Origin of the sequence: Methylobacterium amylolyticum (assembly GCF_030700245.1) — a bacterium.
In the GTDB taxonomy this organism is placed as follows: Bacteria; Pseudomonadota; Alphaproteobacteria; order Rhizobiales; family Beijerinckiaceae; genus Methylobacterium.
Genome location: NZ_JAUYZI010000012.1, coordinates 1 through 55,156, shown reverse-complemented (window position 1 = coordinate 55,156; position 55,156 = coordinate 1). Strand labels below are relative to the sequence as shown.

52 protein-coding genes are annotated in these 55,156 nt (G+C 73.7%); 27 read left to right on the top strand and 25 right to left on the bottom strand.

Annotated features, from left to right (window positions below; genetic code table 11):
• The first annotated feature begins 148 nt into the window (after positions 1–148).
• Positions 149–955, top strand: a complete 807-nt coding sequence (locus Q8W71_RS10970; protein WP_305525397.1) for an HpcH/HpaI aldolase family protein — start codon at positions 149–151, stop codon at positions 953–955.
• Between the two features lie 4 nt (positions 956–959).
• On the opposite strand, the gene ybgC is transcribed toward Q8W71_RS10970, so the two are convergent.
• The gene (gene ybgC / locus Q8W71_RS10965; protein ID WP_305525469.1) at positions 960–1,406 is read right to left on the bottom strand and encodes a tol-pal system-associated acyl-CoA thioesterase; all 447 of its coding nucleotides are present in this window, start codon (positions 1,404–1,406) and stop codon (positions 960–962) included.
• Positions 1,407–1,836: 430 nt separating this feature from the next.
• On the opposite strand from ybgC, the gene Q8W71_RS10960 reads away from it, so the two are divergent.
• Together Q8W71_RS10960 and Q8W71_RS10955 are read left to right on the top strand one after the other, a co-directional pair.
• Complete coding sequence (locus Q8W71_RS10960; RefSeq protein ID WP_305525396.1) at positions 1,837–2,787, top strand: UDP-glucuronic acid decarboxylase family protein; 951 nt, start codon at positions 1,837–1,839, stop codon at positions 2,785–2,787.
• Positions 2,788–3,019: 232 nt separating this feature from the next.
• Positions 3,020–4,192: a glycosyltransferase family 2 protein gene (locus Q8W71_RS10955; RefSeq protein WP_305525395.1), complete on the top strand. Its 1,173-nt coding sequence runs from the start codon at positions 3,020–3,022 to the stop codon at positions 4,190–4,192.
• Positions 4,193–4,197: 5 nt separating this feature from the next.
• Here Q8W71_RS10955 and Q8W71_RS10950 read toward each other — a convergent pair whose 3' ends face one another.
• The 6 genes from Q8W71_RS10950 to Q8W71_RS10925 form a co-directional block, all read right to left on the bottom strand.
• Positions 4,198–4,905 carry a DJ-1/PfpI family protein gene (locus Q8W71_RS10950; RefSeq protein WP_305525394.1) on the bottom strand — a complete coding sequence of 236 codons (708 nt, stop codon included), beginning with the start codon at positions 4,903–4,905 and terminating at the stop codon, positions 4,198–4,200.
• The gene (locus Q8W71_RS10945; protein WP_305525393.1) at positions 4,902–5,957 is read right to left on the bottom strand and encodes a GlxA family transcriptional regulator; all 1,056 of its coding nucleotides are present in this window, start codon (positions 5,955–5,957) and stop codon (positions 4,902–4,904) included. The genes Q8W71_RS10950 and Q8W71_RS10945 overlap by 4 nt, the downstream gene beginning before the upstream one ends.
• A gap of 142 nt (positions 5,958–6,099) precedes the next feature.
• Entirely contained in the window at positions 6,100–6,657 is a 558-nt protein-coding gene (gene rsmD, locus Q8W71_RS10940; RefSeq protein WP_305525392.1) for a 16S rRNA (guanine(966)-N(2))-methyltransferase RsmD, read from the bottom strand.
• Positions 6,654–8,618 (bottom strand): pseudouridine synthase, encoded by a 1,965-nt coding sequence (locus Q8W71_RS10935; RefSeq protein ID WP_305525391.1) that lies wholly within the window; start codon positions 8,616–8,618, stop codon positions 6,654–6,656. The genes rsmD and Q8W71_RS10935 overlap by 4 nt, the downstream gene beginning before the upstream one ends.
• Before the next feature lie 542 nt (positions 8,619–9,160).
• A complete protein-coding gene (locus tag Q8W71_RS10930; RefSeq protein ID WP_305525390.1) occupies positions 9,161–9,337 on the bottom strand; it encodes a DUF1328 domain-containing protein in 177 nt (58 codons plus the stop codon).
• A gap of 168 nt (positions 9,338–9,505) precedes the next feature.
• A complete protein-coding gene (locus Q8W71_RS10925) occupies positions 9,506–9,697 on the bottom strand; it encodes a CsbD family protein (protein ID WP_305525389.1) in 192 nt (63 codons plus the stop codon).
• A 175-nt stretch (positions 9,698–9,872) separates the two neighbouring features.
• Between Q8W71_RS10925 and Q8W71_RS10920 the strand changes: the two genes are divergently transcribed.
• Entirely contained in the window at positions 9,873–10,379 is a 507-nt protein-coding gene (locus Q8W71_RS10920) for a nucleoside deaminase (protein WP_370875385.1), read from the top strand.
• A gap of 77 nt (positions 10,380–10,456) precedes the next feature.
• Positions 10,457–11,161, top strand: a complete 705-nt coding sequence (locus Q8W71_RS10915; protein WP_305525387.1) for an SDR family oxidoreductase — start codon at positions 10,457–10,459, stop codon at positions 11,159–11,161.
• A gap of 17 nt (positions 11,162–11,178) precedes the next feature.
• Here the strand turns inward: Q8W71_RS10915 and Q8W71_RS10910 are convergent, their stop codons facing one another.
• A complete protein-coding gene (locus Q8W71_RS10910) occupies positions 11,179–13,014 on the bottom strand; it encodes an outer membrane beta-barrel protein (protein WP_305525386.1) in 1,836 nt (611 codons plus the stop codon).
• A 458-nt stretch (positions 13,015–13,472) separates the two neighbouring features.
• On the opposite strand from Q8W71_RS10910, the gene Q8W71_RS10905 reads away from it, so the two are divergent.
• On the top strand, positions 13,473–13,946 hold the full coding sequence (locus Q8W71_RS10905; protein ID WP_305525385.1) for a Ros/MucR family transcriptional regulator: 474 nt from the start codon (positions 13,473–13,475) through the stop codon (positions 13,944–13,946).
• A gap of 42 nt (positions 13,947–13,988) precedes the next feature.
• On the opposite strand, the gene Q8W71_RS10900 is transcribed toward Q8W71_RS10905, so the two are convergent.
• Positions 13,989–18,833, bottom strand: coding sequence for an NAD-glutamate dehydrogenase (locus Q8W71_RS10900; protein WP_305525384.1), 4,845 nt, complete (start codon positions 18,831–18,833; stop codon positions 13,989–13,991).
• Between the two features lie 145 nt (positions 18,834–18,978).
• Here Q8W71_RS10900 and Q8W71_RS10895 point away from each other — a divergent pair, with 145 nt between their 5' ends.
• From Q8W71_RS10895 to Q8W71_RS10880, 4 genes are all read left to right on the top strand, one after another.
• Positions 18,979–19,407: a MarR family winged helix-turn-helix transcriptional regulator gene (locus Q8W71_RS10895; protein WP_305525383.1), complete on the top strand. Its 429-nt coding sequence runs from the start codon at positions 18,979–18,981 to the stop codon at positions 19,405–19,407.
• Positions 19,408–19,433: 26 nt separating this feature from the next.
• A complete protein-coding gene (locus tag Q8W71_RS10890; RefSeq protein WP_305525382.1) occupies positions 19,434–20,720 on the top strand; it encodes an MFS transporter in 1,287 nt (428 codons plus the stop codon).
• A gap of 78 nt (positions 20,721–20,798) precedes the next feature.
• A complete protein-coding gene (locus tag Q8W71_RS10885; RefSeq protein WP_305525381.1) occupies positions 20,799–22,067 on the top strand; it encodes a multidrug effflux MFS transporter in 1,269 nt (422 codons plus the stop codon).
• A gap of 76 nt (positions 22,068–22,143) precedes the next feature.
• A complete protein-coding gene (locus Q8W71_RS10880; RefSeq protein WP_305525380.1) occupies positions 22,144–22,662 on the top strand; it encodes a DoxX family protein in 519 nt (172 codons plus the stop codon).
• A gap of 12 nt (positions 22,663–22,674) precedes the next feature.
• Here Q8W71_RS10880 and Q8W71_RS10875 read toward each other — a convergent pair whose 3' ends face one another.
• The gene (locus tag Q8W71_RS10875; protein ID WP_305525379.1) at positions 22,675–24,096 is read right to left on the bottom strand and encodes a DHA2 family efflux MFS transporter permease subunit; all 1,422 of its coding nucleotides are present in this window, start codon (positions 24,094–24,096) and stop codon (positions 22,675–22,677) included.
• A gap of 222 nt (positions 24,097–24,318) precedes the next feature.
• Here Q8W71_RS10875 and Q8W71_RS10870 point away from each other — a divergent pair, with 222 nt between their 5' ends.
• The 5 genes from Q8W71_RS10870 (at position 24,319) to panE (ending at position 28,547) form a co-directional block, all read left to right on the top strand.
• Positions 24,319–25,209 carry a DUF3313 domain-containing protein gene (locus Q8W71_RS10870; protein ID WP_305525378.1) on the top strand — a complete coding sequence of 297 codons (891 nt, stop codon included), beginning with the start codon at positions 24,319–24,321 and terminating at the stop codon, positions 25,207–25,209.
• Between the two features lie 163 nt (positions 25,210–25,372).
• Positions 25,373–26,866, top strand: a complete 1,494-nt coding sequence (gene guaB / locus Q8W71_RS10865) for an IMP dehydrogenase (protein ID WP_305525377.1) — start codon at positions 25,373–25,375, stop codon at positions 26,864–26,866.
• A 16-nt stretch (positions 26,867–26,882) separates the two neighbouring features.
• A complete protein-coding gene (locus Q8W71_RS10860; RefSeq protein WP_305525376.1) occupies positions 26,883–27,119 on the top strand; it encodes a hypothetical protein in 237 nt (78 codons plus the stop codon).
• Entirely contained in the window at positions 27,116–27,523 is a 408-nt protein-coding gene (locus tag Q8W71_RS10855) for a type II toxin-antitoxin system VapC family toxin (RefSeq protein WP_305525375.1), read from the top strand. Before Q8W71_RS10860 ends, Q8W71_RS10855 begins: the two co-directional genes overlap by 4 nt.
• A 64-nt stretch (positions 27,524–27,587) precedes the next feature.
• Entirely contained in the window at positions 27,588–28,547 is a 960-nt protein-coding gene (gene panE, locus Q8W71_RS10850; protein ID WP_305525374.1) for a 2-dehydropantoate 2-reductase, read from the top strand.
• 50 nt (positions 28,548–28,597) lie between these two features.
• Here the strand turns inward: panE and Q8W71_RS10845 are convergent, their stop codons facing one another.
• The gene (locus tag Q8W71_RS10845) at positions 28,598–28,783 is read right to left on the bottom strand and encodes a hypothetical protein (protein WP_305525373.1); all 186 of its coding nucleotides are present in this window, start codon (positions 28,781–28,783) and stop codon (positions 28,598–28,600) included.
• 249 nt (positions 28,784–29,032) lie between these two features.
• Here Q8W71_RS10845 and Q8W71_RS10840 point away from each other — a divergent pair, with 249 nt between their 5' ends.
• Together Q8W71_RS10840 and Q8W71_RS10835 are read left to right on the top strand one after the other, a co-directional pair.
• Complete coding sequence (locus tag Q8W71_RS10840) at positions 29,033–30,298, top strand: RsmB/NOP family class I SAM-dependent RNA methyltransferase (protein WP_370875384.1); 1,266 nt, start codon at positions 29,033–29,035, stop codon at positions 30,296–30,298.
• Between the two features lie 134 nt (positions 30,299–30,432).
• Positions 30,433–31,461, top strand: a complete 1,029-nt coding sequence (locus tag Q8W71_RS10835; RefSeq protein WP_305525372.1) for an alpha/beta hydrolase — start codon at positions 30,433–30,435, stop codon at positions 31,459–31,461.
• A 37-nt stretch (positions 31,462–31,498) separates the two neighbouring features.
• Here Q8W71_RS10835 and Q8W71_RS10830 read toward each other — a convergent pair whose 3' ends face one another.
• The 4 genes from Q8W71_RS10830 to groES form a co-directional block, all read right to left on the bottom strand.
• On the bottom strand, positions 31,499–31,858 hold the full coding sequence (locus Q8W71_RS10830) for a helix-turn-helix domain-containing protein (RefSeq protein ID WP_305525371.1): 360 nt from the start codon (positions 31,856–31,858) through the stop codon (positions 31,499–31,501).
• Positions 31,840–32,109: a BrnT family toxin gene (locus Q8W71_RS10825; RefSeq protein WP_305525370.1), complete on the bottom strand. Its 270-nt coding sequence runs from the start codon at positions 32,107–32,109 to the stop codon at positions 31,840–31,842. The genes Q8W71_RS10830 and Q8W71_RS10825 overlap by 19 nt, the downstream gene beginning before the upstream one ends.
• Before the next feature lie 96 nt (positions 32,110–32,205).
• Positions 32,206–33,846 (bottom strand): chaperonin GroEL, encoded by a 1,641-nt coding sequence (gene groL / locus Q8W71_RS10820; protein WP_305525369.1) that lies wholly within the window; start codon positions 33,844–33,846, stop codon positions 32,206–32,208.
• A gap of 65 nt (positions 33,847–33,911) precedes the next feature.
• Positions 33,912–34,202, bottom strand: coding sequence for a co-chaperone GroES (groES, locus tag Q8W71_RS10815; RefSeq protein WP_305525368.1), 291 nt, complete (start codon positions 34,200–34,202; stop codon positions 33,912–33,914).
• Positions 34,203–34,404: 202 nt separating this feature from the next.
• Between groES and Q8W71_RS10810 the strand changes: the two genes are divergently transcribed.
• Positions 34,405–35,388, top strand: a complete 984-nt coding sequence (locus tag Q8W71_RS10810) for a CorA family divalent cation transporter (protein ID WP_305525367.1) — start codon at positions 34,405–34,407, stop codon at positions 35,386–35,388.
• 10 nt (positions 35,389–35,398) lie between these two features.
• Here the strand turns inward: Q8W71_RS10810 and Q8W71_RS10805 are convergent, their stop codons facing one another.
• The 4 genes from Q8W71_RS10805 to Q8W71_RS10790 form a co-directional block, all read right to left on the bottom strand.
• Positions 35,399–36,640: a sensor domain-containing phosphodiesterase gene (locus tag Q8W71_RS10805; RefSeq protein ID WP_305525366.1), complete on the bottom strand. Its 1,242-nt coding sequence runs from the start codon at positions 36,638–36,640 to the stop codon at positions 35,399–35,401.
• A gap of 172 nt (positions 36,641–36,812) precedes the next feature.
• Positions 36,813–37,526, bottom strand: coding sequence for a ligase-associated DNA damage response endonuclease PdeM (gene pdeM / locus Q8W71_RS10800; protein ID WP_305525365.1), 714 nt, complete (start codon positions 37,524–37,526; stop codon positions 36,813–36,815).
• Positions 37,527–37,567: 41 nt separating this feature from the next.
• The gene (locus Q8W71_RS10795) at positions 37,568–40,279 is read right to left on the bottom strand and encodes a ligase-associated DNA damage response DEXH box helicase (RefSeq protein ID WP_305525467.1); all 2,712 of its coding nucleotides are present in this window, start codon (positions 40,277–40,279) and stop codon (positions 37,568–37,570) included.
• Positions 40,276–41,232 (bottom strand): alpha/beta hydrolase, encoded by a 957-nt coding sequence (locus Q8W71_RS10790; RefSeq protein ID WP_305525364.1) that lies wholly within the window; start codon positions 41,230–41,232, stop codon positions 40,276–40,278. The genes Q8W71_RS10795 and Q8W71_RS10790 overlap by 4 nt, the downstream gene beginning before the upstream one ends.
• A gap of 204 nt (positions 41,233–41,436) precedes the next feature.
• Between Q8W71_RS10790 and Q8W71_RS10785 the strand changes: the two genes are divergently transcribed.
• Together Q8W71_RS10785 and Q8W71_RS10780 are read left to right on the top strand one after the other, a co-directional pair.
• Entirely contained in the window at positions 41,437–41,772 is a 336-nt protein-coding gene (locus Q8W71_RS10785; RefSeq protein ID WP_305525363.1) for a DUF6460 domain-containing protein, read from the top strand.
• A gap of 137 nt (positions 41,773–41,909) precedes the next feature.
• On the top strand, positions 41,910–43,256 hold the full coding sequence (locus Q8W71_RS10780; protein WP_305525362.1) for an MATE family efflux transporter: 1,347 nt from the start codon (positions 41,910–41,912) through the stop codon (positions 43,254–43,256).
• 108 nt (positions 43,257–43,364) lie between these two features.
• Here Q8W71_RS10780 and Q8W71_RS10775 read toward each other — a convergent pair whose 3' ends face one another.
• Positions 43,365–43,700: a hypothetical protein gene (locus tag Q8W71_RS10775; RefSeq protein WP_305525361.1), complete on the bottom strand. Its 336-nt coding sequence runs from the start codon at positions 43,698–43,700 to the stop codon at positions 43,365–43,367.
• Between the two features lie 257 nt (positions 43,701–43,957).
• Between Q8W71_RS10775 and Q8W71_RS10770 the strand changes: the two genes are divergently transcribed.
• Complete coding sequence (locus Q8W71_RS10770) at positions 43,958–44,851, top strand: HpcH/HpaI aldolase/citrate lyase family protein (protein ID WP_305525360.1); 894 nt, start codon at positions 43,958–43,960, stop codon at positions 44,849–44,851.
• Positions 44,852–44,862: 11 nt separating this feature from the next.
• Here Q8W71_RS10770 and ftrA read toward each other — a convergent pair whose 3' ends face one another.
• Positions 44,863–45,813, bottom strand: a complete 951-nt coding sequence (gene ftrA, locus Q8W71_RS10765) for a transcriptional regulator FtrA (RefSeq protein WP_305525359.1) — start codon at positions 45,811–45,813, stop codon at positions 44,863–44,865.
• Between the two features lie 160 nt (positions 45,814–45,973).
• Here ftrA and Q8W71_RS10760 point away from each other — a divergent pair, with 160 nt between their 5' ends.
• Positions 45,974–46,390: a rhodanese-like domain-containing protein gene (locus Q8W71_RS10760; protein ID WP_305525358.1), complete on the top strand. Its 417-nt coding sequence runs from the start codon at positions 45,974–45,976 to the stop codon at positions 46,388–46,390.
• Positions 46,391–46,399: 9 nt separating this feature from the next.
• Here Q8W71_RS10760 and Q8W71_RS10755 read toward each other — a convergent pair whose 3' ends face one another.
• Together Q8W71_RS10755 and Q8W71_RS10750 are read right to left on the bottom strand one after the other, a co-directional pair.
• The gene (locus Q8W71_RS10755; protein WP_305525357.1) at positions 46,400–46,669 is read right to left on the bottom strand and encodes a hypothetical protein; all 270 of its coding nucleotides are present in this window, start codon (positions 46,667–46,669) and stop codon (positions 46,400–46,402) included.
• Positions 46,666–48,963, bottom strand: a complete 2,298-nt coding sequence (locus Q8W71_RS10750) for an FdhF/YdeP family oxidoreductase (RefSeq protein WP_305525356.1) — start codon at positions 48,961–48,963, stop codon at positions 46,666–46,668. Before Q8W71_RS10750 ends, Q8W71_RS10755 begins: the two co-directional genes overlap by 4 nt.
• Before the next feature lie 229 nt (positions 48,964–49,192).
• On the opposite strand from Q8W71_RS10750, the gene Q8W71_RS10745 reads away from it, so the two are divergent.
• The gene (locus Q8W71_RS10745; RefSeq protein WP_305525355.1) at positions 49,193–50,110 is read left to right on the top strand and encodes a hypothetical protein; all 918 of its coding nucleotides are present in this window, start codon (positions 49,193–49,195) and stop codon (positions 50,108–50,110) included.
• Between the two features lie 12 nt (positions 50,111–50,122).
• Here Q8W71_RS10745 and Q8W71_RS10740 read toward each other — a convergent pair whose 3' ends face one another.
• Positions 50,123–51,205, bottom strand: coding sequence for a quinone-dependent dihydroorotate dehydrogenase (locus Q8W71_RS10740; protein ID WP_305525466.1), 1,083 nt, complete (start codon positions 51,203–51,205; stop codon positions 50,123–50,125).
• 11 nt (positions 51,206–51,216) lie between these two features.
• Positions 51,217–51,567: a DUF952 domain-containing protein gene (locus Q8W71_RS10735; RefSeq protein WP_305525354.1), complete on the bottom strand. Its 351-nt coding sequence runs from the start codon at positions 51,565–51,567 to the stop codon at positions 51,217–51,219.
• Positions 51,568–51,861: 294 nt separating this feature from the next.
• Between Q8W71_RS10735 and Q8W71_RS10730 the strand changes: the two genes are divergently transcribed.
• From Q8W71_RS10730 to Q8W71_RS10715, 4 genes are all read left to right on the top strand, one after another.
• Positions 51,862–52,494 (top strand): S24 family peptidase, encoded by a 633-nt coding sequence (locus Q8W71_RS10730; RefSeq protein ID WP_305525353.1) that lies wholly within the window; start codon positions 51,862–51,864, stop codon positions 52,492–52,494.
• Positions 52,495–52,626: 132 nt separating this feature from the next.
• Positions 52,627–53,718: a two-component system sensor histidine kinase NtrB gene (locus tag Q8W71_RS10725; RefSeq protein WP_305525352.1), complete on the top strand. Its 1,092-nt coding sequence runs from the start codon at positions 52,627–52,629 to the stop codon at positions 53,716–53,718.
• 116 nt (positions 53,719–53,834) lie between these two features.
• Positions 53,835–54,800, top strand: coding sequence for a TIM44-like domain-containing protein (locus Q8W71_RS10720; protein WP_305525351.1), 966 nt, complete (start codon positions 53,835–53,837; stop codon positions 54,798–54,800).
• A 157-nt stretch (positions 54,801–54,957) separates the two neighbouring features.
• The coding region (locus Q8W71_RS10715; RefSeq protein WP_305525350.1) for a helix-turn-helix domain-containing protein at positions 54,958–55,156 on the top strand (199 nt) is incomplete at its 3' end.

The window sequence follows — 55,156 nt, the reverse complement described above, 5'->3', positions numbered from 1 at the left end:
GCCGCAGCCCTGTTAGGGGCGCGACAGGGTTAAGGATCGGTTGCGATCCGGGCGATCGTGGGGCGGCGGCGCCCTGGACGGGCGGGAGCGCGCCTCTCTATGGTGCCGACCGATCCGCGGCGGCCGGAATGCCGCGGCGGGAGGAGCCATGACCGCAGGAGCACACACCGCGGGAGCCTTGACCGCACCCGTGCCGAGCCTGTCCGAGCGGCTGCGCGACGGCGCGGGCCACCTGCTCGGCTGGGCCTGCCTCGGCGATCCGGCGGTCGCCGGCATGATGGCGCGGGCGGGCTTCGACGCGGTGCTGCTCGACCAGCAGCACGGGACGTTCGAGGTCGCCTCCACCGCCGCGGCCCTCACCGAGCTGGCCCTGAGCGGCACGCCCGGCCTCGTGCGCGTGGCGGTCGGCGATTTCGCGATGGCCTCGCGGATGCTCGACGCGGGCGCCGCCGGCATCGTCGCCCCGATGATCAACACCGTGGCCGATGCCCGGGCGCTCGCGGCGGCGACGAAGTATCCGCCGGTCGGCCAGCGCAGTTGGGGCCCGGACCGGGCGATGTGGTTTTCGGGTCAGGGATCCGGGTCGGACTACCTCGCCACCGCCAACGCCCGCACCACCACCATCGCCATGTGCGAGACCCGGGAGGCCATCGACGGGCTCGCTGGGATCCTCGCCGTGCCGGGCATCGACGGCATCCTCGTCGGGCCCTCGGACCTGTCGATCGCCCTGTCGGACGGCGCCGCCCTGGACCCGCTCGGCGCCGCCGTCACCGCCGCGCTGGAGGAGATCGTCCGCCGCACGCGGGAGGCGGGCAAGGTCGCCTGCGCCTTCGGGCACTCGCCGGAGCGGGCCCGCGAGATGATCGGCATGGGCTTCCACCTCGTCTCGGTCGGCTACGACGCGATGCTCGTGGCGGGCGCCTTCGCCGCGGCGCTGCGGATCGCGCGGGCCTGAACCCTCAGGCCGCGTCCGGCGGCGCGAGCCGGGCGCGCAGCGCGTCGGGCAGGCGCACGGCCCGGCCGTCGCGGACGCAGGCGACCGTGACGTCCGCCGCCACGAGCAGGTCGCCCTCGCGCCGGACCTCCTGGGCGAGCCGCATCGAGGCGCCGCGCAGGTCGAGCGTGCGGGTGAGGACGGTGAGCAGGTCGTCCATCCCTGCCGGCCGGGCGAAGTCGAGGCTCATCCGCCGCACCACGAACACCAGCCCGCGCGCCGCGCGGTGCAGCTCGGACTGGTCGCCGGCCAGGACGCGCAGGAACTCGGTCCGCCCGCGTTCCAGGAAACGCAGGTAGCTCGCGTGGTAGACGAAGCCGGAGAAATCCGTGTCCTCGTAGTAGACCCGCACGACGTGCGCGTGGTCGCCCGAGCGGGTCCCCCGATCCCCGGCCGTCTCTTCCAAGACCATCTCATCCCCGGCCATCTTCTCTCCGGCCATGTCGCCTCCTCCTCGCCCGCCGTCGGGGCGGTCTCCTCAGGGCTCCGAACTCGGATGAACGCGACACATCCGCAGCGTGTTTTCGCCGGTTCTGACACGCACGCCGTCATCCCGGGGCGCCGGAGGCGAGCCCGGGATCCAGAAACGCCGACGACAGCCAAGCCCGGCACGCCCTGTGGTTCTGGATTCCGGGCTCCGCTGCGCGGCCCCGGAATGACGGTGGTGGTGGATCGCAGCCGAGGTGACCCGGCGTTAACCCGAGTTCGGAGCCCTGGGCAGTCTCCCACACCGGGATTGCCGGTCGTGCCCGCGCGGGCTATCGGCCGTCGCACGCACCGGCGCCGCTGCGCGCCGAGCGGAACGGGACCGTTGCGGTCCGGATGCTTCGGCGGAGGCCTGCATGGCGCTGAGAATCCTGATCACCGGCGGTGCCGGGTTCCTCGGCTCGCATCTCTCCGAGGTGCTGCTGGCGCAGGGCCACGAGGTGCTGTGCGTCGACAACTTCTTCACCGGGCGCAAGGGCAACATCGCGCACCTGCTCGACGACCATCGCTTCGAGCTCCTGCGCCACGACGTCACCCACCCGCTGTTCGTCGAGGTCGACCGGATCTACAACCTCGCCTGCCCGGCCTCGCCAGTGCACTACCAGTTCGACCCCGTCCAGACGACCAAGACCAGCGTCATGGGCGCGATCAACATGCTGGGGCTCGCCAAGCGCCTGCGCGTGCCGGTGCTCCAGGCCTCGACCTCGGAGGTCTACGGCGACCCGCTCGTCCACCCCCAGCCCGAGGGCTACTGGGGCAACGTCAACCCGCTCGGGCCGCGCTCCTGCTACGACGAGGGCAAGCGCTGCGCGGAGACGCTGTTCTTCGACTACCACCGCCAGCACCGGGTGCCGATCAAGGTGGTGCGCATCTTCAACACCTACGGCCCGCGCATGCACCCCAACGACGGGCGGGTGGTGTCGAACTTCGTGGTGCAGGCGCTGCGCGGGCAGCCGATCACCGTGTTCGGCGAGGGCCAGCAGACGCGCTCGTTCTGCTACGTCGACGACCTCGTGCGCGGCTTGGCCGCGATGATGGAGACGGGCCCGGCGGTGACCGGGCCGGTCAACCTCGGCAACCCGGGGGAGTTCACGATCCGGCAGCTCGCCGAGCTGGTGGTGGAGATGACCGGCTCGCGCTCGCGGCTGGTGTTCGAGCCGCTGCCGGTGGACGACCCCAAGCAGCGCCGGCCCGACATCACGCTGGCCGGCGAGCTGCTCGACTGGCGCCCGAGCGTGCCCCTGCGCGAGGGCCTGACCCGGACCATCGCCTACTTCGACCGGCTTCTCGCGGCGGGCGAGGCGTAGGGCGGCCAACCGGGCTTGCGCGCGGCCGGGAGGGCGACGCTCGGACCCAATCCCGGCGTCGGCGGGTAGCGATCGCGCCACATCCACGCCGCCGCCGTACCGCCACAGGTTGGCCGGGAGGCGCGCGGACACGGTTTGAACGAGACGCGCGGGCGGCCGTCCGGTAATCGGGCACGGAGGAGCGTCGGCGGGCACGGGGTCCGCGCCGTCCGGCCCGGAATCCATCGACATCATGTGGCTCATCGACGGTCTGTTCGTGGTGTGGCTCGCGCTGCTGGCGGGGGGCGTCGTCGTCGCGTGGCGGTTCCAGCGCGGCCTCGGCAACCGGATCGAGCTGGCCCGGGAGCCGGCCGTGGTCGTGATCGCACCGGTGAAGGGGACGAGCCGCCACCTCCCGACCTTCGTCGCGCGGCTGCGCGCCCAGCGCTACGGACGCTACCGGATCGTCGCCGTCGTCGAGGCGGAGACCGATCCGGCCGTGCCCGTCCTGCGCGCCGCCGCCGAGGGGCCCGGCGCGCCCCTGACGATCGCCGTGGCGGGCCTCTCGGTCGACGAGGGCCAGAAGGTCCACAACCTGATCCACGCCCTCGACCGGCTGGAGTCCGGCGACGAGATGGTGGCCTTCGTCGACGCGGACACGCAGCCCGCGCCGGACTGGCTGGTGCGCCTCGTGGAACCGCTGACCCGCGGCGGCATCGACGTGGTCACGGGCCACCGCTGGCTGATCCCGGTGAACGGCGACGTGCCGAGCGCGGTCACCGCGGCGGCGACCAACTCGCTCGTCGCCGCCCTGCGGATCTGGGACGTGGTCTGGGGCGGCACCTGCGCCATGCGCCGCGAGACGGTGGAGCGGATCGGCCTGCGCGAGCGCTGGCGCGGCGCGATCGTCGACGACGTGTTCCTGACGCGGATCGTGCACGAGCACCGGCTGCGGCTCCTGGCGCCGCGCAGCCTCATCGTGCCCTCGCCGGTGGAGCACAGCGCCCGCTCGGCCCTCGCCTTCGGGCGCCGCCAGTACAAGTTCGTGGGCTGGTATCTGCCGAAGATCTGGTGGAGCGCCGTGGCGGCGACCACGTTCCATCTCGTCGCCGGGGCGTGCGCGCTGGTCCTGGCCCTGCGGGGGGACCTGTTCGCGATCCTGGCCCTCGTCGTCGCCGTCGCCCTGGCGCAGGCCCGGGCCGAGGTACGCCTGATGATCGTGCGCAAGACGTTCGACGTCGAGGCGCAGCGGGCCTACCGCGCCAAGGCCGACTACGCGGTGCGCTGGCTGCCGCCCCTCTGGATCGGCCTGCACGTCGTGTCCGGCTGGAGCACCCTGCTCTCGCGTCGCCTCGTCTGGGCCGGCGTGGTCTACGAGTTCCGCGGGCATCGCGAGACGCGGATCGTCTCGCGGCCCGCGGCCTGAGCGGGTCAGGGGGTCGCGACGCCGAGCTGCGCCGCGACCCGGCGGGCGGTGGCCTCGCGCCGCGCGGTGACCTCCGCCGCCGCCTCCCGGGCCCGGGCGAGCACGGCGGCCGGCGCCCGCTCGGGCGTGCCGGCGTCGAAGGGCGGCTCGGGGGCGTAGGCCATGGTGAGCTGGATCACCTGCGCCGCCTCGTCCCCCCGCAGGCGCGCCGCCGCGGTGAGCGCCCCGTCGATCCCCGCGGTGACGCCCGCGGCGCAGACGAGGTTGCCGTCCTCGACCACCCGGGCGTTCACGGGAATCGCGCCGAACAGCGGCAGCAGGTGGTGGGCGCTCCAGTGCGTCGTCGCGCGCCGGCCCTTGAGCAGGCCGGCCGCGCCGCAGATCAGGGCGCCGGTGCAGACCGGGAACACGCACAGCGCACCGGCCGCCTGCGCGCGGATCCAGCCCAGCACCGCCTCGTCCTCCATCAGCGCCTCCTGGCCGTAGCCGCCGGGCACGTGCAGCAGGTCGAGCTGCGGCGCCGCGTCGAGGGTGGCGTCGGGGGTGAGCCGCAGGCCGCGCACGTCGCGCACGGCGTTCATGTCGCGCGCGTAGATCCGGTAGGTCGCGTTCGGGACGCGCGCGAACACCTCGAACGGTCCGGTGAGGTCGATCTGGTCGAGCCCGTCGAACAGCAGCGAGCCGATCTGGAGGTGACGGTCTGGGTCGATCATGCGTGCAGGACCTTCTCGGTGGGATGGATCAGGGAGGCGGGTCGGATGCGGAAGCGGTCCCGGTAGTCGCCGGGGGGCACGCCGACGTGGCGCAGGAAGGCCCGGCGCAGGGTCTCGTCGGCCTGGAAGCCGCAGCGCCCGGCCACGGCGGCGACCCCCGCGCCGCTCTCCAGCATCCGCCGGGCGGCCTCGACGCGCAGCCGCTCCAGGAGCCGGGCCGGCGTCTCGCCGGTCTCCGCGCGGAAGGCGCGGGCGAACTGGCGCGGGCTGAGGCCGGCGCGGGCGGCGAGATCCTCGACGCGCAGCGGCCGGTGCAGGTTCTCGCCCATCCAGGCCACGAGGTCGGCGAGGCGGGCGGGAAGGTCGGTCTGGGCCGTGAGCAGGCTGCTGAACTGCCTCTGCCCGCCGGGACGGCGCAGGAACATCACCAGCTCCCGTGCGACAGCTAGCGCCAGGGCGTGGCCGTAATCCGCCTCCACCAGGGCCAGCGTCAGGTCGATCCCGGCGGTGATGCCGGCCGAGGTCCAGACGCCGCGCTCGTGCAGGTAGATCGGCTCCGGATCGACCGCGAGGTCGGGGTGGCGGCGGGCGAGCTCCCGGCACCAGCGCCAGTGCGTCGTGACCCGCCGCCCGGCCAGGCACCCGGCGGCGGCGAGGATGAAGGCGCCGGTGCAGACGCCGACGACGCGCCGGGCCCGCGCGGCGAGCGCCAGCGTGAGATCCCGGACGGCGTCCTCGTCGCAGCGCCGCCGCGCCCCCTGGCCGCCCGCAACGATCAGCGTGTCGAACGGTCCCCAGGCGCCCAGGTCCTCGGCGGTGACGGTCGAGCCGAGCGGCAGGCCGGCGGTCGTCGCGGACGCCCCCGGCTCCGCGACGATGTGGAGGGCGACCTCGTAGAGCGCGGCATCGCCGGTCGGGCCCTCGGCGAGACGTCCGGCCTGAGCGAGAACCTCTGCGGGCCCGGCGATGTCGAGAAGCTGCGCCGGCGCCGCCGCGAGGATCAGGACGCGGCGGGGAGGTCGGTGGCTGAGCGGTGCGGGGGCGCTGGGCATGGCCGCGACCGTGGCACCGGCTCGGTGCCGTCACAACGTCGTTGTCCCCTCGTTTTCTGCCATCCGCGGCGCCGGCCGCGGCGGGATGCGCGCGAGTCCGGCGGCAGCCCAGCGGCCGGAGCCGGACGGGGGAAAGGCGTCGCTAGGCCGCGTAGCGCGCCAGCGTCACCGCGGTGTCGCCGTAGGCTCGCCGTTCCAGTTCGGAGAAGCCCTCCGGCCACGCGATCCGGGTGGTCTCCGCCTCCTCGACCACCGCCAGGGCGCCGGGCGCGAGCCAGTCCCCCGCGGCCGCGCTCGCCAGGGCCGCGGGGGCGAGGTCGCGGCCGTAGGGGGGGTCGCAGAACACCAGGGAGAACCGGCCGGCCGGTCCGGCGGGCCCGAGCCGGGTGGCGTCGCGGCGGAACAGGCGGGTGACGCCCTCCGCGCCGAAGGCCTCGACGTTGGCGCGGATCACGGCGCGCGCCTCGGCGCCCTCGTCGACGAGGAGCGCGTAGGACGCCCCCCGCGACAGCGCCTCGAAGCCGAGCGCCCCCGTGCCGGCGAACAGGTCGAGCACCCGGGCACCCGCGACGGCGTCGCCGTAGGCGTGGGTCAGCACGTTGAACAGCGCCTCGCGGAGGCGGTCCGAGGTCGGCCGGATGGTGTCGGACCGGGGCGTCGCGAGGCGTCGGCCGCGCCACGCCCCGCCGACGATCCTCACCGCCCGCCGCGGGGCGGGCGGCCGCCGGGCTTCGGGCCGCGCCCGCCACCGGGCGGTCTGCCGCCGCCTGGCGGGCGCCCACCCGCACCCTGGGGCCGGCCGCCGGAACCCTGAGGCCGGCCGCCGCCGGGCGGTCTGCCGCCCCCCCCGGGTCCGCCGCGACCCTGTCCTCCGGGCTTGCCGTCCCCGAAGGCGGGCCTGCCGCCCCCGAAGCTCGACTTGCCACCCCCGAAGGCAGACTTGCCGCCCCCGAAGGCGGGCCTGCCGCCGGGTGCCTTGCCGCCGGGCGGTCTGCTACCCGCCGGCTTGTCACCGGTCGACCTGCCGCGCGGCGGGCCGCGGTCCCCGCCGCGCACCGGCTCCTCTCCGAAGGCCCCGCGTCGGGCCGGCGGCCTGCCGGCGTCGCGCCGGTCGCCGTCGCGGGCCGGGCCGGGCCCGCCCCGTCCCGGGCCGCGCGGCGGGCGCCCATCGCCCGAAGGGGGCCGATCGGGCCGGCCCGCGCGCGGCGGCCGGTCATCACGGCCGATCGGGCGGTCACCGCCCGCGGCCGGGCCGGGGGCGGTGCGGGAGAAGCGGCGGCGGGGCTCGGCCTCGGGCTGCGGCTGCGGCGGCGCCGCCGTGAGCCGCTCGACCACGACCCGGCGTTCCCCCTTGCGGATCGAGCCGACGCGCTCGCGGCCGCGCTCAGCGGCGGCGGCCTGGGCCGCCCGGGGATCGGCGCCGCGGCGCGGCACCCGCGTCCCGTGGGGGGCCTGGGCGCCCTCGTCCGACCGCCAGACCGAACGCCGCGGCCCAGAGCCCGAGCCGCCGGTCGAGACGCGCTGCGGGCTCGGGCGGGCGGCGTCGCGCCGGGGCCGCTCGGCGGCCGGGGCCTGTGCCGGGCGTGCCGGCTTCGGCGAGCCGAACGGCGGGATCGGCTCGCGCACCGGGCTGTCGAAGTCGACCCCGGCCTGCTCGGACAGGCTCTTGCCGAGCTGGTCCTTCAAAACCCGGGTCCGCACCTCCTCGACGAGGCCGGGTTCGAGGTCGCCGAGCTGGAACGGGCCGAAGGACAGCCGGATCAGCCGGTTCACCCGCAGGCCGAGATGTTCGAGGATCCGCTTGACCTCGCGGTTCTTGCCCTCGCGCAGGCCGAGCGTCAGCCAGAGGTTGTCGCCCTGCACGCGGTCGAGGGTCGCCTCGACCGGGCCGTACTCCATGCCGTCGATGGTGACGCCCTTGGCCAAGCGGTCGAGCTGCGCTTGGTCGGTGTCGCCGTGGGCGCGGACCCGGTAGCGCCGCAGCCAGCCGGTGTCGGGATGGGCGATCACCTTCGCGAGACCGCCGTCGTTGGTCAGCAGCAGCAGCCCCTCGGTGTTGATGTCGAGCCGCCCCACCGCGACAACCCGCGGCATGTCCTCCGGCAGCACCTCGAACACCGTCTGGCGCCCTTCCGGGTCGCGGGCGGTGGTGACGAGCCCCCGCGGCTTGTGGAAGATCCACAGGCGGCTGCGCTCGCGCTCCGGCATCGGCTCGCCGTCGACGAGGATGCTGTCGTCCTCGGTGACGTTCAGGGCGGGGGAGGCGATCACCGCGCCGTTCACGCTGACGCGGCCGGCGAGGATCATCGCCTCGGCGTCGCGGCGCGAGGCGATCCCGGCACGGGCCATCGCCTTGGCGATGCGCTCGCCCGGAGGCGTTTCGCCCGCGGGCGTCTCGTCCGGGCCCGCTTCGCCCGGGAGAATCTCGCCCGGCTCGGTGGCCTCGGCCTCCGTGGCAGCGGCCGGCGGCGCCGCGTCGGGGCGCCCGCGGCGCCGGGGCTCATCACCGCCGGGTGCGCGGCGCGCGGCGCGCTTGGGCCGGCCGGGCGCCTCCGGTACTCCGGTCCCGGCATCGGTGGCCGGCGCCCAGGGAGCGGCGGGCGCGGCGTCACCGCCCGGGCTCGCGGAGGCCGGCGCGTCGTCTTTCGGCAAGTCGGTCATCCGCGGCCCATACCAGAGCCGATCGGCGCAGGCGAGACGGGCGGCGCGGCGCGCAGGGCTCCGAACTCGGGTCAACGCAGGCTCGGCAGCGCCTTTTTTGCGAGAGGCCGCGTCATTCCGGGACTGCGCAGCAGGGCCCGGAATCCAGAACCGCCCCCGCGTGCCAAGCATGGCGCGAGACCCGGCGCGCAAGACTCGGATTGCCAGCGGTTCTGGATTCCGGGCTCGCCTGCGGCGCCCCGGAATGACGGACTGCGTGTGATACGGCTTCCGGTTGAGGGGTTCGGGATCGACGCTCCCCGTCTTTGCGAGCGCAGCGAAGCAATCCAGTGGCGCCAACGTCCGACGAACGCGCGCTGCCCTGGGTCGCTTCGCCTACGGCTCGCGATGACGGCGCGGGGCCGGATCACCGAACGGTTCACCCGGAAACGGTATCACAGGTTGCGGGTCGTTAACGCGATTTCGGAGCCCTGGCGCGGCGCGCCCATGCGGGAGCGCGGTCCGGCAGGACCGCTTCCGTGCGGTGCCGCGTCCGAGCGCCGTCAGAGACGGGGCGAGCGGCCGCGCATCACGCCGAACACCGCGGAGATCAGGAACAGCGCGATCGCGACGAAGAAGACGATCTTGGCCGCCTCCATGGCGGTGCCGGCGATGCCGCCGAAGCCGAGAAGCGCCGCGACGAGGGCGACGACGAGAAAGGTGATGGCCCAGCCGATCATGGCATCCTCGCGAAGGGTTCGGGTGAGAACTGGCCCCGGGCGACCGCGTCCGGTGCCGGTCGGACCCGTCCTCGGTGCAGCGCACCGCGGGCCGGTCCCGACCGTTGGTCGTGCGAAACGCCTCACCGAAGCGGCGACCGCTCCGGCCGAGGCGTCCGCCGTGTCCGATCAGAGCTTGTCGGTCGTCGACTTCACGGCGTCCTTGGCGTCGCCGACGGTGCCCTGGGCCTTGCCCTTGAGCTCCTGGGCGGCGCCCTCGGCCTTCAGCTTATCGTTGTTGGTAACGTCGCCGATGCCCTGCTTGGCCTTGCCGACGGCCTCGTTGGCGGCGCCCTTGATCTTGTCGGTGGTGCTGCTCATGGCGTCACTCCTCGATAGTGTTGCGGCGCGGGTCAGGTCGCCTCGGCCGCTTCGGGAACTGCAACGGTCACGGCCGGTGGAATGTTCCGGCCGTTAACATCGGGTCGGCGCCTCCTGGATGCTTGGCCCGGTGACCTTGGCCCGGCGACCGCCGCAGCTTCGGTGTGAGAACACGGTGATGGACGATCCGATCCGGCCGGCAGACTCGGAATCGCGATGCGCGGAACGCCTCGGGGCCGGCCGGACGGCCTTCGACCTCGCCTTCGAGGCGGCGCGCCGCGCCGCGGCGGCGGGCGAGGTTCCGGTCGGCGCCGTGGTCGTGCGCGACGGCGCGGTGCTGGCGGTGGCCCACAACCGTCCGAGGGTGCTGCGCGACCCGACGGCGCATGCCGAGATCCTGGCGATCCGCGCCGCCTGCGCCCGGATCGGGGACGAGCGGCTGACCGGCTGCGATCTCTACGTGACCCTGGAGCCCTGCCCGATGTGCGCCGGGGCGATCACCTTCGCCCGGATCCGCCGCCTGTACTACGCCGCCGCCGACCCGAAGGGCGGCGGCGTGGAGCACGGGCCCCGGGTGTTCAACCAGCCGACATGCCACCACGCCCCCGACGTGTACGGCGGGTTCCGGGAGGACGAGGCGGCGGCCCTCCTGCGCGGCTTCTTCGCGGCGCGGCGCGGGTGACGCGCCGGGCGGGACGCGCCATCGCCGAACCGCGCCCCGGCCCGGACGTTGGTCAGGCCTCTGGCCGGAGCCGCCCCATGACGCCAACCTACACCCGTGCCCTGATCGTCGGCGCCGGCCCCGGCCTCAGCGCCGCCCTGGCCCGGCTGCTCGCCGCCGACGGCCTGAAGGTCGGGCTCGCGGCCCGGGACGTCGGCAAGCTCGACGCCCTGGCCGCCGAGACGGGCGCCGCCGTCCATGCCTGCGACGCGACCCGCCCGGACGAGGTCGAGGCGCTGTTCGCCCGGATGGAGCCGGCGCTGGGCGGTTCGCCCGACGTGGTCGTCTACAACGCGAGCGGGCGCCTGCGCGGACCCGTGGTCGATCTCGACCCGGCGGCGGTGGCGCAGGCGGTGATGGTCTCGGCCTACGGCGGCTTCCTCGTCGCCCAGGCGGCCGCGCGGCGGATGCTGCCGCACCGGCACGGGGCGATCCTGCTCACCGGCGCCTCGGCGAGCCTGAAGGGCTTCGCCGGCTCGGCGCCCTTCGCGATGGGCAAGTTCGCCCTGCGGGGGCTCGGCCAGAGCCTCGCGCGCGAGTTGCAGCCGCAGGGCATCCACGTCGCCCACATCGTCGTCGACGGCGCGATCCGCAATCCGGCCCGCGCCCCCGAGCCCGCCGACGCCCCGGACAGCCACCTCGATCCGGACGCCATCGCGCGCGCCTACCGCGACCTCCTGCGCCAGGACCGCAGCGCCTGGACCTCGGAGCTGGAGCTGCGCCCGTGGCTCGAGCGCTTCTGAAGCCGCCGAGGGCGGGGTCAGGGATTGACGCGCAGGCCGACCAGGACGGTGTTGTCGTTGAAGCTCGCCCGGGCGACGTTGCTGGTGATCTCCTGGTAGATGTAGGTCCCGCGCAGGGTCAGCCAGCGGGTGAAGGCGTAATCGAACCGGGCGGTGGCCGAGAAGCCGGATTCCCGGGTCGTGCTGCCCTGGTAGGTGTTGCGCAGGAACGAGCCGCCCACGACGAAGGTGAGGTTGCGCAGCAGGTTGTGCTGGACCTCCAGCGTCCCGACATCGGTGAGGACGCCGCTTGAGCCCGGGATCGTGGTCTCGCTCACGCCGGTGGTCGCGGTCATCCGCACCGTCGTCAGCGGGCTCGCGGTCCAGACGAGCGAGGCGTTGACCAGCGGCGCGTTGATGTCGCGCAGGCTCGGATCGACGTAGGTGCGGTGCTGGATGCCCGCCGAGATCGTGCCGGTCAGCGAGCGCGCGAGGCCGAAGGAGGCGCCGGCCGTGAGCGCGATCCCGTCCGAGTCCCGGCGCACGCCGCCCGCATCGCGGATCTGGTCGTAGACGCGGGTGTCGAGCAGCAGGTCGACGAACGGGCTGAAGTCCGGCGTGACCTCGTAGCCGGCGCGCAGGTCGAGGCTGTACTGGTTGAGGTTGCGGTCGGACTGGTTAATCACCGTGCCGTCCGAGAGCCGGGCGTTGTCGAACTGCGAACGGTCGATCGACCCGCGCAGGGTGAGCGACAGGCGGTTGAACGTCTCCGTGGCGCCGAGCGACCCGCCGTAGACCGCGAGCAGCGGCCGGCTGGTGGCGCTCGCGGCCTGGAGGTTGGCGCTCGTCGTGCGCTGCGTGTCGACGAGGAACCGGCCCTCCGCATCGATCAGCAGATCGCGCGTCGCGTTCACGCGCATGCGCACGATGCCGTCGGCGGCGGGGCGGCTCGCGGCCTCGTTCTGCGGCGTCTCCAGGTAGGCGCCGCGCAGCGAGCCGGCCAGCACCGACGCGGCGGATTCGCCGTAGAAGTCCAGCCCGCCCTCGGTGCGCAGGGCCACCGAGCCCCGGGCGGCCTGCCGGAAGGTCTGGTCGGGGTTGGTGTCGTAGCCGACGCCCTGCGCGAAGGTCGGCAGCAGCGTGAAGGTGCCGACCTTGAAGCCGAGCGGCGCGTAGGCGGGATCGGGCGCGACCGAGCGCGCGAGGTCGGTGCCGAGGATGAAGCCCGGCGTCAGCAAGCCGAGGGCGGGCGAGGCGATCGGCACGCGCAGGGGCAGCAGGGTCAGGGCCCGCGTGGCGCCCGCCGCGGCGGCGGTCTGGGGCAGCGGCGCCCCGACCACCGCCTGCTGGACCACCGGCGTGAGCGCCAGGGCGGGGGTGGGCGCGCGCGTGGCGGTCTGGGTCAGCCGGCGCGTCGCCGAGCCGATGCGGCGCGGCGGGGCCGCCCGCGAGCGGAGCAGGCTCGACAGGCCGGAATTGTTCGACGTGGAGGGGAGGCCGCCGGTGCGCTGGCCGCCGGTGGTGACGCGGGTGTCGAGCTGCGACAGGCCGGGCTGGGCGGGCAGGCCCTGGACCTGCGGCTGGGTCGTGGCCTGGGTCGACGCCTGGGCCGGAGCCTGGACCGGGCCCTCGCCGCCGGTCCGGTCGCCGGACGTGTCCTCGCCGCCGAGCGCGTTGCGGCCGCCGCCGCGGGACAGCCCGTCCCCCAGGCGGCGGCGCAGCACCGGCAGGCCGTTCGGGCCGGCATCCTGGCCGACGCCCGGGTTGTCGGGCTGCCCGGTGACCGGGCTGATCGCGTCGAAGCGGGGGGATTGCGCCAGGGCCGCGCCCGGGAGCGCCGCGAGGACGGCCGCCAGCGCGCCGGCCGCCAGCATGCGCGCCGCGCGCTCCTCCGGTCCGGGGCCCCGCACGGCGGTCGGGGACGGCCTCGGCGCGGCCCGATCCAAAGCGGTCCGGCACGGCTCCGGCCGCACCTCCCGCCGTCCCTGGGAGCCTTCGCTCAGCACCGCTCTTGAGGCCCCCGCCCGTCCGCCGCGCGTCGCGCGCCGGGATCGCATCGCCCGATGCCGTGTCCCGCGGGACGCCGCATGGTTAATGAAGGCTAGCCGGACAGGGTTAACGGCCGGTCAACGGCGAGCCGCACGGCTCCTCCGGACCTGCGCCGCGCCGGTTGCACGACCGAATACCTGCGGTTGCATGTATTGGCGGACGGCGCCATGGCCCAATTCGCCGTCAAGATTGAGATCGCGACCGGCTTCTGGTAGAAACGACAGATGTTCGCGAATCCCGTCGCCTGATCTTCGGTCGCGAACGACGCAACCGGAGGTTCGGCATGGACGGGAATACGAAGCCGGCGGCGGGCCATAGGGCGGACTGCGCGGTTCGCATCGTCTGCGCTTACGTCGCCAGCAACCGGGTCCAGGCCCCCGAGTTGCCGTCCCTGCTCGCGAACGTGCATGCGAGCCTCGCCGGGCTCACCGCCCGCCCCGCGGCCGAGCCGGGCACGGCCGCCCGGGCGACGCCGACGCAGGTCCGCAGGTCGATCACCCCGGATCACCTCGTCAGCTTCGAGGACGGCAAGCCGTACAAGACGCTGCGGCGGCACTTGACGCTCCGCGGCCTGACGCCGGAGGCCTACCGGGAGAAGTGGGGTCTGCCCCGCGACTACCCGATGACCGCCGCCGCCTACTCCGCCCAGCGCTCCGAACTCGCCCGCAGCCTCGGCCTCGGCCTTCGGCATCGCGAGCCCGCAGCCATCGTCGAGCCGGCCGGGTCGAAGCCTCCGGCCGCGCGGCGCGGCCGGTAGGGCCCCGCTGCGTCGGCGGCGGATTGGGGCGGCGCGGCCGGGTCAGGCCGCGCGCACGAGGTCGCCGAGCAGGCTGGCCGCCACGGTCGCCTTCGAGACCGTGAGGCCCGAGGCCGCGATGGCGTCCACCGCGTCGCGGATGCGGGCGAGCGGCGCGCCGCGCGCCTTGGCCCACGCCTCCACCGCCTCGGGGCCGGCGCCGAGGTCGGCCACCACCTCCGCGGTGAGCTTGCGGTGGGCGGTCGCGATCCCCGCCACCGCCCGTTCCAGAGCGACCCGGTCGAACGTGTCGGCGACCGCGACGGTGCGCGCCGCGGCGGCGAGGTCGTCGAGGCGGAAGGCGTGCTCCAGGGCGAAGTGGGTCGCCGCCACCTCCTCGACCGGTCGGCCGCTGATCTCGGCGACGCGCACGATGTCCGGGGCCGAGACCAGGGCGGTGAGCGAGGCGAGCCGCCGGGCGCGCGCCGGGTCCATGCCGAGCCCGGTCAGCTCCGCCTCCCGGGCGGCGATCGCCTCGCGGGCCTCCTCGCCGAGCACCCGCGGCAGCGCCGCCTCCACCGCCGCGACGCCGTCCCGATACCGGGCGACGATCGGTGCCAGCCCGCCCGAGAGGTCGAGGTTGCGGATGAACCAGACGATGCGGTTGGCGAGCAGCTCCTGCACCTCCGCGTAGAGGCCGAGCTGCGCCTGTCCGCCGATCCGCCCGCTGAGCCCGTCGATGGCGAGATTCAACTCCATCAGCCCGAACGCGTCCCGGGTCACGGCGTAGGCCTTGGCGATGGCCGCCGCGTCCGCCCCGGTGCCGTCGACCAGCCGCGTGACCAGGGAGGGCCCGCCGCGGTTGACGATGATGTTGGCGAGCGCGGTCGCGATGATCTCCCGGCGCAGCCGGTGGCCCTTCACCGCGTCGGGGAAGCGCTCGCGCAACGCCTTCGGGAAGTAGCGCTGCAATTCCCGATCGAAGTACGGGTCGTTCGGCACGGCGCTGTCGAGGATGCCGTCGTGCAGCGCCAGCTTGGCGTAGGCGAGCAGCACCGCGTATTCCGGCCGGGTCAGCCCCTCGCCGCGGCGCATGCGCTCGGCGAGGACCGCGTCGTCGGGCAGGAACTCCACCGCGCGGTCGAGGCGGCCCGCGGCCTCCAGGGCCTGCATGGTCCGCATCGCGAAGCCGGTCTCGCCGAGCCCGCCGCGCAGGGCGAGCGACAGGGACAGCGTCTGCAATTCGTTGTTGCGCAGGACGAGGTGGCCGACCTCGTCGGTCATCTCGGCGAGCAGCGCGTTGCGCGCGTCGTAGCTGAGGCGCCCGTCGCGCTCCGGCTCCATCAGGGCGACCTTGATGTTCACCTCCACGTCCGAGGTGTTCACGCCGGCCGAGTTGTCGATGGCATCCGTATTCAGCCGGACGCCCGAGCGCGCGGCCTCGATCCGCCCGCGCTGGGTCAGGCCGAGATTGGCGCCCTCGCCGATCACCTTGGCGCGCAGTTCCGGCGCGGTGATGCGCACGGCGTCGTTGGCCCGGTCGCCCGCGTCGTCGTCGGTCTCGGTGGTGGCGCGGATGTAGGTGCCGATGCCGCCGAACCAGAGCAGGTCGGCGGGCGCCTTGAGGATCGCCTGCATCAGCTCGGCCGGCGTCGCCTCGGTCCGGTCGAAGCCGAGCGCCGCGCGCATTTCGGCCGAGAGCGGGATCGTCTTGAGCGACCGGGAGAACACGCCGCCGCCGGGCGAGATCAGGCCCGTGTCGTAATCCGCCCAGGAGGAGCGGCCGAGGTCGAACAGCCGCTGCCGCTCGGCGAAGCTCGTCGCGGCGTCCGGGTTCGGGTCGAGGAAGATGTCGCGGTGGTCGAAGGCCGCCAGCAGCCGGATGGTCGGGGACAGCAGCATGCCGTTGCCGAACACGTCGCCGGACATGTCGCCGACGCCGACGACGGTGAACGGATCGGACTGCGTGTCGAGGTCGATCTCGCGGAAGTGGCGCTTCACCGCCTCCCACGCGCCGCGGGCGGTGATGCCCATGCCCTTGTGGTCGTAGCCCTGGCTGCCGCCGGAGGCGAAGGCGTCGCCGAGCCAGTGGCCGCGCTCGATCGACAGGGCGTTGGCCACGTCCGAGAAGGTCGCGGTGCCCTTGTCGGCGGCGACCACGAGGTAGGCGTCGGCGGGGTCGTGGCGGACGGTGTCCGGCGGCGGCCGGATCGCCCCGTCGACGATGTTGTCGGTCAGCTCCAGGAGGGTGCGGATGAAGATCCGGTAGCTCTCGGTGCCCTCCGCCATCCAGGCGGCGCGGTCCGAGGCCGGCGGCAGGCGCTTGGGGAAGAACCCGCCCTTGGCGCCCACGGGGACGATCACCGCGTTCTTCACCTGCTGGGCCTTGACCAGGCCCAGGATCTCGGTGCGGAAATCCTCCGGCCGGTCGGACCAGCGCAGGCCGCCGCGGGCGACGTAGCCGAAGCGCAGGTGCACGCCCTCGACGCGGGGCGAGTAGACGAAGATCTCGAACAGCGGCCGCGGCAGCGGCATGCCCGACACCTTCGCGCAGGCGAACTTGAAGCTGATCGTCCCGCGCGGGCCGCCGTCCTCCGCCTGCTGGTAGAAGTTCGTGCGCAGCGCCGCCTCGACGAGGTTGACGTAGCGGCGCAGGATCCGGTCGTCGTCGAGGCTGGTGACGCCCGCGAGCGCCGCCTCGATCTCGGCCCGCACCGCGGCCTCCGCCGCCGCCCGGTCGCCCGACGCGGCCGGGTCGAATCGGGCGCGGAACAGGGCGACGAGGCCCCGGGCGATCTCCGCGTGCCGGGCCAGCGTGCCGGCGATGTAGTCCTGCCCGTAGCGGATGCGGAGCTGGCGCAGGTAGCGGCCGAGCGCCCGCAGCAGCGCGGCCTCGCGCCAGGGCAGCCCGGCCTCCAGCACGAGGCGGTTGTAGCCGTCGGACTCGGCGAGGCCGTCGGCGATCGCGAGCATCGCCGCCTCCAGGGGCGCGGCCGTGCCGGCGAGGTCGATCGGCGCCCCCGTCGCCCGCTCCAGCAGCATGTCGTGCAGCCAGACCCGGTCCGCCTCGTCGGCGCCCGGGGGCAGCACCCGGTAGGTCCGCTCGTTGATCACCCGGAAGCCCAGGTTCTCCAGGGCCGGCACCCGGTCCGACAGGGCGATCGAGACCCCGCGCGAGAAGGCCTTGAGGCGGATCTGGTTCGCCGGATCGGTGTCGCGGCGGCCGATCTCGACGGCGCGCGGGCTCGCGGCGCCCAGGCGTTCGAGGATCGCGACGTCGGCGACCGCGACATCGGGGTGAAAGTTGTCGCGGTAGGCGGCGGAGAACGCCTCGGCGTAGCGCGCGGCGAGCGCCCGGGCGCGGGCTCCGTCGCCGCGCTCGGCCAGGGCCGCCCGCAGCCCGTCGGCCCAGGTGCGCACGATGCCCGCGATCCCGGCCTCCAGCGCGGCGGGGTCGCGCTCGGTCACGCCCTCCTCGGACAGGCCGACGATGTAGTGGGTCCGCGCCAGCGGCCCCTCGGGGAAGTCCGGGTAGGCCGCCGACAGGTGGCCGCCGTAGGCCTCGGCGAGGTAGGCGCCGATGCGGGCGCGCACGGTCGAATCGTAGCGGTCCTTCGGCACGTAGACGAGCAGCGAGACGAAGCGGCCGAACCGGTCGGGCCGGGACAGCACCCGGATGCGCGGCCGGTCGGCGAGGCTGGCGATGGCCAGGGTGAACCGGGTGAGCCGGTCGAGGTCGATCTGGAACAGCTCGTCGCGCGGGTAGGTCTCCAGCACCGCGAGCAGGCTGCGGCCGGCGTGGCTCGTCGGGTCGAGCCCGGCCCGGGTGGCCACCGCCTCGACCTTGCGACGCAGGATCGGCACCTCGCGGGCGGGGCTCGCGTAGGCGGAGGCCGTGAACAGGCCCACCAGCCGCACCTCGCCGGACAGCTTGCCGGCGGGCGAGAACAGCTTGATCCCGACATAGTCGAGGTAGCCGGCCCGGTGCACCCGCGACTTGACGCTGGCCTTGGTGATGATGAGCGCCTGCGGCTCCTCCAGGAAGGCGAGGATCTCGGGGGTGTAGTCGACCAGCGTCCGGCCGCGGCGCAGGACGGCCGCCCCGGGATCGCGCAGCACGCCGAGGCTCGACCCCTCGACCAGCGGATGCGTCTCGCCCTCGATGCCGTGCTCGCGCATGCCGAGCAGGGTGAAGTGGCCGTCCACCAGCCAGTCGAGGAAGGCGCGCGCCTCCGCCGTCTCGGCCTCGGGCAGCGACGAGGCGGTCCGGCCGAGCCCCTGGGACAGGTCCGCGAGGCGGGCGCGCATCGCCTCCGCATCGTCGTTCGCCAGCGCGACGTCGTGGTAGACCTGGGCGAGCCCGGCCTCCAGGAGCTTCCGGGCCTCGCCCTCCACCCGGTCGAGATGGATGTGCAGGAAGCTCTCGCGGGCGAAGCTGCCGTGCGCCTCCGCCGTGGTCTCGCCGACCACCCGGACCAGCGCGCCGTCGGCGTCGCGCTCGACGCCGAGGATCGGGTGGGCGACGAGATCGGGCGTCAGGCCCTGGGCGGTGAGTTCGGTCAGCGTCGAATCGAGCAGGAACGGCCGGTTGTCGTTGACCACCTCGACCACGGTGATCTCGCGCGACCGGCCCCCGCGCTCCACGGTCGCCTCGTGCAGCCGGACCCGCGCCGGGTCGCCCGGCCGCCGCGGCTCGGCCAGGACGGCCCGGGCGTCGCGGGCGAGGGCGGCCAGCGCCCCGGCGGCGTAGGGTGCGAGATCCTCCGGCGGCACGCGTCCCAGCAGGTCGCGCACGAAGCCGCCGGGACCGCCCTCGCGCGACATCGTCTCCGCCGCCGCCTCGATGAGCCCCGTGCGGGCCGTCTTCTCCTCCGAGGAGGACAGGGCGGTGGCAGTCTCGAGCGTCATGTTTCCCCCCGAACCGGGTTACCGGACGGGGTGATGGTTAGCGGAGCATCGCCGCGTGTCGATGACGGCCCCCGCGTTCCGCGCATCGATCGGCGCGAACCGTCACCCGCTTGGCAACGGGCCGAAACGTGCATATACACGCTTCATGTCGGGTGAGAGCATCGAGATCGCGGCGCGGGAGCCCTGCACCTGCGCGGCCCTGCGCCGGGCGGCCCGGGCCGTCACCGCCGCCTACGACGACGCGCTCAAGCCCGTGGGCCTGCGCGTCACCCAGTTCGCGGTCCTGCGCCTTCTCGACCGGCTGGGGCCGATGCCGGTGACCCGGCTCGCCGCCGAGGCCGCCCTGGAGCGCACGACCATGGGCCGCAACCTCGATCCGCTGGAGCGGCGCGGCCTCGTGCGCGTCGCGGTCGGCGCGGATGACGGGCGCGAGCGGGTCGTCGCCCTCACCGATGCGGGCCGCGCCGCCATCGCCGCCGCCCTGCCGCACTGGCGCACCGCGCAGGCCGACATCGCCCGCCGCGTCGAACCCGCCGCGGTCGCGGCGCTCGCCGACGCGCTGACCGCCCCGTGACAGACACCACCGACCGGAGATCCCCCATGTCCGCCGTCGCCGAGAGCCGTCCCCCCGGGCGCGTGCACTACGCCTGGATCATCGTCGCCGTGACCTTCCTCGTCCTCCTCGTCGGGGCGGGCGTGCGCGCGACGCCCGGCGTGATGATCGTGCCGTGGGAGCACGAGTTCGGCTGGTCGGCGGCCACCGTCAGCGTCGGCATCGCCGTCAACATCTTCCTCTACGGCATGATCGGGCCGTTCGCGGTGGCGATCATCGAGCGCTTCGGCCTGCGCCTGTCGGTCTGCGGCGCGCTGCTGGTGCTGGCGGTCGGCACCGCCGCGACCAGCCTGATGACCGCCCCGTGGCAGATGGTGCTGCTCTGGGGCATCGTGGTCGGGTCGGGCTCGGGCATGGTCGCGACCGTGCTTGGCGCGACGGTGGCCGGGCGCTGGTTCGGGACGCGCCGCGGGCTGGTGGTCGGGCTCCTGACCGCCAGCAGCGCGACCGGCCAGCTCGTGTTCCTGCCGATCCTCGCCCACCTCGCCACCGATCAGGGCTGGCGCACCGTGTCGCTGGTGGTCGCCGCCGTGACCCTGGCGCTGGTGCCCCTCGTCGCGCTGCTGCTGCGGGACCGCCCCGCCGATCTCGGCCTGCCGCGCTACGGCGAGGACACGGTGCAGCCGGCGCCGGTGCTGACCGAGAACCCGGCCAAGCGCGCCCTGCGCGGACTGGCCATGGGCCTGCGCTCGCGCGACTTCTGGCTGCTCGGCGGCACCTTCTTCATCTGCGGCGCCTCGACCAACGGGCTGATCGGCACCCACCTGATCCCGGCCTGCTTCGACCACGGCATCCCGCAGGTGGCGGCGGCCGGGCTGCTCGCGCTGATGGGGATCTGCGACCTCATCGGCACCACCGCCTCGGGCTGGCTCACCGACCGGTTCGACGCCCGCAAGCTGCTCGCGTGGTATTACGGCCTGCGCGGCCTGTCGCTGATCTTCCTGCCCTACTCCTTCGACTTCAGCTTCTACGGGCTGTCCCTGTTCGCGGTGTTCTACGGCCTCGACTGGATCGCCACCGTGCCGCCGACCGTGAATCTCGCCGGCAAGGCGTTCGGCGAGGAGAACGCCGCCCTGATGTTCGGCTGGATCGCGGCCGCCCACCAAGTCGGCGCCGCCTCGGCGGCGTGGCTCGCGGGGGTCGCCCGCACCGAGACGGGGACCTATCTCGGCGCCTTCGTCGCGGCCGGCCTGCTCTGCCTCGTCGCGGCGCTGATGGCGCTGTTCGTCGGCCGCGACCGCGACGCGCCGGCGTTGCGCCCGCTGCCGGCCTGAGCTGCGCCGCAAGCGGGCGGGGAGGGCTTAGGTAGGGGGTGCCCGAGGTGTCCCCTCCCGTCCCTCCGAGACCGCCCCGTGACCATCGCGACACCGCCCCCGCCGGGGCGCCACGACCTCCGGGCCGCGCGCCCCTGGGTCGGGCCCGGCTTCACCGAGTTCGTCGCCATCGTCGCCCTGATGATGGCGGTCACCGCCATCTCGATCGACAACCTGCTCCCCGCCTTCCCGGCGATCGAGGCGCGGTTCGCGGTGGAGGACCCGAACCGGCTGCAACTCCTCGTCTACGTCTACATGATCGGCTTCGGGGCGGCGCAGATCGTCTACGGGCCGTTCTCGGACGCGCTGGGGCGGCGCCCGGTGCTACTTGCGAGCCTCGCGGTCTACGTGGCGGGCTGCGTGCTGGCCATGCTCGCCCCGAGCTTCGGCTGGCTGCTCGCCGCGCGGGTGATCCAGGGGATCGGCGCCGCGGGCGGGCGGGTGCTGTCCACCGCGATCGTGCGCGACCGCTTCGCCGGGCGCGAGATGGCGAGCGTGATGTCGCTGATCATGATGGTGTTCCTGATCGTGCCGATGGTCGCCCCGGCGATCGGCGGGATGATGCTGGCGCTGGGCTCCTGGGTCTACGTGTTCGTCTCGATGCTGGTGCTGGCCTTCTGGCTGACCCTCTGGTTCGGCTGGCGGATGCCGGAGACCCTGCACCCCGAGTACCGCCGGCCGCTCTCGGTCCGCGCGACGGCGCAGGCGGTGCGGGTGACGCTCGCGAACCGGGTGGCGGTCGGCTACGCCACGGCGCTCGGCCTGATGACCGGCTGCATCATGGGCTATGTCGGCTCGGCCCAGCAGGTGTTCGACACCGGCCTGTACCGGCTCGGCGCCCTGTTCCCCGTGGCCTTCGGGGTGGTCGCCGGGGCCATGGGCGCGGCGACCCTGATCAACGCCCGGGTGGTGCGCCGCTTCGGGATGCGCCCGCTGTCGCATGCGGGGGTGGCCGCCTTCACCGCGGTCGGGCTCGCGCAGGTGGCGATCGGCCTCGCCTACGACGGGCGGCCGCCGCTCGCCCTGTTCCTCGGCGTGCTCGCCCTGAACCAATTCCTGATCAGCTTCGCGATGCCGAACTTCAACGCCCTGGCGCTGGAGCCGCTGGGCGCCATCGCCGGCACGGCCTCGTCGTTCCTCGGCTTCTACACCACGACGCTCGGCGCCGCCTCGGGCTTCCTGATCGGCCAGTCCTTCGACGGGACGGTGCTGCCGATCGGGCTCGGCTATGCCGGCCTCGGCGCCCTCGCGCTCGCGGTGGTCGCCTGGACCGAGCGCGGCCGCCTGTTCCGCAGCGTGTCCACCTGATTCTGGTCGCGCTTAACGGCGCGTTCAACCGATGCCGCGAGGTTGGCCCGACCACTCGCGCGCACCGGAACCCACCATGTTCGCCCGCACCCAGGACGGCACGCTGCTCGCCGCGCGCCTGCTGCTCGCCGCCGCCCTGCTGCCGACCGGGATCCTGCGGGCGCTGAACGTCTCGGGCTTCGCCCTGACGCTCGCCGGGGCCGGCGTGCCGTTCCCGAACGCGGCCGCGACCGCGGCCGTGGTGGTGCAGGTGTTCGGGCCGCTGGCGCTGGTTCTCGGCGTGCTGCCGCGGATCACCGGCGTCGCGCTCGCCGGCTTCGCCGCGGCCACCGCCCTGCTGCTGCACCCGTTCTGGCAGTTCAAGGGACCGGCGCTGGTCGCCGAGCGCACGCTGATGCTGGCCGATCTCGGGCTGGCCGGCGGGTTCCTGATCTACGCGCTCGCCGGCCCGGGCGCCTGGAGCTGGCAGGGCTGGCGCGCGGGCGGTGCGCCGGTCCCCGCCCGTCCGGCGGCGCGGCCGGCCCCCGCCAAGGGCGCGGCGAAACCCGGCGGCCAGCGCGCCGGGGGGCGGGGGCCGGCGCGGGCCGCGGCCTGAGGCGCCGCGCCGTCAGGGTTTGCCGGACGCCGCCCGCGGCATCCGGCCCGAGACCTCGGCCCCCGCCTCCGGCGACAGCCGCCGGAACGGAAGGACGGCCAGCGCCGAGATCACCGCCACCGCGAAGAAGGCCGGCCCGAAATCCGCGGCCTCGATCGCCGTCCGCCCGTGCAGGCTCGCGACCCCCTCCAGCGCCAGGGCGCCGAGCGTCACCCCGAGGCTCAGCGAGAGCTGCTGGCAGACGCTGGCGAAGCTCGTCCCGGCGCTGATCTCGCGCCGCTCCAGGTCGGCGTAGGCGATGGCGTTGACGCAGGTGAACTGCACCGAGCGCAGGCAGCCGCCCACGAACAGCAGCAGCACCATCAGCCAGTGCGGCGTCTGGGCGGTGAACAGCCCGTTCACCGCGAGGAAAGCGGAAGCCAGCACCGCGTTCGACACCATGACCGTGCGGAAGCCGAGCCGCCGCAGGATCGACGGGGCCAGCGCCTTCACGAGCATCGCCCCCGCCGCGGCCGCGAAGGTGATCAGCCCCGAGCGCAGGGCGTCGAGGCCGAAGCCGACCTGGAGCATGAGCGGCAGCAGGAACGGGATCGCCCCGGTGCCGATCCGGAACAGCGAGCCGCCGAGCACGGCGGCCCGGAAGGTCGGGTGCCGCATCAGGTCGAGGCGCACCAGCGGGTGCGCGGTCCGCCGGGCGTGGACGACGTACAATGCCAGCAGCGCGGCGCCGCCGGCGAGGCAGCTCCAGGCGACCGCCTCCGGCAGCAGGTGCCGCCCGGTCGAGGCGAAGCCGAGCATCAGCGCGGCGAGGCCGGGGCCGAGGAGCAGGAAGCCGGCGAAGTCGAGGGGCGGCCGCTCCGGCTCGCGCAGGTTCTCGAAGTACAGGCTTGACAGGACGAGCCCGACCAGGCCGATCGGCAGGTTGATGAAGAAGATCCAGCGCCAGTCCAGGGCGGTGGTGATCAGCCCGCCGAGCGGGGGCCCGATCACCGGGCCGATCAGCGCCGGCAGCGTCAGGTAGGAGAGGGCGGTGACGAGTTGCGCCTTCGGCACGCTCCGCAGCAGCACGAGGCGCCCGACCGGCGTCATCATCGCCCCGCCCATCCCCTGCACGAAGCGCGCGGCGACGAACCACGCCAGCCCGTCCGCCGCCGCGCAGGCCAGCGAGCCGGCCATGAACACGCACAAAGCCGCCCGGAACACGGTGCGGGCCCCGAACCGGTCGGCCATCCAGCCGCTCACGGGAATGAAGATCGCGAGGCTGACGAGGTAGGCGGTCAGCGCGAGCTTCAGGGCGATCGGGTCGTCGTGCAGGCTCGCCGCGATGCTCGGCAGCGCCGTGGCGATTACCGTCGAGTCGGTGTTCTCCATGAACAGCGCGGTCGCGACGGTGAGGGGGACGATCCGGGACGGCCTGGGGGCGGGTGTGGACATCGGGCAGGAGACGCGCGGCGCGTCGCAGGGTTGCGCGCGGTGGTCGCGGCATTCCCATCGCCGCGTTTCCCGAATGTATCCGGCGCGCCACAGGCGGCGGCGGGTTGCACCCGGGCCGGGGCCGGACGCTATCGCACCCATGGTGCTGCGGCTAAGCTGAGCCTACGTGACCAGCGCCGTGCCCGTCCGCACCGGACGGCGGCCGGCGCAATGAGAGAGCGGATGCAAGTCAGCCGAGCCAAGCGTCGTACCGCGTTGCGTATCGCGGCCGCCGCGGCCATGCTTTCGACGGTCGCGGCCTGCGGCACGGTGCTCATCAACGAGACCGGATCGCTGACGCGCTACGACCGCCTGAACCGCAGCACCGCCATCGCGTCCGAGTCGCGGCTCTACGTCGACAAGCCGGCGCTCGGCCGGGTGCGGACGGTTCGCATCATCCCGACCGCCTTCCCCGCCACCGTCGCGGGGGCCGGCCCGCTGACGCCGCAGGAGCGGCGCATCGTCGCCAACGCCGCCGACCGGGCGCTGTGCTACGACCTGTCCCTGAGGTACGACATCGTCACGAGCCGCGACGCGGACCTGACGGTGCGCGCCCAGGTCACCCGCGTCGACACCACCGACCTGCTCGGCGCCGGGGCGACGATCGCCGGCTCGGCGGCGGTGACGGTGGCCTCGCAGATCGGCGTCGGCTTCGCCGAGGGCATCGGCCGCATCCCGATCCCGCGGGTTCCGATCGGCCTCGGCAGCCTGACCGTCGAGGCCGAGGCGCTGGACCGGCGCCGCGAGCAGCGCGCGGCCATGGTCTGGGGCGGCGCGGCCAACTCCTTCACCAGCCAGCCGCGCTTCTCCCGCGCCAGCGATGCCTACGACCTCGCGGGCGAGTTCGGGCAGGATTTCGGCTACCTGCTCGCCACCGGCGACGACCCGTTCACCGCGCCGAACTTCCTGCCGACCTGGGACCGCATCCGCGTCACGGTGCTCGGCGAGGCCCCGCTCGACCCGGACTGCGAGGCTTTCGGCCGCGCGCCCGGCATCGACGGGATCATCGGCGACTATATCGGCCTGCCGCCCGAGTTCACCGACAAGGGACCGCGGTCCGGCCTGACGCGCTGAGCCGCCCTGCACCCCCGGCGCGGGCCGGGGGGCAGCCATGCGCGGTTTCCTGTTGCGGCGCGGCATCCTCGCCTTGGCGCGGCCGCGGGGGGCGTGATACTGGCACGTGCCAACCCGCTCCCCCGGCGCAGACCCGCGCCGGCCCTTCGAGGACCGTTGGCACATGGCCCGAGTTCGTTCCGCGTCGATCATCGAGGGCCTGACGTTCGACGACGTTCTGCTGAGGCCGGCGGCCTCGTCGGTGATGCCGACCGACGTGAACGTCGCCACGCGGCTCACCCGCTCGATCGCCCTCAACCTGCCGATCCTGGCCTCGGCGATGGACACCGTCACCGAGGCGCCGATGGCGATCGCCATGGCCGCCAACGGCGGGCTCGGTGTCATCCACCGCAACCTCGAACCGCCGCAACAGGCCGAGCAGGTCCGCCTCGTCAAGAAGTACGAGTCGGGCATGGTGATGAACCCGATCACCATCCACCCGGACGAGACCCTGGCCGACGCCTTCGAGGTGATGAAGGCCAACCGCATCTCCGGCATCCCGGTGGTGGAGCGCGGCCCCAACGGCCACCGGGGCAAGCTCGTCGGCATCCTCACCAACCGCGACGTGCGCTTCGCCACCAATCCGGGGCAGCCCGTGGCCGAGCTGATGACCCGCGACCGGCTGATCACGGTGCGCGAGGGCGTGACCCAGGACGAGGCCAAGCGCCTGCTGCACCAGTTCCGGATCGAGAAGCTGCTCGTCGTCGACGACCACTACCGCTGCATCGGCCTGATCACCGTCAAGGACATCGAGAAGCGCGTCGCCTACCCGAACGCCGTCAAGGACGAGCAGGGGCGGCTGCGGGTGGCGGCGGCGACCACCACCGGCGACGGCGGCTTCGAGCGGGCCGAGCGCCTGATCGATGCCGGCTGCGACGTGATCGTCGTGGACACCGCCCACGGCCACTCGATCAAGGTGCTCGACGCGGTGGCGCGGGTGAAGCAGCTCTCGAACGCCGTGCAGGTGGTGGCCGGCAACGTGGCGACGCGGGAGGGCGCCCAGGCGCTCATCGACGCGGGCGCCGACGCGATCAAGGTCGGCATCGGCCCCGGCTCGATCTGCACCACCCGCATCGTCGCGGGCGTCGGCGTGCCCCAGCTCACCGCCCTGATGGAGGCGGTCGAGGCGGCCGCCGAGGCCGACGTGCCGGTGATCGCCGACGGCGGCATCAAGTACTCGGGCGACCTCGCAAAGGCCATCGCAGCCGGCGCCTCCGTGGCGATGCTCGGCTCGCTGCTCGCCGGCACCGACGAGGCCCCGGGCGAGGTCTTCCTGTACCAGGGCCGCTCCTACAAGTCGTACCGGGGCATGGGTTCGGTCGGCGCGATGGCCCGCGGCTCGGCCGACCGCTACTTCCAAGCGGAGGTGAGCGACACCCACAAGCTCGTGCCGGAGGGCATCGAGGGGCAGGTGCCCTACAAGGGCCCGGTCGCCGCGGTGCTGCACCAGCTCGCGGGCGGCCTGCGCGCCGCGATGGGCTACGTCGGCGCCGCGACCGTGCCGGAGTTCCAGGAGCGGGCGCAGTTCATCCGCATCACCAACGCCGGCCTGCGCGAGAGCCACGTGCACGACGTGACCATCACCCGGGAGAGCCCGAACTACCCGTCGCGGACGTGAATCGGAGGAGCATCTGATGAGCCTGCCGAGTTGGTGGTCGCTGGCGCGTCACACGCCCGTCCTTGAGTTCGCGCGCGAGGACGGCACCCCGGCAGCCGTCGAACGTCGGAGGCGTGAAGCCGGCATAGAGGACCGCAACGTCTTAACCGCCGAGAAGGCGGTGGCTTCAATCCGCGCGATCCAGGCGAAAGCACTTCGGCGCCCGCTGCCGGACAGCACGCCCCTCATCCGGGCCGATCGCGACAACCGGTGATTGTCGTCGATGCCAGCGTCGCGGTGAAATGGTTCTTGGATGAGCCATCGAGCAGCCAAGCGCGGGCTCTCGTCGAGGAAGATTGCGTGCGGATCGCGCCGGAGCATGTATTGGCTGAGGTAGGACAGGTCCTTCTGAAGGCGATTCGCGCTCGGTACATCACGGTCGATCACGCGCACGAGGCCTTGGCCCTCCTACGGGATCTCGTACAGCTTCTGCCAACCCGCGATCTCGCCGATTCAGCTATCGAGATCGCGTTGGAGATCGGTTGCACGAACTACGATGCCTTGTACGTCGCCGCCGCCGAACGATGGGGAGCCACACTGGTCACGGCAGATGCCAAGCTTCAGGAAAGATTGAAGTTGGCTGGCCGGACCGACATCGTCCGATTGCTTGAAGCCTGATCGGAGTCGTCACAGCCGTTGAGCGCGGACGGTCTGACGAGATTTCACGGCACGGGGGGTATCGATGCGCACGCTGGTGGTCGGGGCCGGGGCGACCGGGGGCTATTTCGGGGCACGGCTGGCCGAGGCCGGCGCCGACGTGACGTTTCTGGTCCGGCCGGGCCGGGCCGAGCGGCTCGCGGCGGACGGTCTCTCGATAAAGAGCCCGCTCGGCGACCTGCACCTGCCCGCCCCGGCGACCGTCACCGCCGACCGCCTCGCCGCGGCGGGCGCCTTCGACCTCGTGCTCCTGTCCTGCAAGGCCTACGACCTCGCCGCGGCCGTCGACGACCTCGCTCCTGCTCTGGGGGAGGGGACCGCGATCCTGCCGGTCCTGAACGGCCTGTCCCACCTCGACGCGCTCGATGCCAGGTTCGGGGCGGAGCGTGTGCTGGGGGGCTCCTGTGCCATCGCCGCGACGCTGACGCGCGAGGGCACGATCCGGCACATGAGCGAGCTGTGCAGCATCACCTACGGCGAGCGGGACGGGACGCGCTCGGCGCGGATCGCGGCGGTCGACGCGCTGATGCGCGGCGCGGACGGCACCGCGCCGACGTTCCAGGCCCGGCTCTCCGACCGGATCGTGCAGGAGATGTGGGAGAAGTGGGTGTTCCTCGCCACGCTGGCGGGGGCGACCACCCTGATGCGCGCGGCCATCGGCGACATCGTCGCCGCGCCGGGCGGCCGGGACTTCATCGCGGCGCTCCATGCCGAGTGCACGGCGGTCGCCGCCGCGAGCGGTCACGCCCCGCGCGAGAAGGTGGCGGCCGGGGCGCTGGCCCAGCTCACCGCGGAGGGCTCGACCTTCACCGCCTCGATGCTGCGCGACATCGAGGGGCGCGGCCGGATCGAGGCCGACCACATCGTCGGCGACCTGATCGCCCGCGGGCGGCGCCTCGCGCCGGAGACGGGATTGCCGGTGCTCGACCGGGTCTACACCGGCCTGAAGGCCTACGAGGCCCGGCGGGCGCGCGAGGACGCCTGAGCTTCACGGACCGGCGCGGGCATGCGCGCCGGTTCAGCCGTCCCGAAAGATCAGTAGCGGGCGCCGGGGGGCGGCGGGGGCGGGCTGCCGTATTCGAGCTGGGTCTTGGCATCGACCGGCCGGCGCGGCGGCGGGGTGAGGTCCGGGGCGGCGGGGGCGGTCGTGCAGGCGGCGAGCGTCGCGGCGGCGAGGCCGGCGAGCGTCGCGCGGATCATGTGCGGCTTCGTGATCGGCATGAACGGGAGGACTCCGGGGCATGCCCGGCGGGCCGGTGTTCCGCCGACGCGCGGGCATGCGATACGACACGCGGCCGGTCCGCGCGTGCGGCGCCGGCCGGGCCCGGGTCTGGGCCGCGTTTCGGCCGGAAGCTCGGCCGTATCGCGGCGGCGGCGTGGGCCGAGCGTGGCCGTATCGCGGCAGCGTGAATCGAATCTGCAAGGAGGCCCGCCCTGACCCCCGCCGCCCGCTGCGCCGCCGCCATCGAGGTGCTGGCCGACATCGCCGACCGCCGACGCCCGGCCGCCGACGCCCTGAAGGACTGGGGCCTCGCCCACCGCTTCGCCGGCTCGGGCGATCGCGCCGGCATCGCCAGCCTCGTCTACGACGCGCTGCGGCGCCGGGCGTCCGCCGCCTGGATCATGGGCTCGGAGACGCCCCGCGCGGTGCTGATCGGGGCGCTGCGCCTCCAGCAGGGGCTCGCGGCGCCCTCGGTCGCCGCCCTGTTCTCCGGCGAGCGGTTCGCGCCGGCGCCGCTCACGGACGACGAGCGGGCGCGGCTGGAGACCGCCACCCTGGAGGGCGCGCCCCCCGAGATCGCAGGGGACGCGCCGGCCTTCGTATTGCCCGAGCTGGCGGCGGCGCTCGGCGACGACCTGATCCCGGAACTGCGCGCGCTCGCGCGCCGCGCGCCGCTGGACCTGCGCGTCAACGCCCTGCGCGGGTCCCGGGAGGCCGTCCTGCCGGCCCTCGAAGCCTTCGGCGCGGCGCCCACCCCGCACGCGCCGCTCGGCCTGCGCGTGCCCGTGGGCGCGGACGGGCGCGGCCCCGCCCTCCATGTCGAGGCGGAGTTCCTGGAGGGCTGGTACGAGATCCAGGACGAGGGCTCGCAGCTCGCCGCGCTGCTGGCCGACCCGGAGCCCGGGGAGACCCTCGTCGACCTCTGCGCCGGCGGCGGCGGCAAGACCCTGGCGCTCGCCGCAGCCACCGGCAATCGCGGCCGGCTGATCGCCACCGATGGCGATCCCCGCCGGCTCGCCCCGATCCACGAGCGCCTGCGCCGGTCCGGCGCGCAGGCCGAGGTGCGCACGCCCCGCGGCGGCAAGGGGCGGGCGGACGTGCTCGCCGACCTCGACGGGACGGTGGACCGGGTGCTGGTCGATGCGCCCTGCACCGGAACCGGCACGTGGCGGCGCAACCCCGACGCGAAATGGCGGCTGCGGCCGGGCAGCCTCGCCAACCGTCTCGCGGAGCAGGCGGCGGTGCTCGACCGGGCGGCGCGGCTGGTGCGGCCGGGGGGGCGGATCGTCTACGTCACCTGCTCGCTGCTGCCGGCCGAGAACGACGGGGCGGTCGCCGGCCTCCTCGCCCGCACCGGCGGCGCCCTCGCCCCCGTGCCCGCCGAGGCGGTGCTCGCGGCCGGGCCGTCCTCCCTCGCGGAGGCGGTGCGCCGCACCGGGCACGGCGTGCAGATGAGCCCGCTGCGCACCGGCACCGACGGGTTCTACGTCGCGGTCCTCGAGAAGCGGGCCTGAGCGGTCGGAGCGCGGGCCGCGGAACCGGCCCGGCGCATCCGCGCGTTGTGGAGCGGGCCGGTCGGAGGCGGACATGCGGGATTCGGGTTCGCGCGCGCGGGTGCATGGCCGCGCTTCCGCCCGGTAGCCCGCCGATGTCCCTCGACCGCAGGCGCGTCATCGCCGGGCTCGGCGCGGCTCTCGGCGCCGGGGCGGCCCGGGCCGAGACGGCGCGATCCCCGCTCCCCGCCGGCGAGACCGAATCGGTGCGCGCCCTGCCGCGCACCCTGCCGGGCGCCGATCTCGACGTGATCGACCTCTGGCCCGGCGAGCCGCCCGGCGGCGGCGACGGGCCCGACGCGGACGGCTACCGCTACGCCGAGACCGCGGCCGGCGGGGTCACCCGGGTCGCGCGGCCCTGCCTGCTGACGATGCGTCCGGCCAACCCCAACGGCGCCGCGGTGATCGTCGCGGCCGGCGGCGGCTACGGCTACATCGCGCTCGGCCACGAGGGCGTGCCGGTGGGGCGGGTGCTGAACGCGGCCGGGATCACCGTCTTCCTCCTCGTCTACCGCCTTCCCGCCGAGGGCTGGGGCTCCGGGCCCGACGCCCCGCGCCAGGACGCGCAGCGCGCCGTCCGGCTGGTTCGGGCGCAGGGGGCGCGGTTCGGAGTGGACCCTGAGCGCGTCGGGGTGCTCGGCTTCTCCGCGGGCGGCCACCTGATGGGCGAGACGGCGGTGGGCGGCGGGCGCGGCCTCTACGACCCGGTCGATGCCGCCGACGCCCTGCCGGTGCGGCCGACGCTCGCCGGGCTGATCTATCCCGTCATCACCATGAGGAAGCCGTTCGACCGCACGGAGACGCGCAGGGCCCTCGTGGGCGACGAGGTGACCGACATGGAGATGCGAACCTACTCGGTCGACGTCCAGGTCGGCCCGGAGACGCCGCCGACCTTCCTCGCCCAGGCCCTCGACGATCCCGTGGCGCTCGCCGACCACCCGCTGCTGATGTTCGCAGCCCTCCGCAAGGCGCGGGTCCCGGCCGAGTTGCACCTGTTCGAGCGCGGCGGCCACGGCTTCGGCCTCGGCCAGGCCGGCACGCCCGTGGCGGCATGGCCCGGGCTCTTCCTGGCGTGGATCCGGCAGCACGGGTTTCTGCGCGGGTCGTCGTCCGGTCCTCTTTGATCGAGGGTGTTCGCGATGCTCGGCATCGCCAGGAGCTTCAGGCCGCGCTCGGGACCGTCACCTGCAAGACGCGCAACGCCGCTTCCGGCTCACGCGCGAGGATCGCAATGAGGCGGCTCGCCACCGGATCGGGCGCGCTCCGGCCCTTCTCCCAATTCCGCAGCGTCCCTGGCTCCACGCCGATCAACGCCGCCATAGCTGCCTGGGTGATGCCCAGCCGCCGTCTGATGGCGCGCAGCGGTTCGGTGACGGTGAAGATCTCCGGCAATGCCGCATCGGGATCGTACCCGTCCTCGATCTGATAGCGGCGGATATCCTCTTCCGTCGTCGCATCGAGCTTCGCATGATCCACGCGAGGCGGACGCTTCGCCAGTTCGGCTAGGCTGATGCGTGCCATCGGGCGCGTTCCTTCCGATTCGACGGCCAAGCCGTGATGATCCAACGCGTGTCGCCGCGGTCGGTATAGACGAGGGTGTAGAAACGTCCGTCGGTCCGGCCGACGGCGATCATCCGCAACTCGCCGTAATCCCGCCGCGTATCCTGCCACGTCACGACCCGGTCGCGGAAGATGAGGGCGGCTGTGCCGAACCCAAAGCCCCGTTCGGCTAAGACCCGGCCTTCCTTTCCCGGATCCCAGTCGAAATTCATAGGCGAACGCCGTTCCGGTGCAGCGAGACACCAGAAACAGGAAAAGGGGCCGCCTCGCGGCGACCCCCTTCCTTCGTCTTCGGACGGGTGGCTGGATCAGAAGTCCATGCCGCCCATGCCGCCGCCCGGCATCGCCGGGGCGGGGCTGTCCTTCTTCGGGGCGTCGGCGACCATCGCCTCCGTCGTCACCAGCAGGCCGGCCACCGAGGCGGCGTCCTGCAGGGCGGTGCGCACGACCTTGGCCGGATCGACGATGCCGGCCTGGATCATGTCGACGTACTCCTCGGTCTGGGCGTTGAAGCCGTAGGTCTCGGAGCCGGTGTTGTCGGTGATCTTGCCGACCACGATCGAGCCCTCGACGCCCGCGTTCTGGGCGATCTGGCGGAGCGGGGCCTCAAGGGCCTTCAGCACGATCTTGATGCCGGCCTGGACGTCCGGGATGTCGGACTTCACCTCGGCGACCGCCTTCTTGGCGCGCAGCAGCGCGGTGCCGCCGCCGGGGACGATGCCTTCCTCGACCGCCGCGCGGGTGGCGTTGAGGGCGTCGTCGACGCGGTCCTTCTTCTCCTTGACCTCGACCTCGGTCGCGCCGCCGACGCGGATCACCGCGACGCCGCCCGCGAGCTTGGCCAGACGCTCCTGGAGCTTCTCGCGGTCGTAGTCCGAGGTGGTCTCCTCGATCTGCGCCTTGATCTGCCCGATGCGGCCCTCGATGTCGGACTTCTCGCCGACGCCGTCGATGATCGTGGTGTTCTCCTTCTCGATGCGCACGCGCTTGGCGCGGCCGAGCATGGGGAGCGTCACGTTCTCGAGCTTGATGCCGAGGTCCTCGGCGATCATCTGACCCTTCGTGAGGATCGCGATGTCCTCGAGCATCGCCTTGCGGCGGTCGCCGAAGCCCGGCGCCTTCACGGCCGCGACCTTCAGGCCGCCGCGCAGCTTGTTCACGACGAGCGTGGCCAGCGCCTCGCCCTCGATGTCCTCGGCGATGATCAGGAGCGGCTTGCCGGTCTGCACCACGGCCTCGAGGACCGGGAGCATCGCCTGGAGCGAGGAGAGCTTCTTCTCGTGGATGAGGATGTAGGGGTCCTCGAGCTCGGCGACCATCTTCTCCGCGTTGGTGATGAAGTACGGGGAGAGGTAGCCGCGGTCGAACTGCATGCCCTCGACGACGTCGAGCTCGGTCTCGGCGGTCTTCGCCTCCTCGACCGTGATCACGCCCTCGTTGCCGACCTTCTGCATCGCGTGGGCGATCATCTCGCCGATCTCGGTGTCGCCGTTCGACGAGATCGTGCCGACCTGAGCGACCTCTTCCGACGAGGCGACCTTCTTGGCGCGCGAGGTGATGTCCTTCACCGCGGCCGCCGTGGCGAGGTCGATGCCGCGCTTCAGGTCCATCGGGTTGATGCCGGCGGCGACGTACTTGGCGCCCTCGCGGACGATCGCCTGGGCGAGCACGGTCGCGGTGGTGGTGCCGTCACCCGCGATGTCGTTGGTCTTCGAGGCCACTTCGCGCACCATCTGGGCGCCCATGTTCTCGAACTTGTCGGCGAGCTCGATCTCCTTGGCGACGGTGACGCCGTCCTTGGTGATGCGCGGGGCGCCGAAGCTCTTCTCGATCACGACGTTGCGGCCCTTCGGGCCCAGCGTCACCTTCACCGCATCGGCGAGGATGTCGACGCCGCGGAGCATCTTGTCGCGCGCGTCGGAGGAGAAACGAACGTCTTTCGCTGCCATGTCTTCCTCTTTTGGTTGAGTTCAGCCCCGAGACCGGTCGATCTCCAGGGGCAAGTGACAAAAAATCAGGCGGCGACCACGCCCATGATGTCGGATTCCTTCATGATCAGGAGATCCTGGCCATCGATCTTGACCTCGGTGCCGGACCACTTGCCGAACAGCACGCGGTCGCCGGCCTTCACGTCGAGCGGGTTGATCTTGCCGGACTCGTCGCGGGCGCCGGGACCGACGGCGACGATCTCGCCCTCCTGCGGCTTCTCCTTGGCGGTGTCCGGGATGATGATGCCGCCCTTGGTCTTCTCCTCGCTCTCGATGCGACGGACGACCACGCGGTCGTGCAGCGGACGGAACTTCATGAGCTGCCCTCTTGCTTAACGTCTGGACTTGGCGTTGATGCGGCCCGGCGGTGCCGCCCCCGCCGAGGCTGTTAGCACTCTGCCTCGGCGAGTGCCAAAGGCGGTGGCGAGTTAGCTACGGCCCGGTTCCGAGTCAAGGCTGTCGCACCCCATCGCGACGCGGCGATGACGTTTTTCCTCCGGCCCCGGACGACCGACCCGCATGCTGAGCCTGCACGGACCGGAGGGCGCGCTGCCGTACGAGCCCGGCGCCCCGATCCCGCCGCGGGTGGTGTGGATCGACCTGAACGACCCGACGGCGGAGGAGGCCGCCGCCGTGGAGGCCGTCACCGGCCTGCGGGTGCCCTCCCACGGGGCGCTCTCCGAGGTCGAGACGTCGAGCCGCCTGCGCCGGCTGAAGGGCGGGCTGTCGCTGTCCACGCCGATGATCACCTTCGAGCAGGCCGATTCGCACCTGATGCCGCTGGGCTTCCAGCTCACCCGGGACCATCTCGTCACCGTGCGCTTCCACGAGTTGCGCGCCTTCGCGTCCGCGCGCGAGCGTGCCGCGGAGGCCGGGGCCACGTCCTCGGCGGAAATCTTCCTGATCGTGATCGAGGAACTGGTCGACAGCCTCGCCGACGCGCTGGAGGACATGGCCTCCGACCTCGACAACCTGTCGACCCGGATCTTCGATTTCGACGGGCGCGGCCGCCCGCGCCGGTCCGGGGAATCGCCGCCGCCGCGACGCCGGGACCTCGCCCTGCGGCGGATCCTGCGCGGCATCGGCCGGCGCGGGAAGCTGCTGGGAAAGATCCGCGCGAGCCTGCTCGGGCTGGAGCGAATCGTGCCGTTCGTGGCCGATTCCTGCGAGTCCCTCGGACTGCCGGAGAACGGCCGCTTCGACACCATCGACCGCGACATCGCCTCCCTCGACGAGTTCGAGATCCGCCTGAGCGAGAACGTCCAGTTCCTGCTCGACGCGGCGCTCGGGCTCATCAACATCGAGCAGAACAACGTCTTCCGGGTGCTCACCGTCGTCTCGGTGGTGGGCGTGCCGCCGACGCTGATCGCGTCGATGTACGGCATGAACTTCAAGAACATGCCGGAGCTGGACTGGACCTACGGCTACCCCTACGCGCTCGGGCTGATCCTGCTGAGCGCGGTGGCGCCGATCGTCTACTTCCGGATCCGCGGCTGGTTCTGAGGCGGCCCGCTCAGCCGTGCAGAGGCGCCCCGTGCAGCGGCGCCCCTCGCAGGGGCAGGCTGCGGGCCTCCTCCAAGGGCATCGGGGCGCCGAGCAGGAAGCCCTGCGCGCGCGTGACGCCGATCGCCCGCAGCACCGCGTACTCGGCCGGGGTCTCGACCCCCTCGGCCACGACCTCGCAGCCGATGCGCCGGCCGTAGCTCGTGAGCGCCTCGGCCAGCGCCCGGCGGGCCGAATCGGCGTGCAGGTCCTGGATGAGGCTGCGGTCGAGCTTGATGAACTCGGGCGCGAGATCCAGCACGTGGCGGAAGGTCGAGTGGCCGGCGCCCACGTCGTCGATCGCGAGCCGCAGGCCGCGGGCCCGGAACGGGGCCAGGGCGGCGCGCAGGGCGTCGTAGTCGGCGATCACCGCGTGCTCGGTCAGTTCCACCACGACGCGGTCGAGGGGGATGGCTGCGAAGACCTCCGCGAAGCGGGGGCTGACGACGCTGGCGGGCGACAGGTTGACGGTCAGCTTGAGCGACGGGTCGAGCGAGGCCTTGGCGGCGAGCGCCGTCTCGACGGCCAGGAACTCCAGCTCGGTCCCCAGGCCCACCGCGGCGGCTTCCGCGAACCACACGTCCGGCGAGCGCTGCGGCGCCTCGGTGAATCGGGTCAGGGCCTCGAACCCCGTCAGCCGACCGTCGGAGACGCTGTAGATCGGCTGGAACCGGAGCGTCAGCGCCCGCGCCGCGATCAGGTCGGCGATCCGCTGGCGACGGACGGCGTGATCCTGCGCGATCCGCCGGTCCTTCTCGACCACCGCCGTGACGACCTCGGCGCACAGGCGCAGCACGCCGAGATCGCGCGTGGTCAGGCTGTGGTCGGGGGTGAAGCTGAAGCAGCAGAGCGAGCCGAACGCCGTCCCGTCGGCGTGGCGCAGGGGCACCGCGAGATGCGCCCCGACCGGCATCGCCCGGGTGACCGGCAACCCGGCGGCGACGGGATGCTCGGCTGCGTCCCGCATCAGTTGCGGCATCAGGCCACGGGCGACGTAGTGGCAGAAACTCTCCTCCAGCGGGTCCGAGGCACCGGCGACGATCGGATTGCGCAAGGTTTCGCCGTCGGAGAACCGGAAAATCCGGTCCTCTTCCACGAACTCCGAGACGAATCCCACATCCATCGCCAAGTGGCGGCGCGCGGCGCGCAGGATCCCGCGGATCTGCTCACCCGGACTATCCGCCCCCGCCTCGAACATCGTCGCCAGCGACATCGTGTCCGCACTCTTCGCCGAAGATCTGCCGTCCTCGCGGGACGATCATAGCGGAGGACATCTTTGGGTTGTCAAGCGCGAGAACTTCCCCGCGAGGTGTATAATGCGGCGCCGATTGTCGCTGTGCCCGCGGGAATACAACCAGAAAAAGTAATCTACATTGATAATCGCTTCAGTTGCGAGCCAGTTGCGCCTTCCCGATCGCGAACACGCGGCCGTCGCCGAGCAGGTGCGCGGTGAAGCCGTCCGGGAACAGCCCGTCGAAGGCCTTGTCGCGCACGTTCAGGCCGCCCGTGAACGCGCCGAGCGCCGGCATGACCAGCCGGGTGCCGTCGCTCACGAAGCAGCGGCGGCGCACCGCGCGGCCGCGCATCGCCACCTTGCCGCAGGGGTGGAGATGGCCGGCGATCTCGCCCGGCGCCGGGCCGGGGCTCGGCTCGTGGCGCAGCACCAGCCCCCCGAGGGTCAGCGCCTCGGCGTAGCGGCCGCCGACGCCCGCGTTCACCGCCGCGTCGTGGTTGCCGGCGATCCACACCCAGTCGCGGCCCTCTTGCAGCGCCGCGACCATCGCCCGGTCGCCGGGCTCCATCCGCTCGGGGCCGCGGGCATCGTGGAACGAGTCGCCGAGCGCCACCACCCGGGCCGGGTCGTGGCGGACCACGGCCTCGTGCAGGCAGGCCAGCGTCTCGCGGGTGTCGTAGGGCGGCAGGAACTGGCCGGTCCGGGCGGCGTAGGACGAGCCCTTCTCCAGGTGGAGGTCGGAGACGATCAGGGTGCGGTGCTGCTCGAGCCACACGCCGCCGCACAGGTCGAGAGTCAGGGTCTCGCCGGCCAGATGCAGCGTCGGGTGCTTCTGGGTCTTCTCGAGTCGGAGTCCGGCCGCCACGGCTGCATCCTCGGGGTCGTCGGGGGAGGGCGGATCACCCGTCAGGCCAGGGCCTCCGCGAGAAGTTCCGCCTCGGCCTCGGCCAGGATCTCGTCCGCGCCCTCGCCGTAGACCCGCTCGCGCCCGATCTCCAGCATGACGGAGACGGAGAGCGGCGACACCCGGTCGAGGGCGCGGTGGATGATTCGCCCCTGGATGCGCTCTAGCATCATGCCGAGGCGGCGCACGTCGAGGAGTCCGGTTGCCGCATCCTGGCGCGCGGCGGCGAGCAGCAGGTGGTCCGGCTGGTGCTTGCGCAGCACGTCGTAGATCAGGTCGGTCGAGATCGTCACCTGCCGGCCGGACTTCTTCAGGCCCGGATGGTGGCGCTCGATCAGCCCGGCGATCACCGCGCATTGCCGGAAGGTGCGCTTCATCATCGCCGATTCGTCGAGCCACGCCTCCAGGTCGTCGCCGAGCATGTCCTGCGCGAACAGGGCGGCCAGGAAGTCCGGCTCGATCGCCGCCCGCTCGGACACGTCCCGCGTGGTCCAGATCGCGATGCCGTAATCGTTGGCGGCGAAGCCGAGCGGCCTCAGGCCGGCCCGCTCCAGCCGCCGGGTCAGCAGCATGCCGAGCGTCTGGTGCGCGAGCCGGCCCTCGAACGGGAAGGCGGTGAGGTAGTACCGCTTGCCCCGGGGGAACGTCTCGACCAGCAGGTCGCGCGCGCCCGGCAGCACCGAGCGGCGGCGCTGCTGGAGCAGGTAGTCGCCGATCTGCTTCGGGATCCGGTCCCACTCGAACGGGTCGGCGATCAGCGCCCGCACCCGGGCGGCGAGGAAGGTCGAGAGCGGGAACTTCGCGCCCGCGTAGGAGGGGATCGCCGGGTCGGTCCCGGGGGGCGCGCGGGTCACCAGCGCCTCGTCCTCGGCAAGGCCCTCGAAGCGCAGGGTCTCGCCCGCGAACAGGAACGTGTCGCCGGGGGTGAGCGTCTCGGCGAACGCGTCCTCGATCTCGCCGAGCACGCGGCCCGACTTCGGCAGCACCGTGCCGGGCTTGGCCCGCAGGCTGCGGCCGAGGCGGACCTTGACGCGGGCCGCCTCGACGATGGTGCCGACGTTCATCCGGTAGGCCTGCGCCGTGCGCGCGTCCCGCACCCGCCACAGGCCGTCGGGCCCGCGCAGGATCTTGGCGAAGCGCTCGTAGGCGCGCAGGGCGTAGCCGCCGGTGGCGACGTAGTCGACGACCGCCTCGAACCGCTCCCAGGTCAGGTCGGCGTAGGGCGCGGCCGAGGTGATCTCGTCGTGGAGCGCGACCGGATCGAAGGCGTCGGCGCAGGCCATGCCGAGCACGTGCTGGGCGAGCACGTCGAGCGCCCCTTCGCGGGCGTCGGGCGTGTCCTGGGCCGCCTCCTCGACGGCGTCGAGGGCCGCCTGGCACTCCAGCATCTCGAACCGGTTGCCCGGGACGAGGTAGGCCTTCGACGGCTCGTCCATGCGGTGGTTGGCCCGGCCGATCCGCTGCATGATCCGGCTCGCGCCCTTCGGCGCGCCGACATTGATCACGAGATCGACGTCGCCCCAGTCGATGCCGAGGTCCAGCGTCGCGGTGCAGACGATGGCCCGCAGCGAGCCGGCCGCCATCGCCGCCTCCACCCGGCGGCGCTGGCCCGCGTCGAGGGAACCGTGGTGGATGGCGATCGGCAGGGCGTCGTCGTTGAGCCGCCACAGCTCCTGGAAGGTGTACTCCGCCTGGAGCCGGGTGTTGACGAACACCAGCGTGGTGCGGTGGCCCCGGATCAGGTCGTAGATCGCCGGCATCGCGTGCCACGCGGTGTGCCCCGACAGGGGCAGCGGCCGGCCGAGATCGAGCATCCGCAGGTCGGCCTTGGCGCCGCCCGCGACGACCACGAGGTCGGCCATGGGCGGTTCCGACACGCGCGACGCTTCCCTCCCCCCTGTGTGGGGGAGGGTGGCCCCCGGAGGGGGTCGGGAGAGGGGAGCGCCGTGTCCAGAGGGGTCGCGCCGCGCGCCGCATCCTGCCGCGTCGCGCTGCCCCTCTCCCCCCCCGCTGCGCGGGGTACCCTCCCCCGCAGAGGGGGGAGGGGCAGACGGCGGAGGGGGAAGCGGCGTCTGCGGCACGAGATACCGCCGCAGCGCGTCCGGCTCGCGCACCGTCGCCGACAGCCCGATCGCGGCGAGCCCCGGGCTCAGCCGGTGCAGCCGGGCGAGCGCGAGCGACAGCAGGTCGCCCCGCTTCGAGGTGACGAGGGCGTGCAGCTCGTCGAGCACGACGCAGCGCAGGCCCGAGAAGAGATCGGCGGCCTCGCGGTGGGCGATCAGCAGCGCGAACTGCTCCGGCGTGGTCAGCAGGATGTCGGGCGGCCGGCTGATCTGGCGGGTGCGCTTGTGGGCGGGGGTGTCGCCGGTGCGGGTCTCGACGCGCACCGGCAGGCCCATCTCGGCCACCGGCGCGTCGAGGTTGCGGGCGATGTCGACGGCGAGCGCCTTCAGGGGCGACACGTAGAGCGTGTGCAGCCCGGTCTTTCGGGACTCGGCCGGGGCGCGCGCCGAGAGTGCGACCAGGCTGGGGAGGAACCCCGCCAGCGTCTTGCCGGCGCCGGTCGGCGCCACGAGGAGCGCGGAGCGGCCGGCACCCGCGATCCGCAGGAGATCGAGCTGGTGCGGCCGGGGCGCCCAGCCGCGCGCGGAAAACCACGCCCGGAACGCGGGCGGCAGCAGCGCCGCCGCCGGATCCTGTGCCCGCCCGCTCAGGCGAGCGCCATCAGGAACCGGTCGATCAGCTCCAGCGCCTGCTCGGTCAACGCGCCGGGGTAGCGCACGAACACGTGGCAGCCGCCGGGATAGACCGCGGTGTGGCCGCCGTTGCCGGCCGCCGCCCAGCGGGACGACATGTACAGGGTGTCGTCGAGGAGCGGATCCGCGGTGCCGACCGTGAACAGGGCCGGCGGCAGGCCCTTCAGGTCGGCGTAGATCGGCGACACGTCGGGCCGGCGGCGGTCGATCCCCTCGCGCACGTAGCCGTCGGCGAACCGGGTCAGATCCTCGGTGTTCACCACGAGGCGGTCGCTGCCCCAGTTGCGCACCGAGGGGGTCAGGCCGAGGTCGAAGAAGCCGGCGTTGAGGTTGGCGCCCCGGAACGCCCGGGGCAGGCCGTGCTTGTCGCGCAGGCGCAGGAGCACCATCACCGCGAGGTGCGCACCGACCGACTCGCCGCCGATGGTCAGGGCGTGGACCCCGAGTTCGGTCCGGCCCGGGCCGGCGAGCCACAGGGCCGCCGCCTCGCAGTCGAGCAGGGCGGCGGGATAGGGATGCTCGGGGGCGAGGCGGTACTCCACCGACAGCGCCACGAAGCCGCAGGAATCGGCGATCCGCTCCAGCCACGGATCCTGCTCGTCGGCCGAACCCCAGACCCAGCCGCCGCGATGGATGTGCAGGTAGGCGCCGCGCAGCTTGACCCCCGCCTTCGGTCGGATCACCCGCAGCTTGAGGGGCCCGGCCGGGCCCTCGATCGTCATCCACTCGGCGCGGGCGCTGCGCGGCATCGCCGGGGACGCCTGCGTGCCGGCCCGGCGCCGGGCCCGCACCTCGGCGATGGGCAGGGACCACGGATCGGCCAGCGCGGCGTGCGCCGCGACGATCTCGGCGTTGAGCCGCGTCGTCTCGGGATCGATCGTCGCCGGGTCGAACAGGGCGTGGTCGATCATCGTGCTGGTCGCGTCTCGTCGAATCGCCCGGCGGGCATCTTGGCGGAGATCGCGCGCCTTGCCATCTCGGCACGGGCGGCGAAACCCGCCAACGCCCGGGGCCGCATCGGGTTTCGAATCCGGTGTGGTGCGCCGGTCACGGTTCCGCCGGGATCCGCGCCGACCATAGGCCGATCCCGGCCCGAGAGGCTTCACGAGGACGCGATGCTCGTCGACCACGACCGGCGCCGGCAGGGCGCCTACGACCGCGACCCGGCCTTCGGCCACGCCGACCGGCCTTCCGCCCTGCGCCGCTTCCTCGGCGGCTCGCCCGCGGGAGTGTTCCTGCGGCTGCTGTTCCTCTCGGTGCTGGTCGGCGCCTTCCTGTCGATGCTCGGCCTGACGCCGGGACGCCTGTTCTGGCACGCCTACGATTCCGTCCGGGCGCTCGCCGAGATCGCCGTCACCCAGTTGCACGACGTCACCGGCTGGGTCGTGGCCGGCGCCGTGATCGTCGTGCCGCTCTGGCTGCTCTCGCGCCTGTTCGCCGCCACCCGCTGATTCTGTTTGGGATTTTCCGTCGCGCGTGGCCGGCGCGTCGGGCCCTTGGGGACGGCCGGGCGGTGCTCGCGCCTTCGACGTGCGGCGGCGCACCGCGGCGCGATCCCCTTTCGCGGCGGAGCTTCTAGGATCGGCGGATGATCCCGCCCGGCGAATCTCCCGTGCCCCCGACCCATCGGCGCGTCCTGGCGCTGGCGCTGCCGATGACGCTCGCCAACGTCACGACGCCGATGCTCGGCTTCGTCGGGGCCGCGGTGATCGGGCGGCTCGGCGACGCCGCCTTGCTCGGGGCGGTGGCGCTGGGCGCGGTGGTCTTCGACGCGCTGTTCTGGTCGTTCGGCTCCCTGCGCATGGCGACCGCCGGGCTGACCGCCCAGGCGGTGGGCGGGCGGGACGCCGCGGAGGTCGACCGGACGCTCGCCCGGGCGCTGGCGGCCGGGGCGCTCGCCGGCCTCGCCCTGGTGGTCCTCCAGGTCCCCATCGCCCGGGCCGCCTTCGCGGTGAGCGGCGCGAGCGAGGCGGTGGTCGCCGGGCTGTCCACCTACTTCCACCTGCGCATCCTCTCGGCCCCGTTCGCGCTGGCGAACTACGCGGTGCTCGGCTCGGTGCTCGGGCGCGGGCGCACCGATCTCGGCCTCGTGATCCAGGTCGCGATCAACCTCCTGAACATCGCCCTGACGCTGGCCCTGGTGCTCGGCCTCGATCTCGGGCTCGCCGGGGCGGCTCTGGCGACGGTCGGCGCCGAGGCGGCCGGTTTCGGGCTCGGGCTCGCCGTGCTCGCGCGGCTCGGCTCGCGCCCGTTCCGGGTGCCGCTCGCCGCCCTGCGCGACGCGGCGGCCCTGCGCCGGACGCTCGCGGTCAACCTCGACGTGATCGTGCGGACGCTGGCGCTGATCGCCGGCATCGTCCTGTTCTCGGCACTCGGCGCCCGGCAGGGGGACGTGGTGCTCGCGGCCAACGCCGTCCTGTGGAATCTCTTCCTGATCGGCGGCTTCTTCCTCGACGGCTTCGCCACCGCCGCCGAGACCCTGTGCGGGCAGGCGGTCGGCGCCCGGGACGCCGAGGCGTTCCGCCGGGCCTCCGCCCTCAGCCTGCGCTGGTGCCTCGGCTTCGGGCTCGGCGTCAGCCTGCTCGCGCTGGCGGGCGGGCACGCCTTCATCGCCTTCGTGACGACCTCCGAGCCGGTGCGCGCGACCGCGCAGATCTACCTGCCGCTCGCCGCGCTGGCCCCGCTCGCCGCGGCGGCGCCCTTCGCCTACGACGGCGTCTATATCGGCGCCACCTGGACCCGGGCGATGCGCGACCTGATGCTGTGCGCGCTGGCCGCCTACTGCGCCGTGCTCGCCCTCGTGCAGGCGCTGGATCTCGGCAATGCCGGCCTGTGGCTCGCCTTCGTCGCCTTCCTCGGGGCGCGCGGGCTGGGGCAGGCGCTCGCCTATCCCCGGCTCGCCCGCCGCACCTTTCCCGCCCCGGTCCCCGCCTGAGCGCTCTCCGCTGAAGTGGATGCCGGTTCAGCGAAAGAGAGCGCGTTAAAACAATGACTTAGAGCTGGACACGATTGCAAGGCAATCGGGAACGGCTCTAAGCGGGCGTCAGCGCGGGTCCTTCCAGGTCGTGGCCGGCCGGGTGTTGGCGGCGACCGATTGCGGCGCCGCGGCGCGGGGCAGCTCGGCCTCCGCCCGGCGTCCCGGCGCCCGGCGCGCGTAGGCGGCGCGGCGGCCCCGGCGCAGGCTGCGCCGGCCGCCCTCGGTAGAGGAGCCGACGAACCCGCCGACCACCGCCCCGGCCACGGCCCCGATCGGGCCGCCGACCAGCGCGCCGGCCACGGCGCCGGAGCCGACGCCGAGCGTCGTCCGGCTCTGCGCGAGGGCGGCCCCCGGCGCGGCCAGCGCGCTCGTCAGCGCCAGGGCAAGTACAATCCGTCGCATCGTCGCGTCCCCCCGAGGTCGCATCCTCCAAGTCCCGGGCGGGACCTCGCGGGGCTTGAATCCGGGGAAGGTGACGAAACCGCGGCGACGGCGCCCGCGGCGGACGGAAGCATCTGGGCTCGGCCTACAATCCGCGCGTGCCCTCACCGCCCCGGCCACCCCGGGGCATGGCCTCGCCCGCGGTCTCGTCTAGGGTGCGCCGCAACGCGAGATCCCGGCCGACCGGCCGCCGACGACAGTTTGGAGGAAGACGACGCATGGCCACGCAGACCGATCTCCGCCTGCGCCGGAGCGTCCTCTACATGCCGGGCTCGAACCAGCGGGCCCTGGAGAAGGCCAAGACGCTGCCGGTCGACTCGATCATCCTCGACCTCGAGGACGCGGTCGGGCCCGAGGAGAAGGAGATCGCCCGGGCCCAAGTCTGCGCCGCGGTGCGGGGGGGCGGCTACGGCGAGCGCGAGCTGGTGATCCGCGTCAACGCCCCCCAGACTCCCTGGGGCGAGGCGGACCTGCACGCCGCGATCGAGGCCAAGCCCGACGCGATCCTGATGCCGAAGGTCTCGACCCCCGCCGTGCTGGAGAGCATCGCCGACCGGCTCGAATCCCTCGACGCGCCGGAGGACATCCGCGTCTGGGCGATGATCGAGACCCCGGCCTCGATCCTCAACATCCACGACATCGCCAAGGCGCGGCGGCTCGGGCGCAACCGCCTGACCTGCTTCGTGCTCGGCACCAACGACCTCGCCAAGGACACCTGGGCGCAGATCGTCCCGGGCCGGGTGCCGATGCTGCCCTGGATGATGACGGCGCTCGCCGCCGCCCGCGCCGAGGGCCTCAACATCCTCGACGGCGTCTACAACGACATCAGCGACACCGAGGGCTGCCGGGCCGAGTGCCGGCAGGCGCGCGACCTCGGCTTCGACGGCAAGACCCTGATCCACCCGAGCCAGCTCGAACCGGCGAACTCTTCCTTCGCCCCGACCGACGAGGAGGTCCGCCGCGCCCGGGTCGCGCTCGACGCGTTCGAGCAGCCCGAGAACGCCAAGCGCGGCGTGATCAAGCTGGAGGGCCGCCTCTACGAGCGCCAGCACCTCGGCATGGCCCGGCGCGCGGTGACGTGGTCGGAGGCGATCCGCGCGAAGGGTTTCTGAATCCGGGCTCCTCACCCGGCCATCGTGGTCCCGAACCCGGTCCGATAGGCGGTCGGGCAAGCGCCGAACCGGGTGCGGAAATGATGGCGCAGGGTGGCCGCGGTCCCGAAGCCGCAGGCGGCGGCGATGTCGGGGATCGGCATCCGCGTCGCCTCCAGGAGGTCGCGGGCCCGGGCGAGGCGGGCGCCCGCGAGCCACGCGCCGGGGCTCTGGCCGGTGGCGGCGCGGAAGTGTCGGTGCAGGGCGCGGGGGCTCAGCGCCGCCTCCGCCGCCAGCCTGTCCACGTCCCAGGCCTCGTCGAGGGCGCCGCGCACCCGGTCGAGCAGGGGGGCGAGACGCGAGCCGGCCGCCCGCTCGCGGGGGACCGGCGCCTCCACGTACTGCGCCTGGCCGCCCTGGCGATGGGCCGGCACGACGAGGCGGCGGGCGATCCCGTTGGCGACCGCCGCGCCGTGGTCGCGCCGCACGAGGTGCAGGCAGAGGTCGAGGCCCGCGGCGCTGCCGGCCGCGGTGAGCACGTCCCCGGTGTCGACGTAGAGCACGTCCGGCACGAAGGTCAGGCCGGGATGGCGCGCGACCAGGGCCTCGGCGTAGCGCCAATGGGTCGTCGCCCGCCGCCCGTCCAGCAGCCCGGCCGCCGCCAGGACGAAGGCGCCGGAGCACAGCGACACCATCCGCGCGCCGCCCGCGTGCGCGCTCCGCAGGGCGTCGCACAGGGCGGCCGGGACCGGCGCGTCGATCCCCCGCCAGCCCGGCACGATCACCGTGCCCGCCCCCGCCAGCAGGTCGAGGCCGCCATCCGCGCTGACGCGCACGCCGCCGACCGCCCGCAGGGGCCCGGGCTCGATCCCTGCGACGGCGAAGCGATACCAGCCGGGCCCCAACTCCGGCCGCGGCAGGCCGAACACCTCGACCGCGCAGCCGAACTCGAAGGTGCACAGCCCGTCATAGGCGAGCACCACGACGGGGCGCCGCGCGGCGGGCGGAAGGGCAGGCGATGGGGCGGGCGACGAGGCGGTCGGCTTTGGCACGATCTTGACGATACGCGGCGTTCCTGCCGCTCACCAGGGGGTCGCGGTCCCGCCTATCCTGGATCGGTCACGGGTGATCGGGGAGAGCGGGATGACGAGCGCGGTGTCACGGGTGCCGGCCGCGGAGCCGGAGGCGGCGCGCCGCCACTTCGCGGGGCGCCTGTCCCTGGAGACCGATTGCGCCGACGTGCACGCGGCGCTCGCGGCCGGGGAGGCGGATTTCGTGCTGCTCGACGTGCGCGGGCCCGACGCCTACGGGCGGGGCCACGTCCCCGGCGCGCTGAACCTGCCGCACCGGCAGATCACCGCGGATCGGATGGCGGCCTGGGATGCCGGAACGCTGTTCGTCGCCTACTGCGCCGGCCCGCACTGCAACGGCGGCGACCGGGCGGCGCTGCGGCTCGCCGAGCTCGGGCGGCCGGTCAAGCTGATGATCGGCGGCGTGACGGGCTGGGCCGACGAGGGTTTTGGCTTCGTCACCGGTCCCGAGCCGGGGGAGCCCGCCTGACGGCCGGTCCTAAGCCGGGGGCGCGCCGTAGCGCGTCCGCTGGGTGCGCGGGTCGCGGTCCGTCACCGCGACGAGCCCGGCCTCGGCCAGCCCGGTGAGCGCCCGCAGCACCAGGGCATGCTCCACCGCGAAGGTCCGGGCGAAGGCGCGGCTGTCGCCCGGCAGGCCGAGGTCGAGGGCGGCCAGGATCCCGGCCTCGATCGCGTCGAGGTCCGGCCGCGCCGCCCGGACCCGGTCGAGGGCGGCCGTGAACGCCGCCTCGGAGGCATTCTCGCTCACGCCGCTTCGCGGGCGTGCAGGGTCACCAGCACCGATTTCGAGGTCGGCGTGTCGCTGCCCGCGCCGAAGGTCGAGAGCGGCACCAGCACGTTGAGTTCCGGGTAGTATCCGGCGAGCGAGCCCCGCGGCATGTCGAACGGCACCAGCCGGAAATCCTCGGCCCGGCGGACCGTCCCGTCATCGTGGGTGCCCACGATGTCGACCCGCTCGCCCAGCCGCGCGCGCAGGTCCGCGAGGTCGTCGGGATGGGCGAACACCACGCGGCGCTCGCCGTAGACCCCGCGGTAGCGGTCGTCGAGGCCGTAGATCGTGGTGTTGTACTGGTCGTGGCTGCGGAAGGTCTGGAGCACGAAGGTGTCGGCGGCCCCGCGGGCGCTCTGGTGCTCGGTCTCCGCCGGCAGCGCCGCGTCGGAGAAGTTGGCCCGGCCGGTCGCGGTGGCGAAGACCCGCTCGGCGGCGAGGTTGCGCAGCATGAAGCCGCGGGGCTTGCGCACCCGGGCGTTGTAGCCGGAGAATCCCGGCACCGTCGCCTCGATCAGGTCGCGGATCCGGTCGTAATCCTCGGCGAGGTGCGCCCAGTCGATCCGCGCCGCGCCGACCGTGGCCGCGGCCATCCCGGCGATGATGGCGATCTCGGAGCGCAGCTCCGGCGAGGCCGGCCGGTTGATGCCGCCCGAGCCGTGGACCATGCTCATCGAATCCTCGACGGTCACGATCTGGAGCTTGCCGCCGGCGTTGCGGTCGATCTCGGTGCGGCCGAGGCAGGGCAGGATGTAGCCCACGTGACCGGGGACGAGGTGGGCGTGGTTGAGCTTGGTCGCGATGTGCACCGTCAGCCGGCAGCCCGCCAGCGCCGCGGCGACCACCGGCGTGTCCGGCGTCGCGCGCAGGAAGTTGCCGCCGAGCGCGATGAAGGCGCGGGACCGGCCGTCGCGCATCGCCCGGATCGCGGCCAGCACGTTGTGGCCGTGGCGCCGCGGCATCGCGAAGCCGAAATGCCGCTCCAGCGCGTCGAGGAAGGCCGCGGACGGCCGCTCGTTGATGCCGACCGTGCGGTCGCCCTGCACGTTGGAGTGGCCGCGCACCGGGCACAGGCCGGCGCCGGGCCGGCCGATATGGCCGCGCAGCAGCAGCAGGTTGGTGATCTCGCGGATGGTCGCCACCGAGTGGCGGTGCTGGGTCACGCCCATCGCCCAGGTGGCGATCACGCGCTCCGCGCCGAGATAGACGTCGGCGGCGGTCTCGATCTCCGCGCGGGTCAGGCCGGACTGATCGAGGATCTGCGCCCAGTCCGTCGCCTCCACCGCGGCGCGGTAGGCGGCGTAGCCCGCGGTGTGGTGCTCCACGAAGGCGCGGTCGAGGAGCGTGGGGCGCCCCTGCGCCACGGCGGCGGCGTCGCGGGCGAGGACGACCTTGGCGATGCCGCGGAAGGCGGCCATGTCGCCGCCGGGCCGCGGCTGAAGGTAGTGGCTGGCGATCGGGCGGCTCGCGCCGCGCAGCATCTCCACGGTGTTCTGCGGATCGGCGAAGCGCTCCAGGCCGCGCTCGCGCACGGGGTTGAGCACCACGACCCGGGCACCCCGCTCGGCGGCGCGGCGCAGGTCGCCGAGCATGCGCGGGTGGTTGGTGCCGGGGTTCTGGCCGACGCAGAAGATCGCGTCCGCCCGCTCGAAATCCTCCAGGAGCACCGTGCCCTTGCCGATGCCGATCGCCTCGGTGAGCGCGACGCCGCTCGCCTCGTGGCACATGTTCGAGCAGTCGGGGAAGTTGTTGGTGCCGTAGGCCCGGGCGAAGAGCTGGTACAGGTAGGCGGCCTCGTTCGAGGCGCGGCCCGAGGTGTAGAACTCGGCCTGGTCCGGGTCGTCGAGGGCGCGCAGCTCCGCGCCGATCTCGGCGAACGCGTCCGTCCAGCTCACCGGAAGGTAGCGGTCGCTCGCCGCGTCGTAGCGCATCGGGTGGGTAAGCCGGCCCTCGCTCTCGAGCGCGTAGTCGCTCCAGCCGCGCAGCTCGCTCACCGTGTGGCGGGCGAAGAAGGCCGGCGGCGTGCGCTTGTCGGTGGCCTCCCAGGAGACCGCCTTCACGCCGTTCTCGCAGAACTCGAACGAGGAGCCGTGCTCCGGGTCGCCCCAGGCGCAGCCGGGGCAGTCGAACCCGTCGGGCTGGTTGGCCTTCATCAGGGCCCGGGCGCCGGACAGCGGCGCGCGGCTGCCGAGCAGGTGCTTGCCGCAGCTCTTCAGAGCGCCCCAGCCGCCCGCGGCGGAGGAACGTTTGGGAGACCCGACCGGGCTGTCCATCGATGATCCTGGAGGAGGTGTCGCGATCCGTTTCGCACCCGCGAGATAAGCGGCGGCGCGCGCGGTCCACAATCGCGGTCCGGCGCAGCCCCCTCATGCGCGCGGCGCGGGCTAAGTCCCCGCAGTGCAAACAGATTCTAAAGTGAGCCCCGGCGCAGCGCGAAGCTTGACGCCGTGACACCGCAACTCCTATGAGATATAGCATAAGCTATATGAATGAGGCGTTGCGATGTTCGGCCGCTGCACCATCCGTTCCGGGACCGGCCTCGCCGCGCTGTCGCTCGCCGGGGCGGTGATCGGGTTCCCGCCCGCGGCGCGGGCGCAGTCCCTGCCCACGGCCGCCGAGAACCTGACGCCGGGCGACATCGACAGCGAGCACCTGTTCGGCTTCACCGAGGGCAGCGACATCGGCGTGCCGGGCGAGGCGGAGCTGGAATGGGAGACGACCGGGCGGCTCGGCAAGCGGCTCGGCCGCTTCCGGGCCTTCGACAGCGGGTTCGCCGTGAAGGTGCCGCTGACGCAGGATTTCCGGCTCGCGCCGGGCCTCATCTTCAACGCGCACGACGTCGGCCTGCCCGGCGATCCGGCCCGAACCACCGGCGGCTTCAACGGCGGCTTCCTCGAGATGCGCGTTCGCCTGCTGGACCGGCGCGCCGCCCCGTTCGGCCTGACCCTCAACATCGTGCCCGGCTACGGCACCGTCGACGGCGGATCGGGCGCGCCGGCGCGCAGCTTCGGCACGGAGGCCGGCCTGCTGATCGACCGCGAGCTGATCCCCGGCCGGCTCGTCGCCGCGCTCAACGTCAGTGTCGCGTTCTCGACGACCCGCCTCGGCGGCGCGGAGGCGCCCGCGCTCGCGTCGGGCGCCGAGGTCTCGGGCGCGCTGGCCTATCAGGTCCGGCCGGGGCTCTTCCTGGGCGGGGAGGCGCGCTACGTCCGGGCCTACGCAGGTCTGGCGCTCGACCGTCCGGTCGGGGCGGCGGTCTATCTCGGGCCGACGGTCTACACGACCCTGACGCCCCACGCCTGGGCGTCGGTCACGTGGAGCTTCCAGGTCGCCGGACAGGCCTCGGGCGAGCCCGGCCCGCTCGATCTCACGAGCTTCGATCGCCACCAGTTGCGGCTTCGGGTGGGGTACAGCTTCTGACGGCCGGGCGCGTCAGCCGGTGCCGTCGCGCGCCAGCGCCGCCGCGTCGCGCCCGACGATGCCCGCGAGGCGCGTCAGGCCCTCCGCCCGCATCCGCGCGGCGAGGCCCGCCTTGATCCGCCCGACGAGCCCCGGCCCCTCGTAGACCAGGCCCGAGTAGAGCTGCACGAGGCTCGCCCCGGCCCGCAGCTTGGTCCAGGCGGCGGCCGCCGAGTCGACCCCGCCGACGCCCACCAGCGGCATCGCCGTGCCGACCCGCTGCCACGCCTGCGCCAGCATCCGCGTCGAGGGCGCGAGGAGCGGCCGGCCCGAGAGGCCGCCGGTCTCGCGCGCCAGCGCCGCCTCGCGCAGCGTGTCGGGCCGGGCGACCGTGGTGTTCGACACGACCAATGCCTGCACGCCGCGGCGCACGGCGGTGGCGCAGACCGCGTCGAGGGCGTCGAGGCCCATGTCGGGGGCGATCTTGAGCAGCACCGCGGGATCGGCACCCGACGCATCGCGGGCCTCGACCACCCGCGCCAGCAATGCGTCGAGGAAGGCCTCGCCCTGGAGGTCGCGCAGGCCCGGGGTGTTGGGCGAGGAGACGTTGACGGTGACGAACGCGACGTGCGGCGCCAGCGCCGCGGTGCAGGCGGCGTAGTCGGCCAGACGGTCGGCGGCGTCCTTGTTGGCACCGATGTTGACGCCGACGAGACCGGGCCGGCCGGCCCGCGCCCGCAGACGGCCGGCCACGGTCGGGAGCCCCTCGCTGTTGAGCCCGAACCGGTTGATCACCGCCCGGTCGGCCGGGAGCCGGAAGACGCGGGGCTTCGGGTTGCCGGGCTGCGGGCGCGGCACCACCCCGCCGACCTCGACGAAGCCGAAGCCGAGCCCGAGCAGGGCGTCCGGCACCCGGGCGCCCTTGTCGAAGCCCGCCGCCAGCCCGACCGGGTTGGGGAAGCGATGCCCGAACGCCTCCACCGCGAGCAGCGGGTCGTCTGCGGGCGGGGCCGAGGGCGGCAGCGCCGCCAGCGCGTGGATGGTCAGGTCGTGTGCGCGCTCGGCGTCGAGCCGGTGCAGCAGCGGCCGGACCAGCGGGAAGGCGGCTCCGATCACGGGTGCGGGGTTCACTGGGGCGGGATCCCTTCCGGAAAGGCGTGGCGCCCGTCGGGGCCGAGCGGCAGGTCCTCCACGCTCACCACCGCGTCGAGGGGCATCTCGCCGTAGAGGTGGGGGAACAGCGCGCCGCCGCGGGAGGGCTCGTAGCGCAGGGCGTCCCCGAGCCGGTCGGCCTCGACCGCCAGCAACAGCAGGTCGTCCTGGCCGGCGAAGTGCCGGGCCGCGGTCTCGGCCACCTGCGCCGCGGTGGAGAAGTGGATGAAGCCGTCGGCGCGGTCGACCGGCGCGCCACCGAAGCGGCCCTCCGCCTCGGCCGTCGTCCAGAGCGGGCGGGGACAGATCTTGTAGACGAGCGGCATGGCGGCACCCCGGGAACCGGGCGTCGATAGAGGGCAGCGAAGCGGCCCGCAACGGCCGAACCGACGATTGCATTTTGTCCGTGGTAGTTCTACTTTCCTCACCTAGGCTGAGCGTCATAAGAGCGGGGTCCGCTCCGGCTGCGCCGGGCGGCGCCGAACACACGCAATCGTCCGCGCGTTTCCGCCTGAGCGCAGGTCGCCCGGGCGGGAGCGTGCCGTGGCGTCTTCGCGGCGGCCGGGCTCCGGCCGGCGGGACGGGGATGCCGGTCCGGTGAGTTGGAGCTCCGAACCGCCATGCTCTCGCACGAGCAGATCTGGAACGCGATCGACCGCCTCGCGGAGCGCCACGGCTACTCCGCGTCCGGCCTCGCCCGGCGCGCGGGCCTCGACGCCACGAGTTTCAACCGCTCGAAGCGGATCGGCGCCGACGGGCGCAAGCGCTGGCCCTCGACCGAGTCGGTCTCGAAGGTGCTGGCCGCCACCGGCGCCAGCCTCGACGAGTTCCTGCGGCTGATCGAGGCCCGCTCGGTCCCCGCCCGGACGATGGTGCCGCTGGTCGGCCTGACCCAGGCCGGGGCCGGGCGGCTGTTCACCGACGACGGCATGCCCACCGGCGGGGCGGGCTGGGAGGAGATCGAGTTCCCCGATCTCGGCGAGGAGCGCGCCTTCGCCCTGGAGATCCAGGGCGATTCGATGCTGCCCCTGTTCCGCGACGGCGACGTGCTGATCGTCTCGCCGACCGCCAGCGTGCGCAAGGGCGACCGGGTCGTCGTGCGCCTGCACGGGGGCGAGGTGGTCGCCAAGGAGCTGCGGCGGCGCACCGCCCGCACCGTCGAGCTGGCCTCGCTCAACCCGGAGCATCCCGAGCGGGTGCTCAACGTCGGCGAGATCGCCTGGATCGCCCGGGTGATGTGGGTGCGGCAGTGACCGGCCCCGGCGGCGGCGCAGGCTTGGCCGACGGCGCAGGCTTGGCCGACGGCGCAGCCTTGGCCGTGGCGGCGGATGCGGCTATCGCTGGCGGGTGACGGTCCCCCGGGACCGACCCTGCCCGGACGCAGCATGGCCCAGCTTGGGACGGATGACGAGACCGGCGGGGCACTCCCGAGCGCGGCGCGGGCCCTCCTCGATGCCGCGCCGACCCCGAGCCTCGTCCTCGACGCGGCGGGCCGCCTCGTCCACGCCAACCCGGCCCTGACGGCGCTGACCGGCTACCCCGCCGACGACCTGTGCGGGTCCGGGCTCGACCGGCTGGCCTCGGCCCGCCACCCGGCGCCGGATCCCGGCCGCGACGGGCCGCAGGAATTCCTCGCGGCCCGCGCCGACGGGGCGAGCTTCTGGGCGAGCCTGACGCTGGCGCCCCTGCCCGGCGGCGCGCTGCGCATCGGCCAGATCCTCGACGTGACCGGCCGGCGCGAGGCGGAGAGCGCCCTGGCGCTGTCCCGGCAGCGCGAGGCGCTGGGTCTCCTGACCAACAGCGTCGCGCACGAGTTCAACAATTTCCTCCAGATCCTGATCGGCTACATCGACGGGCTCAAGCGCCGGCTCGGCGACCGGCCCGAGCCGTTCATCCAGCGGGCGATCACTCGCTCGGCCGACGCCACCGAGCGCGCCGCGATCCTCACCCGGCAGTTGCTCGCCTATTCCCGGCGCATCGCCCCGGACGTCCGGCCGATCGACCTCGACGCGGTGGTCGCGGAGCTGGGGGCGCGGCTCGCACCGGATCTCCCCCGCGGCATCGCCCTCGTGGTCGCCGACACGCCCGGCCTGCCGCGGGCGATCAGCAACCCGACCCAGGTCGAGTTCGCCCTGCGACATCTGGTCGCAAATGCCTGCGAGGCGATGCCCGAGGGCGGCACGCTGACCCTGTCGACGTTCCGGATCGACCCCGGCGACCGGAGCATGCAGCACCCGGACGAGGGCTCGGTCGGGATCGGGGTCTCCGATACCGGCCAGGGCATGTCGCCGGAGATGCTCGCCCGGGCGCTGGCGCCGTTCCAGACGAGCCGGGAGGCGGGCCGCGGCGCCGGGCTCGCCATCGTCCACGGGCTGATGAAGCGCCAGAACGGCACGATCACGATCGACAGCCGCCCCGGCGGCGGCACGCGGGTGCGCCTCGTCTTCCCCGCCGCGCCCGAGCGGGCGCTGCACTGAGGCTGAGCCCCGAAGATCCGAACAGGTTCGGACGCCGCGGACTAAAACCGCGGCCGAGCCGTTCCCATATCGTCGACGTCGGCGTCAGCCGTCATTTCGTCCCTAGAGGCGTGCACATGCTCACTTCCCCCCCGCGCCGCCGGCGCACGGCGGCCCTTCTGGCTCTGGCTGCGGCCCTGACCGTCGCGGCCCCGGTCGTCGAGGCCCGCCCGGGCGGCGGCGGGTCCTCCGGATCGCGCGGCTCGCGCACCTTCGATGCCCCGTCTGCGACCCCGACGGCGCCCAGTGCCGCCCAGCCGATGCAGCGCACCCAGTCCGCGCCGGGCATGTCCAACCCCGGCATGCAGGCGCCCGCGTCCGGCCGCCGGTTCGGCGGCGGCTTCTTCGCGGGCCTGCTCGGCGCCGGCCTGCTCGGCGCCCTGCTCGGCGGCGGCTTCTTCGGCGGGCTCGGCGGCATCGCCTCGTTCCTCGGCCTGCTGCTCCAGGTCGGCCTCGTGGCCCTGCTGGTGATGTTCGCGGTCCGGCTGTTCCGGCGCCGCAACCAGCCCGCGGCCGCCCACGCCCGCTCGGGTCTCGACAGCGGCCAAGGTCCGGGCTCGCCCGGCCCGATGGGCGGAGCCGGCCCGGGTGCCGCGGGCGGTGCCGCCGGGATGTTCGGCGGCCAGCGCGCGCCGCAGGCCCGGGCGGTCCAGATCGGCCCGAACGACTACCAGGCGTTCGAGCGGCTGCTGGGCGACATCCAGGACGCGTACTCGCGCGAGGACCGGGTGACGCTCGGCAACCTCACGACCCCGGAGATGGCCGGCTACTTCGACGAGGAGCTGCGCGCCAACGCCGCCCGCGGCGTGGTCAACCGCATCTCCGACGTGAAGCTCCTCCAGGGCGACCTGTCGGAAGCCTGGGGCGAGGACCGCACCGACTACGCCACGGTCGCCATGCGCTACGCCCTGAAGGACGTGACCGTGGAGCGCGGCAGCAACCGGGTCGTCCAAACCGGCGAGCCGGAGGCCACCGAGCTGTGGACGTTCCTGCGCCAGCCCGGCCGCGGCTGGGTGCTCTCGGCGATCCAGCAGACCCGCTGATCGACGTTCAGACTTCGAGACGACTCCGGGCCGCCCGCTGGGCGGCCCTTTTTTGTTGTCTTCCTCGGCGTCTGATACCAACGGCCTGTGAGGGTGACTCGGCGGGTTGCGGGTTGAGCTGGCTTCTGATTCGTTTGGCGGATCAGGAGGACACGCCATGTCCGGGATCGCGATCACCCGCACGGATCTGAGCGCCGAGGGGTTGCGCGCCGCCGCCTCCAAGGCGCCCAGCATCCCGGCGGCCCGTCGCATGCTGGCGCTCGCCCTGGTGCTGGAGGGCGCTGATCGCACCACCGCCGCCCGCGCCTGCGGCATGGACCGCCAGACCCTGCGCGACTGGGTGCACCGCTACAACG

Coding starts and splice junctions, on each gene's coding strand:
- Q8W71_RS10960 (WP_305525396.1), top strand. CDS start 1,837: ATGGCGCTGAGAATCCTGATCACCGGCGGTGCCGGGTTCCTCGGCTCG.
- Q8W71_RS10725 (WP_305525352.1), top strand. CDS start 52,627: ATGGCCCAGCTTGGGACGGATGACGAGACCGGCGGGGCACTCCCGAGC.
- Q8W71_RS10810 (WP_305525367.1), top strand. CDS start 34,405: ATGCTGAGCCTGCACGGACCGGAGGGCGCGCTGCCGTACGAGCCCGGC.
- Q8W71_RS10780 (WP_305525362.1), top strand. CDS start 41,910: ATGATCCCGCCCGGCGAATCTCCCGTGCCCCCGACCCATCGGCGCGTC.
- Q8W71_RS10880 (WP_305525380.1), top strand. CDS start 22,144: ATGTTCGCCCGCACCCAGGACGGCACGCTGCTCGCCGCGCGCCTGCTG.
- Q8W71_RS10945 (WP_305525393.1), bottom strand. CDS start 5,957: ATGCCCAGCGCCCCCGCACCGCTCAGCCACCGACCTCCCCGCCGCGTC.
- ybgC (WP_305525469.1), bottom strand. CDS start 1,406: ATGGTCTTGGAAGAGACGGCCGGGGATCGGGGGACCCGCTCGGGCGAC.
- Q8W71_RS10860 (WP_305525376.1), top strand. CDS start 26,883: ATGAGCCTGCCGAGTTGGTGGTCGCTGGCGCGTCACACGCCCGTCCTT.
- Q8W71_RS10875 (WP_305525379.1), bottom strand. CDS start 24,096: ATGTCCACACCCGCCCCCAGGCCGTCCCGGATCGTCCCCCTCACCGTC.
- Q8W71_RS10785 (WP_305525363.1), top strand. CDS start 41,437: ATGCTCGTCGACCACGACCGGCGCCGGCAGGGCGCCTACGACCGCGAC.
- Q8W71_RS10830 (WP_305525371.1), bottom strand. CDS start 31,858: ATGGCACGCATCAGCCTAGCCGAACTGGCGAAGCGTCCGCCTCGCGTG.
- Q8W71_RS10730 (WP_305525353.1), top strand. CDS start 51,862: ATGCTCTCGCACGAGCAGATCTGGAACGCGATCGACCGCCTCGCGGAG.
- Q8W71_RS10895 (WP_305525383.1), top strand. CDS start 18,979: ATGTCGGGTGAGAGCATCGAGATCGCGGCGCGGGAGCCCTGCACCTGC.
- Q8W71_RS10720 (WP_305525351.1), top strand. CDS start 53,835: ATGCTCACTTCCCCCCCGCGCCGCCGGCGCACGGCGGCCCTTCTGGCT.
- guaB (WP_305525377.1), top strand. CDS start 25,373: ATGGCCCGAGTTCGTTCCGCGTCGATCATCGAGGGCCTGACGTTCGAC.
- Q8W71_RS10750 (WP_305525356.1), bottom strand. CDS start 48,963: ATGGACAGCCCGGTCGGGTCTCCCAAACGTTCCTCCGCCGCGGGCGGC.
- Q8W71_RS10955 (WP_305525395.1), top strand. CDS start 3,020: ATGTGGCTCATCGACGGTCTGTTCGTGGTGTGGCTCGCGCTGCTGGCG.
- Q8W71_RS10835 (WP_305525372.1), top strand. CDS start 30,433: ATGTCCCTCGACCGCAGGCGCGTCATCGCCGGGCTCGGCGCGGCTCTC.
- Q8W71_RS10735 (WP_305525354.1), bottom strand. CDS start 51,567: ATGCCGCTCGTCTACAAGATCTGTCCCCGCCCGCTCTGGACGACGGCC.
- Q8W71_RS10970 (WP_305525397.1), top strand. CDS start 149: ATGACCGCAGGAGCACACACCGCGGGAGCCTTGACCGCACCCGTGCCG.
- Q8W71_RS10845 (WP_305525373.1), bottom strand. CDS start 28,783: ATGCCGATCACGAAGCCGCACATGATCCGCGCGACGCTCGCCGGCCTC.
- Q8W71_RS10790 (WP_305525364.1), bottom strand. CDS start 41,232: ATGATCGACCACGCCCTGTTCGACCCGGCGACGATCGATCCCGAGACG.
- Q8W71_RS10775 (WP_305525361.1), bottom strand. CDS start 43,700: ATGCGACGGATTGTACTTGCCCTGGCGCTGACGAGCGCGCTGGCCGCG.
- Q8W71_RS10870 (WP_305525378.1), top strand. CDS start 24,319: ATGCAAGTCAGCCGAGCCAAGCGTCGTACCGCGTTGCGTATCGCGGCC.
- Q8W71_RS10745 (WP_305525355.1), top strand. CDS start 49,193: ATGTTCGGCCGCTGCACCATCCGTTCCGGGACCGGCCTCGCCGCGCTG.
- Q8W71_RS10770 (WP_305525360.1), top strand. CDS start 43,958: ATGGCCACGCAGACCGATCTCCGCCTGCGCCGGAGCGTCCTCTACATG.
- groES (WP_305525368.1), bottom strand. CDS start 34,202: ATGAAGTTCCGTCCGCTGCACGACCGCGTGGTCGTCCGTCGCATCGAG.
- Q8W71_RS10915 (WP_305525387.1), top strand. CDS start 10,457: ATGACGCCAACCTACACCCGTGCCCTGATCGTCGGCGCCGGCCCCGGC.
- groL (WP_305525369.1), bottom strand. CDS start 33,846: ATGGCAGCGAAAGACGTTCGTTTCTCCTCCGACGCGCGCGACAAGATG.
- Q8W71_RS10910 (WP_305525386.1), bottom strand. CDS start 13,014: ATGCTGGCGGCCGGCGCGCTGGCGGCCGTCCTCGCGGCGCTCCCGGGC.
- Q8W71_RS10935 (WP_305525391.1), bottom strand. CDS start 8,618: ATGACCGACTTGCCGAAAGACGACGCGCCGGCCTCCGCGAGCCCGGGC.
- Q8W71_RS10950 (WP_305525394.1), bottom strand. CDS start 4,905: ATGATCGACCCAGACCGTCACCTCCAGATCGGCTCGCTGCTGTTCGAC.
- Q8W71_RS10900 (WP_305525384.1), bottom strand. CDS start 18,833: ATGACGCTCGAGACTGCCACCGCCCTGTCCTCCTCGGAGGAGAAGACG.
- Q8W71_RS10930 (WP_305525390.1), bottom strand. CDS start 9,337: ATGATCGGCTGGGCCATCACCTTTCTCGTCGTCGCCCTCGTCGCGGCG.
- Q8W71_RS10925 (WP_305525389.1), bottom strand. CDS start 9,697: ATGAGCAGCACCACCGACAAGATCAAGGGCGCCGCCAACGAGGCCGTC.
- Q8W71_RS10825 (WP_305525370.1), bottom strand. CDS start 32,109: ATGAATTTCGACTGGGATCCGGGAAAGGAAGGCCGGGTCTTAGCCGAA.
- Q8W71_RS10905 (WP_305525385.1), top strand. CDS start 13,473: ATGGACGGGAATACGAAGCCGGCGGCGGGCCATAGGGCGGACTGCGCG.
- panE (WP_305525374.1), top strand. CDS start 27,588: ATGCGCACGCTGGTGGTCGGGGCCGGGGCGACCGGGGGCTATTTCGGG.
- Q8W71_RS10805 (WP_305525366.1), bottom strand. CDS start 36,640: ATGTCGCTGGCGACGATGTTCGAGGCGGGGGCGGATAGTCCGGGTGAG.
- Q8W71_RS10890 (WP_305525382.1), top strand. CDS start 19,434: ATGTCCGCCGTCGCCGAGAGCCGTCCCCCCGGGCGCGTGCACTACGCC.
- Q8W71_RS10760 (WP_305525358.1), top strand. CDS start 45,974: ATGACGAGCGCGGTGTCACGGGTGCCGGCCGCGGAGCCGGAGGCGGCG.